The sequence below is a fragment of the Xenorhabdus sp. KK7.4 genome, assembly GCF_963876465.1.
Lineage (GTDB): Bacteria > Pseudomonadota > Gammaproteobacteria > Enterobacterales > Enterobacteriaceae > Xenorhabdus > Xenorhabdus stockiae.
Window position 1 is genome coordinate 1 of record NZ_CAWNQF010000081.1, and the last position, 42333, is coordinate 42333.

Genomic DNA, 42333 nt, shown 5'->3' on the forward strand with positions numbered 1-42333 from the left:
TCACTAGAATGCAAATGTCAGATTGCGATGCGCCTGTTAGGGCGCGGCAGGTAAGAGAGCCTTATAGGCGCATATGAAAAACCCCCGGCTATGCCGGGGGATACTTATTTGTAGCAGTTAAGAAATAGAGGACTCTTCTTTAGTTTCTTCCCATTGTTTTGCGAATTCAGTTGGTGAAGTATCACCATTGCAACTATGAGGCAGAAAGGTGCCATATGTCTGTTGACCACTATAATGTAGTATGTGGTGTTATATTTAGACGCTAGCTTCCATCCTGATAGTTTGATTGAAGTTTTTAACCAAAAATTTCATCATTTCTTCCAAAATCTCATCGGATTTTTCAAGAATGGGTATATGAGCCGCATCCTTCAGTACAACTAATTTTCCATTGCGAGCAATCGCCATTTCTTGTGCGGCTGCTGGTGTAGCGACAATATCACTTTCACCGACTAACACTAATACTGGAATTTTTGTATTCTTTGGTTGCTCCGGTTTAATTTGCGATAGCGCCTCGACGCATCCCGCATAGCCTTCTGCTGAGGTACGGGATAGCATCTGCTTCATTCCTATTGCCGATGGTGTGTCACGAAATGCTGGTGTTACCCAACGAGAGAAGATTTCTTGAATTCGATGGCTTAAGCCGTGATTGCGGATATCATAAGCCATTGTGCTCCAAATAGATTGTGTAGTTGGTGCAAGGTAGGTGTCAATGAGTACCATTGACACGAGTCGCTCAGGCACTCTGTCAGCTAAATTTTGGGCAATTAGTCCACCAATCGAGACACCAGCTACCGAAAACATATCTATTCCAAAATAATCTGCAACACTGAGTATATCCTTGGCCAGATCCTTGATAAGAAAAGGAACCTGCCCAACTTCGCTGAGACCATGTCCTCGCATATCTAGACGTAATACCCGATAGTATCGAGTTAAACTCGATACTATCGGATCCCAAAGATGTAAATTAGTCCCAAGGGAATGAAGTAGCACCAGAACAGGGGCGTCGCAGGAGCCTTGTAAATCAACATGCAATATTAACTCACCAGATTTCAAGAACATGCTTAAATCTCCTAATCTAATTATACATCTAATTTTTAACAGCCTAATGGCAAGAATTACTTTACCTGGCTAGAATCAATTAATTTTTTCAGCGAAATATATCAATAAAACCATAATTATTTTTAACTCCTTGTTACTGAGAAATAATTTATCTATCACTACTGAAACGGATATAAATAAATTTTATGTGGAGAAAAATAACACTGTCAATAAAGAGGACACTATCGCTGAATATCTGAATTTAATGATTATATATGGCTAACTATTCAATTATCACGGATGAGGATAGCAACTTTTTTTGGTGTATTGCGGTAGCGTAAATATAGATTATTGAGAATCAGTGCAGAACCTGTAATGCAAGCTCCGGTAATTTCCGGAGTGCTTGGTTTCATTCCGGTCATCGCTGAAATTGAGAAAGCTGTGATTGGTACAATATCCATGAATAATACGCCGTTAAATGGCGTTAGGATCTTATTACCAATATTCCAGAACAGGATCCCTATGAAGCCCGCAATGAAAGCTGTGTAGAATACATGTGGAATAACAAACACAAAATCATTTATTGCAGGTACAGATATAATACCACAGGCATATAATATGCCATCCAGCACTATTATACTTATTACCCCCAGATAAGTCGTCAACGCAGTGTATTTTAACGGTGACCAAGTAGGAAAAAATGAAGCTCCTACAGTATAAATAACCCAACACAGTGCACCTAAAATGATGAGCCCGTTAGCTGTGTAGCTGGAGGGAGCACCAAACAGGCTGCCATAATGACCTTTAGTAATCACGGTCATTACACCAAAAAAGGACATCAGGATTAATCCAATAGAGATAGCTGGAGGTGCAACTTTGCGTAATACCCAGTTCACAAGAATGCTAAGCATTGGCATAGTTGCCATCATGATGGAGGCTGTTAATGCACCACTTTTTCCAGCCATTTGTTGGCCTAAAAATACAAAAAAACCAAAACCAGCAAAGCCCACAGTGCCCAGTAACCAGACTAAACCTATACGTTCGCCTTTTAGGTTAAATCCTTGCCTCCCCTCGCGTAAATACAGTGCAATTAACAATGCAATACCAGCGAAACCATAGCGCAGTAATGTGAATGTATAAGGATCCATGCGTGTAAGCGCGCTGGTCATGATGGGAAAAGTAGCTCCCCAGGATAAAGTAGTGATCAGGCAGCAGATTACACCTGTAGAGTAAGAATTTTTCATACTTATATATCTCAGTTAAGTACCATATAGAATTATTTAGATCATGCTTCTTATATGGCTTAATATGGAAAAAATTTGGTTATGACTAAACAACTCATCCAGCCAACATATTCATGAAGAACATAAAAAAATAATGGGCACTTTCTTTAATTCGCCATAAAACAATTAATTGAATATGCTTATCAGAGACCCTTCGTTTCTTTATACTTCTGCGATGAGATAATATGGCTCATGTTGCTGACCATTTTGTGCTAGAGAGATAAAATATTGAGCTAAGATCTTTAACATGTGCGGAGCAAATGAGTTCTCCAACTCCAGCTTGCAATAACTCCTTCATAATCTCTTCATTATGGCGAACTTCACCACACACAAATATATGAACGCCATGCTCCCGAGCAGACGTAACGACTCTACGTAGCAGGCGGATATTTGCGTTGCGGGTTGGCAATACAGAAAGGGCTTGATTGTTGCGACAAATGCCATTGAACAGAGAAAAAAGATCTGACGTACCAATAGCCATGAAATCGACCTTTGTCGCTGTGAACAAGTCATCAAGCTCTTTTGCTAGTGCTGGAACCTCTAACGTAAATCCAAGCTCAACCTGAGAACGCTGTATTCCTGCTTTTTCCACCATAGCGACAAATGCGCAGTACTCATCAATAGTGGAAATGAATGGAGCACTGATTTTAACTGGTGTATCGAATTCTTGCTGGAAGCGGCAAATAGCGGCTAATTCAGGTTCCCATTGTTTCATGTTTCGTGGCCCGCGTACGCCCATATCTGGATTCATTTCTGTGGGTATATTTATCCCAACTTCGGCGAGTTCAGCTGTAGTAAGGTCGGATAGAACGCAGCGAACGCTCGACCAGTTTTGTTTTCCCAGCTCGACTAGTTGCTCGTACAGGAATACCTCAACCCGATTAGGATCATAATAAGCAGATGGCTCTTGACTAAAGAGTTGAAAAAGACAGAACTTGAACCTAAAGTACCCCAGCGAGTTAATTCCGAATCTGCGGTAGATTGTGAGATTTCGCTGGTTCAGTACTGAACAGATGGCACTAACTGGCACTGTTGCCTTAAGAGCCGTCAAACCATCTTTGTTAACAATACACCTGCTTATTTTGTTGAGCTCATCTTTGTTACAGACGATCAATCCAATTCCAGATTCTTGGAGCATTTTTCGGGCGTGATCCGAAAATTCTCCCTTGGTTACAACAACAGAGCCCACTGATGGAAATGCTATAATCTTACTTGCAATTGCACAATCAAGGTTTGGTGTAAAAAGAATATGCTCCATACCATCTGAAAGTTCGTCGAACGAGGATGTAATAGTACCCACCGTTTCAGGTTCTGGGGTAATGATCACCTTGCCTACAGCTCTCCGTACAGTTGGTCTATCCATAAGTTCTAAAGTAGTCATTTTTTGCCTTCAATAGTTATCTGATCATGTGAATCAATAAATGTGACGATATCACCGCGTAGGATACGATCGGTGGCCGCAAGGATTGCGGCACAGTAGCCGAGTGTATTGTGGACAAAGGCTTGAAGGACAACTTCGACAATGTCTCCAATGCGTTTGATTGAAATATGTTGCTCCGTTGCGAGAAGTACAATACTGCAAGGCAAGAAAGCATAACACCTTGAACCTATAGGATTATTAGTTACATGAATAAGACATGGCTCGGCAGATTCTAGTGCTTTCGCAGCACCAATAATGTCCTCTGCGCTAATATCAAGCCCACGCAGGAAAAACCGCTGTACCTGATATCCTGGAGGCTGGGTAAGTACTCGGAGTGAAACACTGTTAGAGCTCGTGGCGGGACTGAAACGCAACATAGATTCAGCAACCTGAGAGACGCCTGGTCGCAGGTTATCTCTGGGATCCTCAGTGCGTGAGCCCACACGCGTAGTACCAAAATTGGAAGATGCGGTATCAGGATGGACGATATCTATCTCCGTATGAATCAAAATATCGTGAAGTGCTACGCCTCGGTTTGCACAGGTGTCTGCCAGAATGCGCAAACCTGTAGTCCACCCCACACATTGACAACTGCCCATTGCATAACTTCCTGAGAGTTCAGTCGCTACTGTTGTGCGACTAGCAAGAAAATGTTGTGAATTAGCGGATAAAAGCGCAGGATAAAGAGCAGGAAGAGCAGAATTTTCTGCTACACCGATGACCACCCGAGAGATGGATTCAAGCTTATCAAGGTAGTTTTGAGATCTAATGTGCCGACGACTCGTCGCCAATACAATCAAATCAAAGTAGCCGAGATCATCCAGAACTTCGTCAAGATCACGGAAGTGAATGCGAAATGTACATTTATCTATAGCCAGCAAACAATTGCTACTATCTATGGTAATTCTACCGAGCAAATGTGGATTGGCTAGGAGGAGACGTGCTTTGAGCTCTTCAAGTGGCCCGCGATCCGCAGCCGCAATTCCCTCACTGTCAATCGAGTGGGTTAACACATCCGTAATTGGGTATGCGACATCTGCGGTTGTCGACAGATACAATAGATTAGATCCGATATCTGCTCCCATACCAACAAGTAAGACTCTACCTACTTTTGCTTGAGCATTATTTGAAAACGATGCTTCTTCAGTTACCTGATCAGATCCTGTGTATGGTTTATCGAAATGAATGCTAGTCATAGTCTTACATTTCCCATTCTTTGAGTTAGTACATCCTTATAAGCCTTTGTGTCAGTCACAAGTGCAGGAAAGAGGCTCTTTAATCGCTCAGTTGAAAATCTGCCAGGTCGAACCAGATGTGGCGGGTTGAAAGAGAAATCCACTACTGTATTGCTCTGAAATGGCCCGGCAGTTTCATCCCAACCAATAGGACCTCCATCAATAACCAAATCCGCGTGCTGACCAAGATCGTTGATCGCTTGTTCGCGCGTAACCTGGTGTCCGCCCGTCCCTGATATATTAGAGGATGTGAGGGCTATAGGGCCGAAGTCTCGTCCAATTTCATACATGGGGCTCATCCCATGACAAAAAAGACCAACTGTAGGGGCTCCCATAGTCATTTGCTCGGGAAATAAAGTTGCTGCTGGTGCTTTGAAAAAAACTGTAGTGGTTTTCCCTAATAGCAGTTCGGCGATGAGCTCATCTGAGAATTCTGGCGGGATATCAGCATAGGTTCGCGCATCATTAGGATGCCCGATACCCAGAGTGAGTGGCCCGAATTTGGTCCGCTCTTTCATTTTGAAGATTCGAGCTATTCCGCGTGCACTTGTTGCTGAACAAAAAACACCGTAATTTGTTACGCTTGGAGCGACAATAACGCCATCATTCTTAAGTAACTCTAGCGCGTATTTATGAGTTTCATCATTGTAAGCTCTAATATCCATTTTTAAACCCTATAATTAATATCTCTATCGAAGATAGGTTTGTAAAATAAACATCAATAATTCAATTAAATGAATTAAGATGTGCCAAAAATTACTTCATAGAAAAATACGTGGTTTGTTTTTATACTATGGTGGCGTTCATTAATAACTTAATTTATAAAAAACTTAAAATCCGAAATTGTTATTAAATTTCCATTGTTAAAGGAAAGATTGTGATAATTCTATGAGGTTTTTTTATTTCAATTGGAAATTAATTTCAGTTATTTTATGATTTTATGAATGTTTGTTTTTATAGTTGTTTGTTAGATATTTACACTTTATCTTCTTCCAATCTTCTACCAATGCATGCTACTGATTTTTATATCACACCTATACTTTTAATCCCATCTAAAGGATAGTTTATAACTAATTTTTACCCGCCTAATATAAAAGAGGGTGACGGAATTATCTGCATGGAAAATAATGTAATCAAACATAAATAATTTGATAAAAAAACATATAAAATAAAAACAACTGCAACAAGTTTATGTTATATTTGATGAATTTGTGATGCGTTCATTTTATTTATGGTGTGGCGAAATATCTCTGATAAAACGCGATCTTCTATAGAGATAATTCACTAAAATAATAAGTGGTATGGATTCATTTTTATTTTTCATTGGAAGTTAATCATTTGATATAGAATGTGTGAATATTAGATCTAAATTTTCATAAAAGAAATAAACAGTTATTCAACGAAAGTAAAGCACATCATAAATATGATAATATTTTACGTTTTATGTTAATTGATATTATTATAATTTTGTCATTGAAAATAATAACAGCTGTGACAAAAATTCCTACTGTCAAAAAAAGATTTATGATCATGACTTTTGGGAGTGGTCGCTATTATTGGTTATAGCCAGACTTCTATGGATTGTAAATTTTCCCACCAACAAGTCAGTCAGCCAAAGGCAGAGGCATTTTTTTCAGGAGGCTATTGGCGAATAAAGCGAAACTTAGAATCTATTTATATCGTATCCCGGTGAATAAACACCAAAATATTGTTTATTTGCACGTAATGATTCGGAAAAATAAGAATATAATTTAAGTAAAATAAAATGTATCTAAGAGTTGTAATCATTTCAGTATGAGCAAATATGATGATTTTATCTTTTTGGTTAGATGAATAATCTACTTTTTTATTTACGTTTGCCTGAAGTTATGGATCGGATTCGTTTTGATGATTATTTTTCTCCGGGAGGTTTTACTGATAACGATCGGTTGTGGTCGAAAGGTGATACCTCATTCAGTGGTTATCAGCTTTTACTGGAGTATTTCACTTTCCGGGAAAAATTCATGTTCGTCGAATTGAATGGCTTGGAGGGGGTCCGATTTCCTGACAAAACCCAATGGTTTGAATTGGATATTGTTTTAAGTGAGCTTTGGGATTCTGATTTCTTAGTGAAAACAGAACATATTCGGTTGCACTGTGTCTCTGTGATTAATTTATTCACTCTGGAGGCTGACCCTTTGACTGTCAATGGTCTGGAAAATGAATATCTACTGCGTCCACGCCGTTTGCAGGATGGTCATACGGAAATTTATTCCGTCGATGGTGTTAATAGCTCCCGACATGCTGAAGAAGGTGCTTATGTGCCATTTACTAGTTTCCGTCACCGAGGGGGAATGTTACGCCGCACAGCACCAGAGCGTTATTATCATACCCGTGTCAGACGAGGTGTTACTGGTTTACATGATACATGGTTGATATTGGGTGGACAGGTTTGGGAAAACAACCGGAGTATCACATCGGAAACACTTTCCTTACAGATTACGGGTACAAACGGTCAGTTACCGCGTAAAGCCCTCCAAAGTACTTTACTGAACCGCTGTGAGCAAACATTGCAGCTTCCTGTCAGGGTACAGAATTTATGCAAGCCAACTTTACCTGCTTACCCTCCGGCAGAGGATCGTTTTCATTGGCGGGTTCTAAGCCATTTAGGTTCGAGTTTTCTCAACATGATGGCAAGTGCAGAAGTCTTACGTGGGACGCTGGCGTTATACAACTGGCAAGAAGATGAAATGAATAATCGTAAATTGGATGCGATTATGGCCGTCCGCCATGAGCATCTGCAACGATTTGAAAAAGGTTTTTTATTACGTGGCATTGATATTGAAGTCACACTGGATAGTAACGGCTTCACGGGAGAAGGCGATATTCATCTATTTGGTGAAATGCTCAATCGGTTTTTCTCTTTATATGCCGATATTCATCTGTTTAACCAACTGACTTTGATTATTCAACCAAGTGGGAAATGTATTCGATGGACCGAGAATCACAACCAGAACTTACCGCGCTGATTACTCAGCTTAAAGATAAGCTGCCATTGGTCAATTTTTACCGTTTTTGTCAGTTGATTGAGAGCCTGCAACCTGAGAAATCGGGTTTAGGTAGTACAATAAACCCGGATGATGACGCCGTGCGTTTTCGTCCTCATCTGGGGATGGGATTTCCTGTCAGCGAACTGAAAACGATAGAAACAGGGCATGAAGCTCATGGCAATAAACCCAGTGTAAGAACCACTTTTTTAGGATTATATGGGGTTGAATCACCGCTGCCACCGACTTATATCGATGATATCGCTCAACAACGAGAAGGAACGGAAGCTGTCACTGATTTTCTCGATCTATTCAATCATCGCCTGACAACACAGTTTTATCGTATCTGGCGCAAGTACTCATACCCTGCGACTTTTAAGGCTGGTGGAAGTGATGAAACTTCACAATACCTGCTTGGTTTAATTGGGCTAGGTATTCCCGGATGTGCAAATCATATTGGCACACCTGTCTCTCGTTTTTTGGCTTTGTTGGGCACGATGCGTTTACCTACCCGGACATCAGAAGGTATCTGCTCTTTGATTAAACTGCTGGCACCTAATACTGAAGTAGAGGTTATCCGCCATGATCGACGTCGGATAGCGATAGATAATCCAGTCAGGATGAGTTGCCATTCACCTGTTAGCCTATCTCATAAGCCCGTGTTGGGTCGGAGTGGTATTGATGTAAACAGTCAGATACTACTGGTGTTGAAGACTCAGGATCCAGAGGAGGTCAGACAATGGTTACCTCCTGATGGTCAGTTACATGCAGATTTAATGACTCTGCTTCATGCATATCTGGGATCACGTGTTCATGCTCGTTTACAACTGCGTATACCTCGTGAGTTGTTGCCAGAAGCGCAGTTGAGTGTCACAACCGGGCAAGGGGTGAAGCTGGGGCAAACGGCAGTGATGAGAAGGCAGTCGCCTGTTGCAATTAACGATACGGTTGTTAATCAAACAATCACTCATAGGGTAATTGTAGGTAATGTGATCATTGATAAAACAAATACAGGTAAGACGGCGAGCAATAACGCGGCCGTTAATAGAGCCAGCACAAATAAAAAAGTCAATGAAATTACTATTGGTTTGGGACGCTATCAGGCTGCTCCCGAACAGCTTTTCCGAAAAGAGACTCATGAATATGGCAATTATCGATTCTAAACATGGCTCCACTGAATGCATCATTAGAAGCAATAAAAGCAACAATACAAAAAAGGGGCTTTGGCATTCATATTGTTTGCTGCAATGTGTGTGACTGGCTGTGGATTAACTCAGACTATCGGTGATGGTTCAGCCGAAGTAACTAGGTCAATTTTTTATAAAAAAATCAAAGAAGTTCATCTGGATTTTCAGGTTCGGGATGGATCTAATCTGAATGATAATGGTATCGCATTGTCTACTATGCATTTTATCCAGTTACTCAATCGGTATGCATTAATTAAGCAAAGTAGAAACTCTTCAGCAAAAAATCATTAATCTTTGTAAGACTATATTCGGGTGATATGAATAAATGTATGAATTAACATATGAAACCGCACTTTTCCATTTTGTATTTTTCAGTATAGGAGTGGGCTTGGTTATCTGTGGGGCACGCTCTTTTAAAGCAATCAAAGGGAAATGGTATATTGGAATTATAAGAATAGTAATGATCGGTATTGGTTGGATATTAATTGCCAGAGCTGTCTGCTACGCTTTGTTTTCATTGGCTGTATACGTATGGTGTTTGTTAATCTGTTACAATTCCCCACTGATAAAACTCCTTTCTTAAACTTAATAAATTTTATCATCTTTGTTGGCTGCACTTCACTATGCAGCCGCAATAAGAAATAATTACATGATTATCTTGTGGGAAGAGATATCGCTGTATGTTTCTAGTTAATTAATATCACGCTTTCCACAATATCCGACAGGTCGGGTGCGCTTTCTCCCGGCAAATCAGTATACGGGCAAAAATATCATCAATTTCGGCTTCATCAGATTCCGCTAATCCAATAATCACTTCTGAAAAGAAGTTAGGATCTATTTCAAAATCAACATGTTTAAGCCATATATCTGAGGGTTCTGATAACTCTGCGCCACCGCGCTCTTCGAACTGTAGGCTAAACAGTAAGCTATCCGCAGGATCGAGATTCTCAACCGCTTGTTCCAGAAAAATATCGTAGGCTTTTTCCAGCGCTTCGTCTTCGGTCATTCGGTTATTGAGATCCAAGTGAAGAGAATGTGGATATGTTGGTTGATTTTCCATAATGGTAGTGTCCGAAACTGATAACAGAAGGGAATTAAAACATGGATGGTAGTGATTGAATACTATCAAATTGCAATCATAGCCCCGTTAGTGGTGGCGAGGCTATGAAAAATAGTCAGATATTTATGTTTTGCTCTTTTTTTGTGCCGAAAATCACAAAAGTGGACTGAAAAAATAACACAAGCGCTCAAGCACTCGTTGCCGGACAGGGCGCTTTTGCCACTCGTCACTGTCAAGCAACACTGAACGGGTAATATAATCCTGCTGGACAAGCATTAAATCACTGCCAAAGAGTTCATCATCGATCACAACAGTAATTTCAAAATTTAGCCATAGGCTGCGCATATCCAGATTAACAGAGCCAACCATACTGAGTTGCCCATCCACCAAAACACTTTTTGTATGCAATAGCCCGCCTTCAAATTGATAGATTTTTACACCCGCTTCCAGTAATTCGGTAAAAAATGCCCGGCTTGCCCAGCGTACAAGGAATGAATTGTTCTGGCTCGGTACAACAATGCTGACATCAACACCTCGCATGGCGGCGGTACAGATTGCATGCATTAGATCATCACTGGGAACAAAATAGGGCGTGGTAAGAATGAGTTGTTCTCTGGCGGCGAAAATGGCCGTCATCAGTGATTGTTGGATAAGCTCATCAGGAAAGCCGGGACCAGAGGCAATAACCTGCGCTGTGTGCCCGGATGCCTGCTCAAAGGGCATGATATTAGTGTCAGGAGGAGGGGGAAGCTGGCGCTGGCCCGTTTCCATTTCCCAGTCGAAGGCATAGATAATGCCCAGTGTCGTTGTGACCGGGCCTTCCATTCTTACCATGATGTCAATCCATTGGCCTACACCAGCATTTTGTTTGAAAAAACGAGGATCGACCATATTCATACTGCCGGTGTATGAAATATAGTTATCAATAAGAATAATTTTTCTATGCTGGCGTAAGTCCATGCGACGTAAAAAAAGACGAAAGATATTCACTTTCAGTGATTCTACAAACTCAATACCGGTTTTGCGCATCATATCAGGGTAGGGACTACGGAAAAATTGCCAGCTTCCTGCTGAATCCACCATGATACGACACCTGACACCACGTTTTGCTGCCTTCATTAAAGCATCAGTCACCTGATCAACCAATCCACCCGCCTGCCATATATAAAACACCATTTCAATACTATGTTCGGCAGTTTCTATATCATTGATAAGAGACTTCAGGGACTGCTCATAAGATGTTATCAGCTGCATCTGATTGCCTCTGACACCTTTGATTTTCTGCCGACGCTCACATAGCTGGAACAAAGGTTCAGCGACTTCGCTGTTTTTATTGGCAAAAATATGTTGTGACTTTTTTAGATCGGAAAGCCAGTCAGCCACAGAAGAGCGCATTTGTTTTGCCTGTTCAACTCTGCGCTTACCCAGATGTAACTCACCGAATGACAGATAAGCAACGATGCCGACCAAAGGGAAAATATAAATAATAAGCAACCAGGTCATTGCTGATGTCACTGGTCGGCGCTTCATCAGGACCCGGATAGTAATACCAGCGATAATCAGCCAGTATAAGAAAATAGCCAGCCAGTAAAGTACAGAATAAATGGTTGTCATAAGTGGCAATCAATCCTGTTTAAGTATTTTGATACCGTAGTGAGTGCAAGTTTCTGTAAATTTTAAGAAACTATCAAGGAAATACCATCCATTAGGCAGAAAATAATTCAAATATTACCCATGCTCAACTAAATATGATGAGTAGATTGAGTTCAGGCTGATGTTATTTATTGAAATTATTTATTTACGACTGCTGAAACATGCTGAATATGAATATTAAGGTAAACCTGTAATTGGTTGACATCTCCGGCAGTGACGATTAAGAATAACATTACTCACTTATAGTGAGAAAAATTTTGTTTTGAAAACATTTATCAGGGTATTTTATGAAAAGAAGCAGAAATGAAGTAGGAAGATGGCGTCTCCTTCGCCAAAGTATCCAACGTCGTCGTCGTTGGTTGGAAAGTCAGTCTCGCCGTTATTCACGTATTTATGCACTACGTAAGATGGGAACTTACAAGCATCGCCGGTCGATCTTGTTCATTCAAAACGCAGAATCACTTTAACATGATGTGTGGCATGATACAGATGTTTTTGAATCTTTATTGAATATGATAGTCATTTGCATTTAAACTAATGTCTATCCTAAAATTGACAATCATGCTGCTACTCAAGAATTCTCTTATGCGTTGGATACATTGGCCAGTACTACTTTCTGTTTGTTTACATATTTCCATTGCTGCGGCGCTATTTCATACGCTGAAATCCGGCAATCCGCCAGAAGCGCCCCCGATGTCTGTTGCGATGATCCAGTTGGCAGCGGAGCAGGCCCCGGTATCTGAACCCGCTATGCCTGCATCTATTTCCGAGCCAGAACCCGAACCGCCAGCCCCGGAGCCAGAACCTGAATCTATTGCGAAAATAGCTCTGCCTGAGCCGAAGCCTGAAAAAAAACCGGTAGAAAAGAAACGGGAAGAGAAGAAAATTGCTAAAAAGGAGTCTAAGCCTAAAGAAATCAAGACAGAGAAAATGTCAGAAGAGGCAGTGAAACCTATTACTGATCAGGAATCTTTGCTGACAAATAATGTGGATGGGAAAAAATCCACTGACCCTGTTACCAGTGAAAAATCTGAAGTTCAGAACGGGCCAAAAGCACTGAGTAGAATAGATCCTGTATATTCAGATAGGGCAAGGCAATTAGGTATAGAAGGGAGTGTACAGGTAAAATACGATATTGATGAAAATGGTCGGGTTAAAAATATTGAAATCCTTTCGGCTGAACCTAAAAACCTTTTTGACCGTGAAGTGAGAAACGCGATGAGAAAGTGGCGGTATGAAAAAAAACCAGCCACAGGATATGTGACTACCATAGAGTTTAAGCTGACTGGTGTTTCAGTATCGTAGTTTTTATCATAACAGGAGGCGCTAAAGCGTCTCCTGTTACGTATTAACACATTTATAATAAAAGCATTTTTATCAAGGTTTTTTATTAAGGTTTATTACTACATTTTGTTGGTACATCATTTTGAGTCGAAATTGGATGATAATTTTAGGATGAAAAATTGATGTATCGTTTAGTAAATAAAACAGCTAGTCATGATTTGGAATAGTTAAATTTAAAAAATAAATAGTTTTTTTCTTATAAAGATAAGAAAAAGATTTTTAAAAATACGACCGGTTAAATCTCGAATGATAAGTTCGTTGTTTATAATTAGTGATTCAACTATATTTAAATCTAAATAATAAAAAGGAGCGCATTCAATGCACTCCTTTAATTTACTATGGATTATTTTCCCAGAGAGTAGCAATTTTTAATTACTGCTTTCCAGTTTGAAATTTCTTTTACCTTCCGGTAACGGGCGGGAAGTATTATTTTCATTAACGGCGACGTAGGTGAAAACAGCATCAGTGGCTCGATAACGTTGCCCGACGGGTTCAGACGCTACTTTTTTCACCCAGACTTCAATATGAATGGTAATGGATGAATTTCCCGTTTTCAGACAACGGGCATAACAGCAAACGACGTCACCTACCGCGACCGGTTTTAGAAAACTGATGCCATTAACGCTGACAGTGACTACGCGTCCCATTGCAATTTCTTTTGCCAGAATGGCGCCGCCAATATCCATTTGGGACATTAGCCAGCCGCCGAAGATATCCCCGTTGGCGTTAGTGTCAGCTGGCATAGCCAGTGTACGGAGAACCAATTCTCCGTTTGGTAAGCATTGTTGTTGTGTCATTAGAAAAACTTGCTTTATTTGGTGAAGACAACAATACCTGCCAATAATCCGGCAGGTATCCATATGAAACTCATTGTTATTATTTTTGTTCGCGGGGCAGATGGCGGTAGATATATATCACACTCAATACGGTAAAGACCAGTGTTAATGCCGTTAGCCCGAATACTTTAAAGTTCATCCAGACATCCATAGAGAGCCAGAAAGCGATATAAATATTTGCTAATGCGCAAACGATAAAGAAAATTGCCCAGGCTGTATTCAGTTTGTTCCAGATTGCATCAGGTAACTCTAGTTCTTTACCTAACATTTTTTGGATTAGTGGTTTTTTCATCACCCACTGACTGATAAGCAGAGCCAGTGCAAAAATGGCATAAATGACGGTTACTTTCCATTTAATGAATAAATCGCTATGGAAGGTTAAAGTCAGTGTGCCGAAGACAGCTGTTATTGCAAATGTAATTAAAGATGATTTTTCAACTTTGCGATAAACCGCATAGGTGATAACAACAGCTAACCCAGTAGCAGCGATCAATGCGCCTGAAGCATAGAAAATGTCATACATCTTGTAGACGACAAAAAAAACGACTAATGGTAAAAAATCTAGAAGTTGTTTCATAAAATTAGCTCACTGTAATACCTATGATGGCAGGTTTCTGAATTTATGCCAGAGTGTATCAGATCTTAATAAAATGGTTTAAAGAAAAAGATTGTTAAGGAAAGGGGAGGGTTGTGGGCTTTGATTTGACCTAGCATTATAATGTGTCTCTTTTATGACAGGTCTGTATTTCTACATTGTATAAGATCACTGATTGTATAACTCATTGATTGCTTGGTGATGAATCGTGAAAACCGTTGCGTAAGGCCATGTTGAGGAAAACTATGCTGGGGAAAAGGTTATATCGCTGGATGCCGGGCTTGGAGAGTCTTTGTAATTATCGAAAAGAATATTTTAGTCATGATATACGGGCTGGTTTATCGGTTACCGCAGTCGCTTTACCTGTTGCTATTGCTTATGCGGAATTAATGGGCATAAGTGCAATTATTGGTTTGTATGCCTGTATTTTACCTATGTTTGTTTATGCTCTGTTCGGGACATCACGCCAGTTGATTATTGGCCCCGATGCGGCAACGTGTGCTGTTATTGCGGCTGCGGTCACTCCTCTGGCATTTGGAAATGCAGATGTTCGCTGGCAGCTAGCCATTATCATGACATTAATGACAGGAATCTGGTGCATACTGGCAAGCCATTTTCGGCTGGGAGCATTTGCAGATTTTCTGTCGCGCCCCATTTTAAAAGGTTTTATCAATGGAGTTGCCATCACCATCATGGCGGGGCAGATTACTAAAGTATTCGGGATTTCTGGTTTGCCTTCGGAACTGATTGAACAGTTGATTGCATTACCGCATAAATTACTGGAATCTCACTGGCCGACAATGAGCATGTCAGCGATGACCTTATTTGTCCTGCTAAGTGTTCGTTTTCTGCGTCCGGGCTGGCCTGCTCCACTGTTGGCGATGATAATATCCACCTATGTAAGCTGGCAATTTGAGTTAAATCAGCATGGTATTCAGATTGTGGGCCATATGAAAGATGGGCTGCCGATTGTGCCAATGCCTGAGTTTGAGTTCGGTAGTATCCGTGATTTAGTTGTACCTTCTATTAACCTTGCTGTTATCAGCTTTGTGAGTTTTATGATAACAGCGCGTAGTTTTGCCAGCAAAAACGGTTATCAGGTAGATGCAGATTCAGAATTACGGGCATTGGGTATTGCAAATATCGCTTCGTCATTATCACAGGGGTTTGCTGTCAGCGCGGCCAGCAGTCGTACCGCAGTCAATGATGCGGTCGGTGGTAAAACGCAGATGGTATCGATAATTTCTGCAATCGCGATATTGCTGGTATTGTTTTTTATGACGGAATTTCTGTCATATATCCCATTATCGTCATTGGGCATTGTCCTGATATTTTCTACATGGTCACTACTCGGGTTGAGAAATATCTGGGCATACCGAAAACGTAATCGTCAGGCTTTCATTCTATCCATTTTTACCCTTGTTGCTGTTTTGTTGGTTGGTGTGATTGATGGGATTGGTTTTGCGGTGTTATTGGGTTTATTGCAATTTTTGCGTATTATTTTTCGTCCTTCTGATCAGTTGTTAGGGGTAAATGAACAGGGAATGATCCGTTCCATCAATCAGGGTAACAATATTGGGCCTGTCGATGGCATCGTTATGTATCGTTTTAACTCACCTCTAACTTATTTCAATGCTGGCTATTTCAAAAAACGGGTTTTACAACATGTAAACAGTGCTGTCATACGCCCGGAGTGGCTGGTGGTGGATGCAACAGTCAGTTTTACTTACGATGATGTCAGTGTGTTTGCTGTGTTGGATGAGTTGATTACTGAACTGAAAAGGAAACGAATAACTTTAGTTCTTGCAGGCCGCAGCACCGAATTGAAGAACTGGATAAAGCAGAACAAACTCAGGAGTAGTGATGAGGATTTAATTATTGTCCCGGATCTTTATTTTGCTATTCGTTTGATTCAGAGTAAAAAGCAAGCGGAAGAAAGCCTCGCTGAATAGTGCGAGGCTGTCGGTTTAATATTTATTAATTTTGTGGTTTAGCCAGCATATATAAGCGGAATAGATAAATCAGCAACATGGAAGATAGCAGATTATTCACGGTTAATAAGGCGATTTCCGGCATTTTGGATAAGCCGAATACAACAATCAGTTTCATTGCAAGAAATAGCAAGACCGCAGGAATTAACAGGCGGAAATTATCGAACGCTAATCTCCAGCTCTCCTGCATGGATGCAAATACGCCTTTGTTTTTCTCAAGTAGCAGAATCGGAGCAAATGCAAACCCGATTGAAAACAGAACCCCCGGGACGAACATCAAAGCGTAACCCACCTGAACTAACAGGGTACAAATAAGTACCAGTAAAAACATCTTAGGGAGTCGAGTTAACGATAGTTGACAAGCCTGTAGCGCATTAGCCTGATGACCGTTTGAAATAGCACTGATAAGTATTAAGACACTGGCAGTCAGCAGAGTATCACCAAAGATATTGGAAAATAAGATCCCGCCAGCGGTGCGCATAAGCATCAGTTGTGCTTCTGGGGTTAATTGTTCAATAACGTTTTTAATCCCCGAATTTCCTGACTCCCTTAGAGTATCTTGCATATCAGTCAATAACTTAAGTTGCTCACCATCAGGAATGAAAAGGTGATTGAGCAGTGTAGTCACCAACGCGGCTAAAACAGAGAGTATGACAATATTCAACAATTGGTGTTTAAAAAAGTTGAGACTGTCACGATACAGGGTATTTGCCGTGATGGGCATGTAAATGGCTCCTATCAGATGAAACAATAATGATATCCAATTGTACCTTGTTCAACGGATTATTGGATAGTGAAAAGATAAAGCTGATAACTATTGTACAATTTTGTTTATCAGAATTGGCTTGTTGTCAAAAATGGGGCACGCTCGAAAGCGTTTTGGGAGGTTAGGTTGTATTAACCCGGTATTAGCCGGTCAAGCTTTGACAGAGATATATTCAGTTAACTTTGACTTGGATCAATTCAAAATATCCCATAGGTGAAATAATAAATTTGTAACCACTAAAACTATATAAATGGGATCGATAATGAAAAAGATTTCTGCGCTTGTCCTGGCTGCGGCAACGTTGGCCCCATCATTGACTTTTGCCCATGAAGCTGGTGATTTTCTGTTCCGTGCAGGTACTGCAACGGTAAGACCGCATACCGGCTCTGAGAATGTATTAACTTTAGGTTCGTTTGATGTAAACAATAATACACAATTGGGTTTAACTTTCGGCTATATGATCACTGATAATATTGGTGCTGAATTACTGGCAGCAACGCCATTTCAGCATAATGTCAGTTTGCCGGGTGCAGGTGAGATTGCGAGAGTTAAACAATTGCCGCCGACATTAATGGCTCAATATTATTTTGGTGAGACAGAAAACGCTTTACGCCCTTATGTTGGCGTAGGGATAAATTACACTACATTTTTTGATGAGAAATTTAATAATAATACGACTGTAAAATCCGCAAATTTAAATAGTCTGGATTTGAAAGATTCATGGGGTGTTGCAGGGCAGGTTGGTCTGGATTATCAACTTGATAAAAACTGGATGTTAAATACTTCGCTCTGGTGGATTAATATCGAAACCGATGTGAAATTTAAAGTAGGTGATGAAGAACACAAATATAAAACTCGTCTTGATCCCTGGGTATTTATGTTTGGTATTGGTTATAAATTTTGATGATTTGATACAGTTAACCTGTGTGTTTGATATGAGAACCAATGGGGCATTATTTGCCCCTTTTTTTACAATGTAATTTTACATTTCTACAATATATCCGCTTGTTCAGCGGAGTTTTATCGAGTTAATAACTGTTTTAACCCCCGGAATACTTCTTGCAATCTGAATGGCTTGCCTGACTTCTTCAGGAGAACGTGCAAAGCCACTTAATTGAACACGCCCTTTATAAGTTTCTACATTAATATCATTGGATTTAAGGTTCTTTTCTTCAAACAGAGCTGTTTTTATTTTCGTGCTGATTACCGTGTCATCAATATAGTTTCCTGTGCTTTCGGTTGTTGCCGTTGGGGCACATGCTGACAGCATGGCGGTGATAACCGCTGCGATAAGGAGTGTGGAAATGGACTGTAATTTTTTCATAATGGTTCTCCGTTGATGTCAGGAATAATGTTACGAAATACGTTTCCTGTTTTCTGGCGTTGATTTTTAACACATTACTGTGACAAAGTTTTTTTACCGGGGAATAATGTAATAGCAGTGATTTAAAAGTATTGTTGAAGATAAGGGAACTTACAAATAAGCTGGATTGATGTTTTGAGTCATTTCCCCCACGAATTGGCTTGTGGGGGAAAACGGTATTATCGCAGGGTAGCTGATTTCATTGAGTGAACAAATACTCTAAGTTTTTCTAACATAATCGGAGGTTGATGTAAATTATTCTCAATGATATTAACCACGGCTGATCCTGAAATAGCCCCTGCCGCCCCACTATTAATGACAGATGTGACTTGAGCTGGCTCGGAAATGCCAAACCCCTGTATGGCCGGTGCAGCACGGTATTCTTTGAGCTTGTTGACCAGATCCGTCAGTGGGTTTTTCATTCTATTCTGTACCCCAGTAGTTCCTGCTCTGGATAGCAGATAAGTGTAACCGCGACCGAATGAAGCAATCTCACGCAATAAATTATCATCTGCATTGGGCGGGCAGATAAAAATAGGGGCAACATCATGCTTGATGGCTGCCGAGTAAAAAGGACGTGATTCAGATATTGGCACATCTGCAATTAACACGGAATCAACCCCGGCATGTTTACAGCGAGCATAAAATTCATCGATTCCACTGTGAAATACCAGATTTGCATACATTAATAATCCGATGGGGAGCTCTGGATACTTTGCCCGGATCTGTGCCAGTAATTCAAAACAGCGTGTTGGCGTAACATGAGAAGACAGAGCACGAAGGTTAGCATTCTGGATCGTCGGGCCGTCTGCCAGAGGGTCGGAAAATGGAATACCAATTTCCAGTGCATCCGCGCCGCCAGAAATAAGAGCATCAATGATATCTAAAGATAATTCAGGATTAGGGTCACCGAGAGTAACAAAAGGAACAAAAGCACCCTGATTTTGTTTTTCTAATTTCTTGAAAAGTAATTCATAGCGTTCCATCAGATTTCCCCCCTGGATTTCAAAATATCGTGAACAGTAAAAATATCTTTGTCGCCGCGACCGGATAAATTGACGATGAGTAATTGTTCTTTATCCGGCTCCTGATGGATCATTTTCAGCGCATAGGCGAGGGCATGTGAAGACTCTAAGGCCGGGATAATTCCCTCGTTTAGTGACAGTGCCTTGAATGCATCCAGTGCTTCATCATCTGTGATGGAAACATAATCTGCTCTCCCGATGCTGTTCAGGTAGGCATGCTGGGGACCAACGGAAGGAAAATCTAACCCGGCAGAAATGGAATATGACTCTTCTATTTGCCCATCTTCTGTCTGCATAATCGGCGATTTCATACCAAAGTAGATGCCCAGTTTCCCGTGTTTTAATGGTGCGCCATGCTCTCCGGTTTCGATGCCATGCCCTGCGGGTTCAACACCTATCAGACGCACATGAGTTTCCGGAATAAATTCTGCAAATAAGCCGATAGCATTTGAACCACCGCCAATACAGGCAATAACCGCATCGGGCAGGCGTCCTTCTTTTTCCAGAATCTGAGCTTTGGCCTCTTCGCCAATCATGCGCTGAAATTCACGTACCATTGTTGGATAAGGATGGGGCCCCGCAGCAGTGCCAAGCAAATAATGTGCTTTATCATAGCTGCCGGACCAGTCACGCATGGCTTCGTTACAGGCATCTTTCAGTGTTGAAGACCCACTGTGAACGGGAATGACTTCTGCTCCCATAAGACGCATACGGAATACATTGGGGGACTGGCGTTCAATATCTTTTGCACCCATATAGACACGGCATTTTAAGCCCAGAAGGGCGCATGCCAGTGCGGTTGCAACCCCATGCTGACCTGCACCGGTTTCGGCAATGATTTCTTCTTTTCCCATTCGCTTTGCCAGTAATGCCTGCCCTAATACCTGATTGGTTTTGTGTGCACCGCCATGAAGTAAATCTTCACGTTTCAGATATAAATGGGTTTTTGTGCCTTTGGTTAAATTCTGGCATAACGTTAAAGCCGTTGGGCGGCCAGCATAGTTTTTCAGTAAGTTATGAAATTCTTGCTGAAATTCAGGATCATTTTTTGCCTCGATAAATGCTTCTTCTAATTGATCAAGGGCAGGGACGAGAATTTGGGGGACGAATTGCCCGCCAAAATCACCAAAATACGGATTTAATTTACTCATTATTTTCATTTTCCACTTTCTGTCTGAATATTAGTTATCTGAAAGATTACGGGTAGCAGCGTAATTGTTGGAAGACTTGTTTTATTTTCTGGCTGCTTTTAATCCCGGGCTGGATTTCGACACCGGAATTAAAATCCAGTCCGTAACAACCCAATGCGGCGGCCTGCCGACAGTTCTCAGCATTTAAACCACCCGCGAGAACACTGTTATGTTGAGAACCTTTATCAATTAATTTCCAGTCAAACGTTTTTCCTGTACCGCCGAAACCATTATCCAATAATAAGTGATCAATATTGGAGAGGCTGGAAAATACTTCAGTTTTCGACATATCAACGGATTTCCAGATTTCACAATTTTCCGGCAATAAAGAACGAAGTGCATCAATATAGGGCTGATCTTCATTACCATGTAATTGAACGGCTGTCAGTGAAAGCGCCCGAGCAGTCTGGCAGACAAAATCAACGGGCTGATTCTGGAATACGCCAACATATAATAAAGGAACTTCATTAATAATTTGTTGCGCTTGTTGCTGGCTAATTCTGCGTGGTGATTTTTCAGCAAAAATCAGGCCACCATAAACAGCTCCCGCCTGCAATGCAGCTTTGGCATCCTGTGGACGAGTCAAACCACAAATTTTATTGTCACCCAGAATCAGTCGTCGTAACGCTAGATCTAAATCGGACTGAGCCATTAAAGCACTGCCAATCAGAAAACCGTGAGCAAACTGGCTTAAATCACGTACTTGCTGGTGGCTGTGAATACCTGATTCGCTAATAACGATAGTCTCTTTTGGTAAACCGGCGGCCAGTTTTCGGGTACGTTGTAAATCGATGGACAGATCGCGCAGGTCACGGTTATTGATGCCAATGACTTTTGCTCCCAGAGCAACTGCCCGGTGGCGTTCAACCTCATTACTGACTTCCGTTAATACTCCCATATTAAAGCTATGTGCCAGAGCGGAAAGTTCGCGATAGGTATCATCATCAAGCACGGAAAGCATCAGCAGGATAGCATCTGCCTGATAATAGCGGGCCAGATAAACCTGATAGGGATCAATGATGAAGTCTTTACACAGAACAGGTTGGTGTACGGTTGCACTAACCATACGGAGAAAATCATAACTGCCCTGAAAATATTTTTCGTCGGTCAGTACTGAGATCGCAGCCGCATAAGGCTGGTAAGTTTTAGCAATGCGTACCGGGTCAAAATCAGACCGAATTAAACCTTTTGAAGGAGACGCCTTTTTACACTCCAAAATAAAAACGGTCTGTTTGTGAGTCAGTGCCTGATAAAAGCGGCGATGGCTCGGTACAACAGAATCCAGAAAACTCTCCAGCGGCTGTTCAGCCTTGCGGGTGATGAGATATAACGCCTTATCTTCAACGATTTTCTGTAATACATTACTTTTCATGATTAAATCCCTGCCGCTAGTGCGATCACTTTTTCATAGGACCGGCCACTGTAAATCGTGTCCAATGCCTGTTGTGTATTTTGCCGTAAATCTTCCTGACCATGTATTTTCATTAAAAGAGCAACATTGGCAGCCACCGCATCGACATGCGCTTTTTTACCTTGTCCTTGTAATAATAAGCTCGTCATATGACGATTTTCTTGTGGTGTTCCCCCACTGAGTGATGATATCGGATGATTTGGCAGCCCAAAGTCTTCTGCTGTTAACTGATATTGGATAATTTCACCATGGTTAAGTTCAGCAACCTGAATCGGAGCGTGTAAGGCGACTTCATCCATGCCACCGCTATGTACGACCGCAGCACGCTGAAACCCCAATACCTGTAATGTCTGAGCAATAGGGTTTACCAATTCCGGACTGTAAACACCAATCAGGGCAAGAGGCGGGCGAGCAGGATTGATTAACGGACCAAGTACATTGAATAAAGTACGGGTTTTCAGTTGTTGGCGAACGTTAACTGCATGGCGGAATCCGCTGTGGTATTGCGGAGCAAACAGAAAGCAGATACTGATTTCATCCAGTGCCCGACGGGATTCTTCAGCACTGGCATTGAGTGCGATACCAAACTCAGCCAGTAAATCAGATGATCCTGAGCGGCTGGAAATGCTGCGATTGCCATGCTTTGCCACTTTAAGGCCGCAGGCTGCGGCAACAAAAGCGCTGGTTGTCGAGATATTGATGCTGTTTGTTCCGTCACCACCTGTTCCGACGATGTCGCAGAAAGGGTAGTCAGGGCGTGGAAATGGAGAGGCATTGGCTAATAGTGCCTGTGCAGCCCCGGCAATTTCCTGAGGCTGTTCACCGCGTAGTTTCATACTGATTAGTACGGCCGCGAGTTGAGGCTCACTCAGCTCGCCACAAATAATAGCCGTAAAAAGTTTTTGGCTTTCTTGCTGGGTCAGTGCCTGAGCATTAAATAATTTTTCTAAAATTAATTGCATTTTCCCATCCTCCCTTTTATTGCCCCGATTCCTGTGAATTTAGTGCCCATGCCAGTGTTTGCTCAAGTAAGCGGGTTCCCTGCGTTGTCAGGATGGATTCAGGGTGAAACTGGAATCCACACACTCTGTTCTCGTCGTGACGAACTGCCATTACTGTATCGTGACAATAAGCGGAAACAATCAGTGTTGCCGGAATATTTACACCCACCAGAGAGTGATAACGGGCAACGGGAAGCGGGTTAGGTAAACCGGAAAACATAGCCAGCCCATCATGAGTCGCTAATGTTGATTTGCCATGCAGAATTTCACTGGCGGCCGAGATAGTGCCACCATAGGCTTCGATAATGGCCTGATGCCCGAGACAGATACCGATCACGGGGATTTTACCGATAACCTGCTGAAGTAATTGTGGCATACACCCGGCTTCTGAGGGTTTTCCGGGGCCCGGAGATAGCATCAGTAATGGTGATACCATGTTTTCCAGTTGAGCCATGATTATCTCGACGGATACCGTATTACGGTAGATAACAACCTGATGACCCCCACAGCGTAGTTGATCCACAAGATTGTAGGTAAAAGAGTCAACATTATCGATCAGAAGAATATTTGCCATTAGAATGTTACCTCCGTGTTATGAGCCTGAGCGATAGCGTGAATGACGGCTCTGGATTTGCTCTGGGTTTCCTGAACTTCGGATTGTGGGACGGAATCCAGAACGACGCCGGCTCCGACCTGAACCGTTGCTTCTCCGTTTTCTACATAGGCAGAACGAATCACAATGCATGTGTCAAAATCCCCTTTACCGGTGAAATAACCCACTGCCCCGGCATAGCTGCCCCGGCGTTCATTCTCATATTGCGCAATAAGTTGCATCGCCCGGACTTTCGGCGCACCTGTCAGTGTTCCCATATTCATACAGGCCTGATAGGCATGGAAAATATCCAGATCGTGGCGCAGTGTACCGACCACCCGGGAAACAAGATGCATAACAAATGAATAACGATCAACGTTCATTAAATCAGCAACGTAGCGGCTACCTGGTTCACAAATACGCGCTATGTCATTACGGGCTAAATCAACCAGCATGATATGTTCGGATAATTCCTTAGCATCGGTACGCATTTCTAGTTCAAGTCGGCTATCCAGATCCGCATTTAGTTCACCATTGGCATTGCGTCCACGGGGGCGTGTGCCCGCGATTGGATAAATTTCAATTTGCTGGCTGTCGGCATCATATTTAAGGGCACTTTCAGGGGAAGCACCAAACAGGCAAAAATCCTGATCCTGCATGAAAAACATATACGGGCTTGGATTTAGTTTTTTCAGGGTGTGATACGCATTCAGTGGTGCTGGGCAGGGTAACGTGAAACGCCGGGATGGAACGACCTGAAATATATCACCCCGCCGGATAAAACCCTGTAATTGCTGAACGATATCGGCATACTGTTCATCACTCCGGTTACAGGAAATTTGTATAACCGGTAATGTTACGGGCGTTAAGGGTTGACGAGGCTGAGCAATGATGTTTTCCAGTGCAGATAAACGTTCGTCAAGGCGCTGTTCTTCTGCTTTTGATTCACCAAATCGTGTTGTTTGCAACATGGCGTGCTGGCGCGGATGGTCGATCACCATCATGGTTTCTGCCAGATAAAAACAGAAATCTGGGCAGCGCTGAGAGGTTTTGAGTATGGGAAGCTGTTCAAATTCTGCTACTAAATCATAGGAAAATAATCCGCCTGAAAAAATGGCATCAGAATCTTCAGTTAGGGTGGATAATTGAGTCAGAGCACGTAATGCATCAAAAACAGAATCGGCTTTTAAACGGCTGTCTTCATCTAAATTTTCCTCAATAACAGGAAATTGAGCCTGAAGAGTGTGTGCTGTGAGAGTGATCTGAGCTTTTTCTGATAGTAGGCCGGCTAAGATGGGCAGCAGATTTTTGCCATTTTCAGTTAACGCTGCAAAATCAACCTGTCGGCCATTAGCGGTAATACGCATAGCGCTATCAATAATCAGCATGCTTTTGATCGCGTTTTTACTGTTAACTTCCGCTGATTCTAACAATAATGTTGCTGGCCGGTTATTGCATAACTCATTGAAAAGCAACGTTGGATCAGACTGGTAGACTGTCTCTCGTTGATTTACTGAAATATTAAATTTTTTACCCATCATACCCACCTCTTTTGTTATCTTTTTCTACAGAAAATTGGTATAAAAAAACCCGCTTTTCAGAGCGGGTTATTGGCACTTTGGATCTCGACTTATGTGTGCTACTCAACCGCCCTGAATGGGAAACTGGGCCACCAACGCATGTTTTGAGCTGCTTTCATAAGTGTGATCATCGTAAGTGCCTTGTTAAAGTAGAGTGTTAGTAATATGTGTTCAACAAGCAAATCTTGCGTACTAGTAAACTGGGTCCGTGTTTACTTGTCAACCGTTTTTTCGATGTATTTTTCTTCTGTGTATATTGAATGGGTTGTATCGATCAGTAGTTTAAATCTATAACAGATGGCTCATTTTTTATAAACACAATTGATTGAATTTTATTCTTTATGAATTTATTGTGAATTACTTCTGTTGTTTTTCATCAACGGCATTATTTTTTAATGAGCTATTATCTTATGAAAAAAATAAACTTATATGCCATGTTGTTTTTTATTACCCCAATTTTTTTTCATAACTCTAGTGCAATTGATTTAGATAAAAATGTTATTGTTCCCTATAAGATAAATAACCAAGATAAACCGAAAGGAAAGCCATTTTTAGTACCTCCTTCTTCTTATTACAATTTAACAATTAAAAACGCGAGTAAATATGATAAATTAAATCTTTATCGAAACGACGATCATTGTATGTATAACTCAGGAGAAAAAAGTATTAATTTGAAGGCGGGAGACGAAAAAACACAACAAATTGAAATTAGAAACAGTGTTTTTTCTTTTCCAGTATGTTCTCAAGTAACAAAAAGCATTAGTTGGACAGCAACAACTTATTTTAATAATAAAGAATATAAAAGTTGCTATGTTGATTTGAATTTTTCTTATAATCCGTTCGCGCTCCTCGGCCCAGGGATGGGTTGGTTTTACCATGTTAATACGCAGGAGGGATGTGGGTTAGAGGTTTCCGCCGATTGTGGTGGTAATAATTGTTTAAATAATGATGGAACACTTATTACAGACGATTATAACATTACTATCACTATAAAAGATGATAAAAACTCGGAGTCGCCAAGAATTACATCTCCTAAATCGGGAACACAGTTAAGCAACAACTATACTACAATTTTAGGGAAAGGGCTCAATGAAGATGGAAGCTTACCTGAGATTTACGCCTTTGTTTGGAGTGAAACTTATCCAACTCGGTCTACAGGTGATGGTGATAATTGGATGGCGCAAATCTGGTGGCCTTGTTATATCAAGAGTGACATTCAAATTAAAGATGTAGTTAATGCTGGCGTAATGTTATTTGGTCCCTGGTGTGGTGCAACAATTACTTCAATGCAGGATGGGCAAACTATTCCTGCTGGAAAATACAGTTTATCTGGTCTGGTGAATAGCGATACGATTGATGAATCAAAACGTATGCAGGTTAAAATTACGGGTTATAACCGTGATGGATCGATTTATTTACCAACAAAGAATTATACGCCGACTGTTGATACGGATACAGGTCGATGGAGTCTGGAAGATATAGAAGCTGTTTGTTCCATTAAGTATAAAGCTTCTTCATCTGTGTCTTCAGGCTATATTGATACATCGGGAATGCCGGGTCTACCAGAAGTCAATTATTCTGTACAAAGTTGCCCGGCAAAGATAACCAGCCCGAAACCTAATTCCACCGTTGGCAATAACTATATTACCGTTTCGGGGAAAGGCCATAGTGAAGATGGAGGCTGGCCTGATCTTGTCACCAGTTTCGATAGCAACAGTTATTCAACTCAGCCTACAGGTGATGGCGATAATTGGACGGCACATCTCTGGATGCCGTGCGGTATTACCGGTACAGTGAGTATTGCTGATATGGAAAACTCGGGGGTAACGTTTAATGGTCCTCCATGTGGAGAAACGATTACGTCAATGCAGGATGGGCAAACTATTCCTCCCGGAAAATACAGCTTATCGGGTCGGATAAATAGTGATACAGCGGATGATGAAAAACACATGCAAGTTCAAATCACGGGTTATAATCGTGATGGGTCTATTTATTCACCAGCAAAAAGTTATACGCCGACTGTTGATACAGATACAGGTGAATGGAGTCTGGAAGGTTTAGAGGCTGTTTGTTCTATTAATTATAAAGCACAGGTTTCCGATCCTTCATCAGAATTGCAGGCTACTCATCAATCTCTCTTACCCGGAGGAATGTCCAGCGTGGATTATTCTACGGAAGAATGTTCTGTGAAGATAACGAAGCCTAAAAAAGAGGAACGAATTTCATCAGGTACTGAAAATACACAGAATATTCCAATTGAAGGTACGGTAAATAACGATATTATCGTTTATGTATCATATGATACTAATGATTCACAATCGCCTGCCATTTTTGATAATGGTTATTGGAGCTATGAAGCTCAGGATGTACCAATGGGCTTTATCACCATTAACGCTGTTGGCAAAAGTTTATCTGGTGAGCTCCTTACCAATGAGAAAGATAAAGTAGTAATACTTAGCTCTAAAATTTTTTCTGTAGTACCTGAAAAGGACAGTTTTTTTACTCTGTTTAATGGAACAGCGATGCCAACTATTACTGACATTTCTTATATGGATTTAAATGTGTATGTTGAAATATCACTTGATGGATTTGGTCTTTTAGAAAAGGCTGCTTCTGATGAAAATGGTGACTGGAAATATGGATATAAGAATTATGCAAATAGAGGAGAGTATATCTTTATATTTAAAGAAGAATCTGATGATTCTGATGATTATGCTGGTAGAGGTGAAAAAACGTTTAAATGCACCGGTAGCGATCGTGGGATGGATTGCGTTGCTCAAAATTAATCATCGCCTTAATATTTAAGGAGATTGGAATGATTATTGTTAGAACTCTATTTATATTATTATTTTCTTTATTACATTTTAATCATTCATTTGCTGAAAATGAATTTAAATCTACCCCCTTGAAAGCTATTGCAGGAGGAGAGGAAAGTTGTAATGAGATTAGCAGCGATAAATGTAAATCTTGGGTGGTTGATATCTACTATAAAAATGATAAAAATGATAAAAATGATGAAGGGAATAGTATATGTTCAGGTTCATTGATTGCACCAGAGTATGTTCTAACCGCGGCACATTGTGAAAAGACGAAAACAAAGAAAGAGTCAATTTATTATGTGGTTAGTCCTAATGGTCAAAAAATGACGGCATCTATCCATGGTTTTATACCGATGAATATTCCTGGGCGATTTGAGCCTGATCGACATGATTTGGCAATTTTAAAGCTGGATAAGCCATTAGAATTGGATGGGAAAGAATATGGTCGAATTCGTCGTTTTTTCAGTTATGATGAAGCTTATGAAAAACTAAATAGTGAATATTATTACGCTGATGTCTATGGATATGGATATAGAGGAATTGATAAAGAATCAGGAAAAGAACAGGACAATAAGGGTAATAAGCAATACCGTGCTGATACTATCATTGTCTCTCCTGCTTTCGATTCTCGTAATGGTAATGGATTAATTCTAAAGGCAAATGAAAAAGAAGGATTAACTCCCGGAGTTATACAACATGGTGATTCTGGTGGTCCGATTATTTGGAATAACACCATTATTGGTGTTAATTCCTTTGGGTTTGATGCTCCTAGTGTAAAAGAGGGGGATACTCATAATAGTTATTATCCATTTTTTGTAGTTTCAGATGTGACAGGAAAACATAATAATAAGATAAACTTTATCAATAGTTTTTCTCCTGGAAAATGGTTTTCTCAGAAGATGAAACAAATCTGGATTGAAAATCCAGACTGGAATGGACATTTAAGAAAGAGAGGTGAATATATTATTATTAAGGGATGGGGAAGGCCGAAAAGCTCAATGGAACTCATTTATTCTATTAATGACGCTCCCTCCAAAACATTTAAATGTAACGATGTTACTAGTCGTGAAGGTAATTGGACGTGTAGTATCCCGAATAGTGAATTTTTCACTGAGGGAATTAATAAAGAAGAAGAGCAAAATGTAACGATTATAGCGAAAGAGTCATCAGATGGTTTGTCTAAAGCTATACAATGGAGAGAAGATAACATACAAGCAAAAATATCTTCCATTTCAAAGGAATTTGGTATTGTTTACCCGGCAGATAAGTCAACTGTATTTACTAAGTATTTTACAATTCGTGGGTATGCAGATCCTGAGTCAGAAGTGCGGCTTATACTGCAATCTAATATAAATAAGATTAAATATACTCAAGATAATTTATGTAAGGATGTTGGCCCCAAGCAGCCAATAAAAACAACAGAATATGGGATTTGGTCATGCACTATAAAACAAGACCTTGAGGGAATTGAAAATCCCGTTGGAGAAATAGAATGGAATTATACAATCACAGCGAGACAAGAAACAAAGGAAGTGCATCTTTATGATCAGGTTAATATATTATTTCAGCCTAAAGAAACAAAAAGACCAAGTATAAAAGTTAGTCAGGAAAAACAGTATGGAAAAATGATTCCTTTTCAGCTGGAGTTGGATAGTTCAGCTAAATTTTTTTGTTTTTTTGATCGCTCATACTTTGATTGTGGTAATGATTATTCTGGTACAAAGTATATGCTTAACGACAAAATAGATAAACCTAGTGATAACCTGAGAGGTTTTAATATTTTTATAACACAGAAAATTGACCATGTTGATCCACTTGATCAAGCTTTTTGGAATAAAGGGCATTTACAAGGAGGCTATTTATTCCCGGCGTTTAGAAAAGAATATAAATTTACGGATGAAAAACCAGTACCGATAGATCCTGCAAATCAAAGTAGTCGGGAATTTAAAGGCGATGGAGGTGATAGAAGTGAATATACCTGGCCAAATGGTGATATTATTTTACCATCCGAATATTCTATCCACATGAAAGATAAGGGCAAAGAAACATACTCCCCGATAACATTAGATGGAACTCATGACATTTTGCCTATTCCACTAGAAGGTAGCCCTCCTACTTGGGTTATTAAATTACCAGATTATCAATTAGAAGACGGGACTTACTATATCGAAGTGGCAGATACATATCATCCTGTGGGGCTGAAGGGATTTAGAGAGTATTGGAATATTTCATCTGTTGACAAAACTTATTTTGTAATAAAAACACCTGACATTAAGACTGAAACACCCTCCAAAGGAGAGACGATTACAGAAGGAACGCCAAGTTATGTATCAGGTAGTTCTAATGTTCCCGGCGATGAGGTTGATGTTAAAAGGCGTAAAATAGATCCTTCTTTATCTGAATCGGAGGGGAATAACCAAAAACTGGCTAAAGAAACGACTATTTGTACCGGCGCTGTTGTAAGTGATAATGGTAATTGGGAGTGTAGAGATCCAATCATTTTTCCTGTAGGAACTTATGAAATAATTGCTGAACTAATGAACGAAGGTAAAGTTGTCGCTAAAGATACTACACGCCTGACTATTGAAGATGACAATGATGATGATGATCCGGACAAGAAAAAATTTGAAGTAGAGAATCCTAAAGATAATTCAACTGTTGATCCGGATAATCCAATTCGCCTTTCTGGCTCATTAAGTGGTTCCGGAGGAGGTGGAGGAGCTGGTGGGGGAGGTGGTGGTTTTGGTGGTTTTGGTGGTTTTCTCGGTGATATATTCGGAGCAATTTTTGGCGGTGTGTCTTCATTAGCTAACTCTCCATTCAGTACTGGTCTTGGCTTCTTTTGGAATTTGGTTATTCAGCCTGATGCTATTTCAGGTGGAGATACTTATACGGTTAAATTGCAGGAAACTCACAATAAGGCACATGTCGGAGATCCTATTACCTGGCATTTTACTGTCCCTATACGTATTACCTCGCCTGCCAAGGGGGCTCAATATAGGCTAGATGACGGGATATCCATAGAAGGTCAGGGAAGCCCTAATCAATTAATTATCGTTACTGGGGCAAAAGATTTTCTACCACCCAAAAACATGACACTCCCGAGGTCTAATGAGGGAATGATCTGTTCTGCTACTGTGGATTCAAAAGGGAAATGGGCTTGTCCTAATAAACCTGCATTATTAGCATCAAATGAAGGGACGTTTTATATATATGCGGCTCAGTATAAAGAAACAAAATCGACGGAGTTTGGAGGTAATTATGAAAGGACTTCTGAGGTTACTCGCAAATATGTCGTCGCCAAAACAAAGATAGATATTACTCACCCTACTCATGGCGCAAAAATAACAACTCTCCCTTTTACGATTGAAGGAACTGGGGAAGAGAATGCGAATGTATACATCAAAGGGTTTGGTAATGCTAAAGATTGTATTACCACTGTTGATGAATCAGGTAAATGGTCCTGTGGGACTTATCATCCGGAAGAGGGGAAATATACTGTATCCGCAGAGCAGTTTATTGATGATACACAAAATTCACATTCATCTGTTTCTTTTGAAGTCCAGACTAAAACCACTAAATCAGTCACTATCACGCAACCACATAACGGTGGCTTATATAAGTATCTCGCAAATATCCTGCCAACGGGTACCGGAGTACCGGGAACGACAGTATGCCTGGATGTAAAAGAGTTATCGCAGGTTTGTCAGAATGGCATCACTGTAGATGATAAGGGGCATTGGCAAGGAATTAGCGGGTTAGATACCTCCGTTAAAGGAGAAAAACAATTGGTAGCAACAGCCTTTTTGGATAAGGTGAAGCAATCTACAGCCAAAGTGGCATTTTATGTGGGAGAAGATGCACTAACAGTACAGTCTCCTAAAGAAGACGAAGTTATAAAAGCCCCGTCATATACTTTTAGTGGCACGATGCAGGAGAAGATTAACTCAGTGACAGTCAAAGCATTCGCTGGTCATGATGAGTGCTCCGCGAAGCTCAATAAACATAATTATACATGGACATGCGGGCCTTATAGTTCTGTGCCGGGAGATTATCATGTGACGGTGGTGGATGATGCCGGCTCCCATGTTAATCGGAGCTTTAAAGTGCGCTATGGGGATAATTTGCAAATGCGCATACTGGCACCTGAAGAAGGGGAGCAAATCACAACTCCAACCTATACCATCACCGGTAAAGGACAGGCCGGTGCTCTTATCACCGTACATATTTCAGACACACTGGTTGCAGACACGCTAAGTTGTAGTGTTTATGTTGATGAATATCAGAGTTGGTCTTGTCCGGCAATGGAATCAATTCCGGGCTCATATAAGCTCAAGGCCCAGCAATGGGTTGATAATATGGCATCAGGTAAGCCTGTAATACGCAATTTTGATGTGATCTATATGCGCGATATTACGATTAATCCTACGGCAGCTCCTATATGTACAGCCCCAGATGAAACTATTTCTATTCCAATTACAGGAACAGCAACAAAGGGTGCTGATATTTCTTTATCGGTAGGTGACAATGCCTATAAATGCGGCCCTGTACAAGTTTCAACAATGGATGGTTCATGGAACTGTACTCTGGAGAATGTAACGCCGGGAAGGTATCAGGTAAAAGCGAAGCAGACTATTACAGTGAATGGTCATATCCATGAAAATGAGAAAGTAGATTATGTGAATGCGGCTATTTTGAGTATCTCCCAACCAGTAGATGGGGGAATTTTTTCTACATATAGTTCTTCAATAGATATGCTTATAGGGGGATATTCACAACCGAAAATGGAAGTGTCATATGATATCCTGGATTATGGAAGGAGTTATAGGTGTCATAGAGCTAGCGAAACAATGATATCAGGAAATGTTGGTGCAGGTAGCATAACTGCTGATGATAAGGGGTACTGGAGTTTTGATGTAAACCTTAAACATTTAGGTTGGTACAAATTAACAGTTTCTAGTTCTGGAACATTTTGTGGGAAACCCATTCAGACAGAAAGCAAGTTTTGTTATCGTCTATATATGAAATAAAGACTTCATCTTTTTATTGCTACGATTTGATAAAAATAGATACAGTGAATAGACATGCTATTTCAATCCTATCGAATCTGATACGACTATCATAGTTCGATAGGGTTTCTCTTTTCCATCTAAATAACGAAGTCTATTCGGTATTTAGCCCCTGCAATCGCCATCACTGTGGTATCATTCCCGCTTTGTACGTCATATCGCCTGATAGCTGATAGACAGTGCGCCTGCTTTTCATCCAACACACAGGTAAAGAACAATGACTGAAGCCATCAGTGAAATGACAAAACGCTATGATCTACATAGTCATACGACTGCTTCAGACGGCGTTTTATCACCTGATCAGCTCGTGGACAGAGCGATTTCCATGGGCATTCATGTACTGGCAATTACGGATCACGATACAACGGCAGGTATTCCGGCAGCTTTAAACCATATTAGGCAGAATGAGTTGCCTATGAAATTAATCTCTGGCGTTGAAATTTCAACGTTATGGCAAAATATGGAAATTCATATTGTTGGGTTAAATATTGATATTAACTCCGTTGCCTTAAAATCATTCCTGTCTAATCAGGTTAATTTAAGAAAAGAGCGTGGCATTGAAATCGGGCATCGGTTAGCTAAAGCTGGTATTCCCGGTGCTTGGGAAGGTGCATCCCGGCTAGCCAATGGTGGGCAGGTCACTCGCGGGCACTTCGCCCGTTATCTGATTGAAGTGGGAATTGAGCCGACAATCCAGCGGGTTTTCAAAAAATATCTGGCGAAAGGAAAAATCGGTTATGTTCCGCCTCAATGGTGTACAATCGAGCAGGCAGTTGAAACCATTCATCAGGCCGGAGGACAGGCAGTGATTGCTCATCCCGGTAGATATGGTTTGTCAATGAAATGGCTGAAACGCTTGATTATCTGGTTTAAACAACATGGTGGTGATGCAATGGAAGTTGCACAATGCCAACAAGCACCTAATGAAAGGCAACAACTTGGTCAACTGGCAAGAGAATATGGGCTGAAAGTATCATTAGGGTCTGATTTTCACCAGCCTTGTTCATGGATAGAACTCGGTCGTAATTTGTGGTTACCCGGTGATGTTGTACCGATATGGCACGATTGGTCACAGAGCGGAGCTGCATAGAAGTAGAGGTTATTGTTATGAGCCAGTTTTTTTATATCCACCCTGACAATCCACAGATGCGTCTTATTGACCAGAGTGTGGAAGTACTGAAAAAGGGCGGAGTTGTCATTTATCCTACTGATTCAGGTTATGCTATTGGCTGCTGCCTCGAAAACAAGGACGCAATGAACCGTATATGCCGAATTCGTCAACTGGATGGGCGGCACAATTTTACGCTGGTATGTCGTGATTTATCAGAAATTGCGACTTATGCCCATGTGAGTAATCAGGCATTCCGGCTAATTAAGAATAATACACCCGGTAATTACACATTTATCCTGCAGGCGACAAAAGAAGTGCCGCGCCGTTTAATGAATGAGAAACGTAAGACGATAGGGCTGCGTGTTCCATCGAACCCTATAGCATTAGCGCTGTTGGAGGCAATGCGTGAGCCTCTGATGTCATGTAGTCTGATTTTACCCGGAAATGATTTTGCGGAATCTGATCCGGAAGAGATTAAAGATGCGCTGGGTAAACAGGTTGATTTAATCATTCACGGTGGCTATCTTGGGCAGCAACCGACAACGGTAGTGGATTTAACCGAAGATTCACCAGTGGTTCTTCGCGAAGGCGAAGGCGATGTAACGCCTTTTTTATAAGATAACCACTTTATTATTTTTTTATTATACGACGCCTGTGAAGGCGACAGCAGAGGTTGCTCAATGAGCGATAAAACAGAAAAGTTACAAAAAATTCTTGCGCGTTCTGGTCATGGCTCCCGCCGTGAAATTGAAGGATATATTCAACAGGGGCGCATCAGTATTGATGGCAAGATCGCAACGTTGGGTGATCGTATTGAAGTTAAACCCGGCACAAAAATCCGCTTTGACGGCCGGATCTTAAATATCAAAGAGTCACAAAAAACAGTTTGCCGTGTTCTGGCTTACTATAAACCTGAAGGTGAGTTGTGTACCCGCCATGATCCGGAAGGCCGTCCGACAGTCTTTGACCGTTTGCCAAAAATGCAGGATGCGCGCTGGATTGCCGTTGGGCGTCTGGATATCAATACTTGTGGTCTGTTACTGTTTACAACAGATGGTGAACTGGCAAACCGCCTGATGCACCCAAGCCGTGAAGTTGAACGTGAATATGCGGTTCGTGTTTTTGGTGAAGTAGATAACGCAAAACTGCGCCAACTGACACAAGGTGTCCAGTTGGAAGATGGCCCGGCTTCATTTAAGACGATTTCGTTTAAAGGTGGGGAGGGTATTAACCAATGGTATAACGTTACTCTGACGGAAGGGCGTAACCGCGAAGTCAGACGTTTATGGGAAGCCGTTGGCGTGCAGGTCAGCCGTTTGATCCGCGTTCGTTATGGTGATATTGATCTGCCGAAAGGTTTACCTCGTGGTGGCTGGACTGAATTAGGTCTGGAACAAACTAACTATTTGCGCCAGCTGGTTGAGCTGAATGAAGAGACTGTATCCAAAGTTGCGGTTGAACGCGACCAGCGCCGTCTCAAAGCCAATCAGATCCGCCGTGCAGTAAGGCGACATGCTCAGGTAGCTTCTCGCCCGGCAGGAAAACGTCCTGCAAGTAGTTCCCGCCAGAACACAGGAAGAAAAACGACACCTAAAGGCCGTTAATCTTCTCAGGCCGCTGTTTAGCGCTTATTGCGCTTTCAAACAGCGGCTCCCATCACTCAATGATTTTTACCAGACATATTGCTTACCAATCGATACCTCTCTGGGCTTTGATTCCCGCATCAAAGGCATGTTTGACCGGCCGCATCTCTGTCACGGTATCGGCAAATTCAAGCAACTCACGGTGACAACCTCGTCCGGTAATAATAACTGACTGGCTGGCAGGGCGCTGTTTCAATGCTGTCAGAACTTCGCGAAGTTCCAGATACCCATAACTGACCATATACGTGAGTTCATCAAGCACAATAAGCTGGATTGAAGGATCGGATAACAATCTTAAGGCATGTTGCCATACTGACTGACAGGCGTGAGTATCTGTTTCCCGATTTTGGGTTTCCCAGGTAAATCCGGTTCCCATAACATGAAACTCAACCCCATTTTTTTCCAGCAGGTTTTTTTCTCCGTTTTCCCATGTTCCTTTAATGAACTGAATGACACAAGCACGTTGACCATGACCAACTGCACGGGTGACAGTCCCGAATGCAGCCGTTGTTTTCCCTTTTCCATTGCCAGTGAAAACCATAACAATACCGCGCTCTTGTTGTGCGGCAGCGATGCGGGCATCGACTTTTTCTTTCAGGCGTTGCTGCCTTTTTTGGTACTGGCTGTTATCTCTTGTCATTATTCGGCTGGTCCCGCTTTGCGGCCCGGTTGTGCATCAAAACTGATACCTGAATCATGCTGGCTGTCATCTCCCATCAAGTAAAGATAAACGGGCATAATATCGGCAGGTGTTTTTAATTTGGCGGAATTTTCATCAGGAAATGCACTGGCACGCATACTGGTGCGGGTTCCACCCGGATTAATGCAATTAACCCGCAGGGACGTTTCCTGATATTCCTGTGCTAAAACCTGCATCAGACCTTCTGTGGCAAATTTGGAAACAGAGTAAACTCCCCAGCCACTTCTGCCTTCACGCCCTACACTGGAACTGGTAAATACCAAAGAACCCCGGGGGGATTTCAATAGCAGTGGGATCAGTACCTGAGTCAGCATAAATGTGGCATTGACATTCACCTGCATCACATCATGCCAAAGTTGGACGGGTTGTTCTGTGATGGGCGCGACAACCCCCAATAAACCTGCGTTATGTAATACGCCATCCAGATGGGGATAATGCCGTGCCAGCTCGTCAGCAAAAGTCTGGCATTCATTAGCCGTCACAGTTAAAAGATCCATCGTATAAATAGCCGCAGGTAAGCCGCCTTCATTTTCGATTTGCTGTTTAACCACTTCCAGTTTTGCCGTTGTGCGTCCAAGCAAAATAACCTGTGCACCATGCCGGGCATAAGTTAGTGCAGCTTCACGGCCAATACCATCACCGGCACCAGTGACTAAAATGATTTTTTGTTGCAGCAGGTCATTCTTTGGTTGGTAATCTAACATCTGACTCTCTTCTATAAACAGTTTTTAAATCTGGCGGGTAGATAGGTGTAGCACATAGCGTCTTATCAGAACAAAACTTCGTGTTTTCGTCAAATTGACAAAAGTTTATCTGCTTTCTTTTTTGTGAAAATAGATAAGTTATATTAATTATTTTTTCTGAAGTAGATTTGACGGAACAGAAGCAAAGTAAACTGTTAGAGCACTGTTTCAGGTTTTTGGTTAAAATGAAATATATATTGTTCATCATTAATGAAGAAAGGTGGATCTGTGGAGTATGTTTCTCTATACGGACTGTTCTTGGCAAAAGTAGTGACTATCGTCCTGGCAGTCGTCGTTCTGGTAGTATTTTGTATTGGAGTTGGTGTGCGTAAGACAATGCACAAAGGCGAATTGCTCCTGACCAATCTTGGTGAAACTTATAAGGAAAAACAACGTCAGATGCAGCAGGCTCGAATGAGTGAGGCAGAGCTGAAAATCTGGCAGAAAGAGCAGAAAAAACAGCAAAAAAGTGAAGCCAAGCAGAAAAAGGCTGAGGCAAAAAGCGGCCTGAAGAGCGAACCGAAAACCAGTCTTTATGTGCTTGACTTCAAGGGCAGTATGGATGCCCATGAAGTAGATTCTCTGCGTGAAGAGATCAGTGCGGTTCTGGCTGTTGCTGATAAAAATGATGAAGTTCTGGTACGTCTGGAAAGCCCCGGTGGTGTGGTGCATGGTTATGGGCTTGCTGCATCTCAACTGGCTCGTTTGAAAAACAAAGGTATCCGACTGACAATCGCGGTAGATAAAGTGGCGGCAAGTGGTGGTTATATGATGGCGTGTGTGGCTGATCGTATTATTGCTGCGCCTTTTGCCATCATTGGTTCAATTGGTGTGGTCGCGCAATTACCAAACATCCATCGGTTACTGAAGAAAAATGATGTTGATATCGAATTGCATACAGCAGGCGAATATAAACGTACTTTGACCATGTTGGGAGAAAATACTGAACAGGGACGGCAGAAATTCCGGGAAGAATTGAATGAAACACATAACTTATTTAAATCGTTCATTCATGATCATCGTCCTGCACTGGAAGTCGATAAAGTCGCGACAGGTGAGTATTGGTATGGCACACAGGCAAAAGAGCTTGGATTGATTGATGAAATTGGTGTCAGTGATGATTTCCTGATTTCACAAATTGAACACTGTGAAGTGATTGGAGTCGGCTATGCTCGCCGTAAGCGTGTAGTTGAACGTTTCATGGGAAGTGCAATGGAAAGTGCTGATAAATTGCTGATGCGCTGGTGGCAAAGAGGCCAGAAGCCACTGCTCTGACAGTAAATCTGGCGATACATGCAGTAAACTATAGATTAAACAATATCATATAGCTACATTAATGGCGGATAGTATGACACGGTCAGAATGGCAGTCATATTATCCGCTCCATAAATTAAGAAAGTTTTTCCTGCCTTATGTTGTCTGAACTATCTTGAGAGATAGTTTACCTTGCACAAAAATCACAATTTTCCTAATCATTTCATTTGGTTTATATACCAGCAATTGCCGCTTGACAGGAAGTGTTCTAGTTTGCATCTATTCTGCTTTCCAGAAAAATAAGTTGTTGCGCATCGTTTTTTATCAGGTACAGTGTGGGCTTTTCGTCATGCAGATGGAAGATTTTGTTTACAACTGTTAGGCCATGTCATTGCATGGTATGCGTTTATGTATAAAATATCTCATATATTTCAAAGGGTTTGGTGTTTGAGCGAAAGTCTGGGATAAAAATTAGTTGATATCTTGCGAATCTATCGCAATATAAAAAGAGATCTATTTTATATACCGCAACATAACTTCGTAATTTTCGCCATCTGAAAAGAAGATAATTAGGTAAAGGTAACTATGGGTAAAGCTCTTGTTATAGTGGAGTCCCCGGCAAAAGCCAAAACAATCAATAAATATCTGGGAAATGACTACGTTGTGAAATCCAGCGTTGGTCATATCCGTGATTTGCCGACCAGTGGTACAACGAGTCAAAAGAGTTCGAGCTCATCTACCGATAAGAATAAAAAGAAAACTAAAAAAGATGAGAAAACAGCGCTGGTTAACCGAATGGGAGTTGACCCTTACCATGGCTGGGAAGCGAATTATCAGATCTTGCCCGGCAAAGAAAAAGTGGTAGCAGAGCTGAAAACACTGGCTGAAAAAGCACAGCATATTTATCTGGCAACGGACCTTGATCGCGAAGGGGAAGCCATTGCCTGGCATTTGCGGGAAGTCATTGGCGGAGACGATACACGTTTCAGCCGTGTTGTTTTTAATGAAATTACCAAAAACGCTATTACTCAGGCTTTTGATAAGCCGGGTGAGTTGAATCTTGACCGTGTCAATGCACAACAGGCGCGCCGTTTTATGGATCGCGTGGTTGGTTACATGGTTTCACCATTATTGTGGAAAAAGGTTGCCAGAGGGTTGTCTGCTGGCCGTGTTCAATCCGTAGCTGTCCGTCTTGTTGTTGATCGTGAACGGGAAATTAAAGCATTCGTTCCGGAAGAATACTGGCAGATATATGCGGATCTCATGGCTAAAGGGGGCGTTGAGCTCCATATGGAAGTTACCCATAAAGAGGGTAAACCATTTAAGCCAGTTAACGCTCAACAGACTGAGGCTGCCGTTTCTTTACTTGAAAAAGCCAGTTATAAGATCACTGACCGTGAAGATCGCCCAACGTCAAGTAAGCCGAGTGCGCCGTTTATTACTTCTACGCTGCAACAGGCTGCCAGTACCCGGTTAGGCTTTGGCGTAAAGAAAACCATGATGATGGCTCAGAAATTATATGAAGCAGGCCACATTACTTATATGCGTACTGATTCTACTAATCTGAGTCAGGATGCTTTGAGCATGGTGCGCGGTTACATCAGTGATAACTTTGGTGATAAATATCTGCCTAAAGAAGCCAATATTTACAGCAGCAAAGAGAATTCGCAGGAAGCCCATGAAGCTATCCGGCCGTCTAATGTTGAGATTATGGCTGAAGCACTGAAAGATATGGAAGCTGATGCCCAGAAATTGTATCAGCTTATCTGGCGCCAGTTTATTGCCTGTCAGATGACTCCGGCAAAATACGATTCAACCACACTGACTGTTCAGGCCGGCGATTTCGAATTGCGGGCAAAAGGCCGTACCTTACGTTTTGATGGCTGGACAAAAGTTATGCCTGCCTTGCGTAAAGGAGATGATGACCGTACTTTGCCTATCGTGGAAGTAGGGACGGGCCTTGATTTACAAAAATTGCTCCCAAGCCAGCATTTTACTAAGCCACCGGCGCGCTTTAGTGAAGCGTCACTGGTTAAGGAGCTGGAAAAACGCGGTATTGGCCGTCCATCTACTTATGCTTCAATCATTTCCACCATTCAGGATCGTGGTTATGTGCGGGTTGAAAATCGCCGCTTCTACGCGGAAAAAATGGGTGAAATTGTCAACGATCGTTTAGAAGAAAACTTTAACGAGCTGATGAGCTATGATTTTACGGCAAGAATGGAAGATCAGCTCGATCACGTTGCAAACAATGAAGCAAACTGGAAAGGCGTCTTGGATGAGTTTTTCGTCAATTTCAGTGAGCAACTGGACATCGCCAGCAAAGACCCGGAAGAAGGCGGAATGCGCCCGAATCCGATGGTCATTACTTCTATTGAATGCCCGACCTGTAGTCGCCCGATGGGGATCCGTACCGCAACGACAGGTGTATTTTTAGGTTGTTCAGGTTATGCATTGTCTCCAAAAGAGCGTTGTAAGCAAACTATTAACCTGATCCCGGAAAATGAAATACTGAACATTCTTGAAGGCGATGATGCGGAAACGAATGCGCTACGTGCCCGCCGTCGCTGCTCTAAATGTGGCACAGCAATGGACAGTTATTTGATTGATACCCAGCGTAAATTACACGTCTGCGGTAATAATCCTGCTTGTGATGGCTACGAAGTAGAGAACGGCGAATTCCGTATCAAAGGTTATGACGGCCCTATCGTTGAATGTGATAAATGTGGCTCGGAAATGCACCTGAAAATGGGGCGTTTCGGCAAATATATGGGATGCACAAACGAAGGGTGCAAAAATACCCGCAAGATCTTGCGTAGTGGGGAAGTTGCACCACCGAAGGAAGATCCTGTGCCATTACCTGAGTTGCCGTGTGAAAAGTCAGATGCTTATTTCGTTCTGCGTGATGGGGCTGCCGGTGTATTTTTGGCTGCCAGCACATTCCCGAAATCACGTGAAACACGTGCGCCTTTAGTTGAAGAACTGGCTCAGTTTAAAGACCGTTTACCTGAGAAATTGCGTTATCTGGCGGAAGCACCGACTGAAGACCCTGAAGGGAATAAAACGATTGTGCGTTTTAGCCGTAAGACAAAACAACAATATGTCTCTTCAGAGAAAAATGGTAAAGCGACGGGCTGGACCGCATTTTTTGTTGATGGTACATGGACGGTCAAAGAAAAGTGATGATTATTATAATGGGTTGCCAGCCAATCTATTGAAATATAATCAGACAGATATTTTACTTTTGAATTAAAATATGACTTTTTTTTCTGTAAAGCCAGTTCTCAGGACTGGCTTTTTTGTATATAGAAAACCCCCTGCTAGGCAGGGGGTTCCGTAGAGCTTTCAGCGATGAGGCAGCTATAAAAACCCCTTTTGATTTGTTAAAACACCTTGCG

Annotated in this window: 32 protein-coding genes, 1 pseudogene and 1 other annotated feature; of the genes and pseudogenes, 14 read left to right on the forward strand and 19 right to left on the reverse strand. The window is 41.6% G+C overall.

What is annotated here, in order from left to right; translation table 11 throughout:
* Positions 1–255: 255 nt before the first annotated feature.
* The 5 genes from AACS90_RS14185 to AACS90_RS14205 all read right to left on the reverse strand — a co-directional run bounded on the left by AACS90_RS14185 (position 256) and on the right by AACS90_RS14205 (position 5641).
* A complete protein-coding gene (locus tag AACS90_RS14185; RefSeq protein ID WP_099123105.1) occupies positions 256–1059 on the reverse strand; it encodes an alpha/beta fold hydrolase in 804 nt (267 codons plus the stop codon).
* 266 nt (positions 1060–1325) lie between these two features.
* Positions 1326–2282: a DMT family transporter gene (locus AACS90_RS14190; protein ID WP_099123106.1), complete on the reverse strand. Its 957-nt coding sequence runs from the start codon at positions 2280–2282 to the stop codon at positions 1326–1328.
* A gap of 229 nt (positions 2283–2511) precedes the next feature.
* On the reverse strand, positions 2512–3702 hold the full coding sequence (locus AACS90_RS14195) for a putative PEP-binding protein (protein WP_099123107.1): 1191 nt from the start codon (positions 3700–3702) through the stop codon (positions 2512–2514).
* Positions 3699–4658: a hypothetical protein gene (locus tag AACS90_RS14200; protein WP_153043687.1), complete on the reverse strand. Its 960-nt coding sequence runs from the start codon at positions 4656–4658 to the stop codon at positions 3699–3701. Before AACS90_RS14200 ends, AACS90_RS14195 begins: the two co-directional genes overlap by 4 nt.
* Positions 4659–4933: 275 nt before the next feature.
* Positions 4934–5641 (reverse strand): L-threonylcarbamoyladenylate synthase, encoded by a 708-nt coding sequence (locus tag AACS90_RS14205; RefSeq protein ID WP_099123109.1) that lies wholly within the window; start codon positions 5639–5641, stop codon positions 4934–4936.
* A gap of 1182 nt (positions 5642–6823) precedes the next feature.
* On the opposite strand from AACS90_RS14205, the pseudogene tssF reads away from it, so the two are divergent.
* The 3 genes and pseudogenes from tssF to AACS90_RS14220 all read left to right on the forward strand — a co-directional run.
* Positions 6824–7984: pseudogene (gene tssF / locus AACS90_RS14210) on the forward strand (type VI secretion system baseplate subunit TssF); the annotation flags it as partial.
* Positions 7948–9165 (forward strand): type VI secretion system baseplate subunit TssG, encoded by a 1218-nt coding sequence (gene tssG, locus AACS90_RS14215; protein WP_099123111.1) that lies wholly within the window; start codon positions 7948–7950, stop codon positions 9163–9165. The pseudogene tssF and the gene tssG, both read left to right, overlap by 37 nt.
* Positions 9166–9225: 60 nt before the next feature.
* Positions 9226–9480: a hypothetical protein gene (locus AACS90_RS14220; protein WP_153043688.1), complete on the forward strand. Its 255-nt coding sequence runs from the start codon at positions 9226–9228 to the stop codon at positions 9478–9480.
* Positions 9481–9889: 409 nt separating this feature from the next.
* Here AACS90_RS14220 and AACS90_RS14225 read toward each other — a convergent pair whose 3' ends face one another.
* A complete protein-coding gene (locus AACS90_RS14225) occupies positions 9890–10213 on the reverse strand; it encodes an HI1450 family dsDNA-mimic protein (RefSeq protein ID WP_228863150.1) in 324 nt (107 codons plus the stop codon).
* Between the two features lie 189 nt (positions 10214–10402).
* The gene (gene cls / locus AACS90_RS14230) at positions 10403–11863 is read right to left on the reverse strand and encodes a cardiolipin synthase (RefSeq protein WP_099123114.1); all 1461 of its coding nucleotides are present in this window, start codon (positions 11861–11863) and stop codon (positions 10403–10405) included.
* 326 nt (positions 11864–12189) lie between these two features.
* On the opposite strand from cls, the gene AACS90_RS14235 reads away from it, so the two are divergent.
* Both AACS90_RS14235 and tonB read left to right on the forward strand, forming a co-directional pair.
* Entirely contained in the window at positions 12190–12369 is a 180-nt protein-coding gene (locus AACS90_RS14235) for a YciY family protein (RefSeq protein WP_099111766.1), read from the forward strand.
* Between the two features lie 118 nt (positions 12370–12487).
* A complete protein-coding gene (gene tonB / locus AACS90_RS14240; protein ID WP_228863139.1) occupies positions 12488–13207 on the forward strand; it encodes a TonB system transport protein TonB in 720 nt (239 codons plus the stop codon).
* A gap of 407 nt (positions 13208–13614) precedes the next feature.
* Here tonB and yciA read toward each other — a convergent pair whose 3' ends face one another.
* On the reverse strand, positions 13615–14043 hold the full coding sequence (gene yciA / locus AACS90_RS14245; protein WP_086953261.1) for an acyl-CoA thioester hydrolase YciA: 429 nt from the start codon (positions 14041–14043) through the stop codon (positions 13615–13617).
* Between the two features lie 79 nt (positions 14044–14122).
* Positions 14123–14659 carry a septation protein A gene (locus AACS90_RS14250; RefSeq protein ID WP_099123115.1) on the reverse strand — a complete coding sequence of 179 codons (537 nt, stop codon included), beginning with the start codon at positions 14657–14659 and terminating at the stop codon, positions 14123–14125.
* 263 nt (positions 14660–14922) lie between these two features.
* Here AACS90_RS14250 and AACS90_RS14255 point away from each other — a divergent pair, with 263 nt between their 5' ends.
* A complete protein-coding gene (locus AACS90_RS14255) occupies positions 14923–16629 on the forward strand; it encodes a SulP family inorganic anion transporter (RefSeq protein WP_099123116.1) in 1707 nt (568 codons plus the stop codon).
* Between the two features lie 25 nt (positions 16630–16654).
* Here AACS90_RS14255 and AACS90_RS14260 read toward each other — a convergent pair whose 3' ends face one another.
* Entirely contained in the window at positions 16655–17392 is a 738-nt protein-coding gene (locus tag AACS90_RS14260) for a YciC family protein (protein ID WP_099123117.1), read from the reverse strand.
* 304 nt (positions 17393–17696) lie between these two features.
* On the opposite strand from AACS90_RS14260, the gene ompW reads away from it, so the two are divergent.
* Positions 17697–18338: an outer membrane protein OmpW gene (gene ompW / locus AACS90_RS14265; RefSeq protein ID WP_099123118.1), complete on the forward strand. Its 642-nt coding sequence runs from the start codon at positions 17697–17699 to the stop codon at positions 18336–18338.
* 105 nt (positions 18339–18443) lie between these two features.
* On the opposite strand, the gene AACS90_RS14270 is transcribed toward ompW, so the two are convergent.
* The 7 genes from AACS90_RS14270 to AACS90_RS14300 all read right to left on the reverse strand — a co-directional run bounded on the left by AACS90_RS14270 (position 18444) and on the right by AACS90_RS14300 (position 25557).
* Entirely contained in the window at positions 18444–18758 is a 315-nt protein-coding gene (locus AACS90_RS14270) for a BON domain-containing protein (RefSeq protein ID WP_099123119.1), read from the reverse strand.
* A 218-nt stretch (positions 18759–18976) separates the two neighbouring features.
* Positions 18977–19783 carry a tryptophan synthase subunit alpha gene (trpA, locus tag AACS90_RS14275; RefSeq protein WP_099123120.1) on the reverse strand — a complete coding sequence of 269 codons (807 nt, stop codon included), beginning with the start codon at positions 19781–19783 and terminating at the stop codon, positions 18977–18979.
* Positions 19783–20973: a tryptophan synthase subunit beta gene (trpB, locus tag AACS90_RS14280; RefSeq protein ID WP_099123121.1), complete on the reverse strand. Its 1191-nt coding sequence runs from the start codon at positions 20971–20973 to the stop codon at positions 19783–19785. Before trpB ends, trpA begins: the two co-directional genes overlap by 1 nt.
* Positions 20974–21019: 46 nt before the next feature.
* Positions 21020–22384 carry a bifunctional indole-3-glycerol-phosphate synthase TrpC/phosphoribosylanthranilate isomerase TrpF gene (gene trpCF / locus AACS90_RS14285; protein ID WP_099123122.1) on the reverse strand — a complete coding sequence of 455 codons (1365 nt, stop codon included), beginning with the start codon at positions 22382–22384 and terminating at the stop codon, positions 21020–21022.
* Positions 22385–22386: 2 nt separating this feature from the next.
* A complete protein-coding gene (gene trpD, locus AACS90_RS14290; RefSeq protein ID WP_099123123.1) occupies positions 22387–23385 on the reverse strand; it encodes an anthranilate phosphoribosyltransferase in 999 nt (332 codons plus the stop codon).
* Between the two features lie 16 nt (positions 23386–23401).
* The gene (locus AACS90_RS14295; protein ID WP_099123124.1) at positions 23402–23998 is read right to left on the reverse strand and encodes a glutamine amidotransferase-related protein; all 597 of its coding nucleotides are present in this window, start codon (positions 23996–23998) and stop codon (positions 23402–23404) included.
* Positions 23998–25557 carry an anthranilate synthase component 1 gene (locus AACS90_RS14300; protein ID WP_099123125.1) on the reverse strand — a complete coding sequence of 520 codons (1560 nt, stop codon included), beginning with the start codon at positions 25555–25557 and terminating at the stop codon, positions 23998–24000. The genes AACS90_RS14295 and AACS90_RS14300 overlap by 1 nt, the downstream gene beginning before the upstream one ends.
* A gap of 39 nt (positions 25558–25596) precedes the next feature.
* Positions 25597–25697: a sequence feature (Trp leader region), on the reverse strand.
* A 309-nt stretch (positions 25698–26006) separates the two neighbouring features.
* Here AACS90_RS14300 and AACS90_RS14305 point away from each other — a divergent pair.
* The 5 genes from AACS90_RS14305 to rluB all read left to right on the forward strand — a co-directional run bounded on the left by AACS90_RS14305 (position 26007) and on the right by rluB (position 36199).
* On the forward strand, positions 26007–28382 hold the full coding sequence (locus AACS90_RS14305) for a hypothetical protein (RefSeq protein ID WP_099123126.1): 2376 nt from the start codon (positions 26007–26009) through the stop codon (positions 28380–28382).
* Positions 28383–28411: 29 nt separating this feature from the next.
* Positions 28412–33445 (forward strand): trypsin-like serine protease, encoded by a 5034-nt coding sequence (locus tag AACS90_RS14310; protein ID WP_099123127.1) that lies wholly within the window; start codon positions 28412–28414, stop codon positions 33443–33445.
* Positions 33446–33701: 256 nt separating this feature from the next.
* Positions 33702–34574, forward strand: coding sequence for an RNase RNM (gene rnm / locus AACS90_RS14315; protein WP_099123128.1), 873 nt, complete (start codon positions 33702–33704; stop codon positions 34572–34574).
* Between the two features lie 17 nt (positions 34575–34591).
* Positions 34592–35212 (forward strand): L-threonylcarbamoyladenylate synthase, encoded by a 621-nt coding sequence (locus tag AACS90_RS14320; protein WP_099123129.1) that lies wholly within the window; start codon positions 34592–34594, stop codon positions 35210–35212.
* 63 nt (positions 35213–35275) lie between these two features.
* Positions 35276–36199 (forward strand): 23S rRNA pseudouridine(2605) synthase RluB, encoded by a 924-nt coding sequence (gene rluB, locus AACS90_RS14325; protein WP_099111897.1) that lies wholly within the window; start codon positions 35276–35278, stop codon positions 36197–36199.
* Between the two features lie 82 nt (positions 36200–36281).
* Here the strand turns inward: rluB and cobO are convergent, their stop codons facing one another.
* Both cobO and AACS90_RS14335 read right to left on the reverse strand, forming a co-directional pair.
* A complete protein-coding gene (gene cobO / locus AACS90_RS14330; protein WP_099123130.1) occupies positions 36282–36878 on the reverse strand; it encodes a cob(I)yrinic acid a,c-diamide adenosyltransferase in 597 nt (198 codons plus the stop codon).
* A complete protein-coding gene (locus AACS90_RS14335) occupies positions 36878–37642 on the reverse strand; it encodes a YciK family oxidoreductase (protein WP_099123131.1) in 765 nt (254 codons plus the stop codon). Before AACS90_RS14335 ends, cobO begins: the two co-directional genes overlap by 1 nt.
* A 267-nt stretch (positions 37643–37909) precedes the next feature.
* Between AACS90_RS14335 and sohB the strand changes: the two genes are divergently transcribed.
* Together sohB and topA are read left to right on the forward strand one after the other, a co-directional pair.
* Complete coding sequence (gene sohB / locus AACS90_RS14340) at positions 37910–38956, forward strand: protease SohB (RefSeq protein ID WP_099123132.1); 1047 nt, start codon at positions 37910–37912, stop codon at positions 38954–38956.
* A gap of 564 nt (positions 38957–39520) precedes the next feature.
* A complete protein-coding gene (gene topA / locus AACS90_RS14345; protein ID WP_099123133.1) occupies positions 39521–42118 on the forward strand; it encodes a type I DNA topoisomerase in 2598 nt (865 codons plus the stop codon).
* Positions 42119–42333: the final 215 nt, after the last annotated feature.

Excerpts from the sequence above, each read along its gene's own strand:
- AACS90_RS14185 (WP_099123105.1), bottom strand. The coding sequence starts at position 1,059 with ATGTTCTTGAAATCTGGTGAGTTAATATTGCATGTTGATTTACAAGGC.
- AACS90_RS14190 (WP_099123106.1), bottom strand. The coding sequence starts at position 2,282 with ATGAAAAATTCTTACTCTACAGGTGTAATCTGCTGCCTGATCACTACT.
- AACS90_RS14195 (WP_099123107.1), bottom strand. The coding sequence starts at position 3,702 with ATGACTACTTTAGAACTTATGGATAGACCAACTGTACGGAGAGCTGTA.
- AACS90_RS14205 (WP_099123109.1), bottom strand. The coding sequence starts at position 5,641 with ATGGATATTAGAGCTTACAATGATGAAACTCATAAATACGCGCTAGAG.
- tssG (WP_099123111.1), top strand. The coding sequence starts at position 7,948 with ATGGACCGAGAATCACAACCAGAACTTACCGCGCTGATTACTCAGCTT.
- cls (WP_099123114.1), bottom strand. The coding sequence starts at position 11,863 with ATGACAACCATTTATTCTGTACTTTACTGGCTGGCTATTTTCTTATAC.
- AACS90_RS14235 (WP_099111766.1), top strand. The coding sequence starts at position 12,190 with ATGAAAAGAAGCAGAAATGAAGTAGGAAGATGGCGTCTCCTTCGCCAA.
- tonB (WP_228863139.1), top strand. The coding sequence starts at position 12,488 with ATGCGTTGGATACATTGGCCAGTACTACTTTCTGTTTGTTTACATATT.
- yciA (WP_086953261.1), bottom strand. The coding sequence starts at position 14,043 with ATGACACAACAACAATGCTTACCAAACGGAGAATTGGTTCTCCGTACA.
- AACS90_RS14250 (WP_099123115.1), bottom strand. The coding sequence starts at position 14,659 with ATGAAACAACTTCTAGATTTTTTACCATTAGTCGTTTTTTTTGTCGTC.
- AACS90_RS14255 (WP_099123116.1), top strand. The coding sequence starts at position 14,923 with ATGCTGGGGAAAAGGTTATATCGCTGGATGCCGGGCTTGGAGAGTCTT.
- AACS90_RS14260 (WP_099123117.1), bottom strand. The coding sequence starts at position 17,392 with ATGCCCATCACGGCAAATACCCTGTATCGTGACAGTCTCAACTTTTTT.
- ompW (WP_099123118.1), top strand. The coding sequence starts at position 17,697 with ATGAAAAAGATTTCTGCGCTTGTCCTGGCTGCGGCAACGTTGGCCCCA.
- AACS90_RS14270 (WP_099123119.1), bottom strand. The coding sequence starts at position 18,758 with ATGAAAAAATTACAGTCCATTTCCACACTCCTTATCGCAGCGGTTATC.
- trpA (WP_099123120.1), bottom strand. The coding sequence starts at position 19,783 with ATGGAACGCTATGAATTACTTTTCAAGAAATTAGAAAAACAAAATCAG.
- trpB (WP_099123121.1), bottom strand. The coding sequence starts at position 20,973 with ATGAGTAAATTAAATCCGTATTTTGGTGATTTTGGCGGGCAATTCGTC.
- trpCF (WP_099123122.1), bottom strand. The coding sequence starts at position 22,384 with ATGAAAAGTAATGTATTACAGAAAATCGTTGAAGATAAGGCGTTATAT.
- trpD (WP_099123123.1), bottom strand. The coding sequence starts at position 23,385 with ATGCAATTAATTTTAGAAAAATTATTTAATGCTCAGGCACTGACCCAG.
- AACS90_RS14295 (WP_099123124.1), bottom strand. The coding sequence starts at position 23,998 with ATGGCAAATATTCTTCTGATCGATAATGTTGACTCTTTTACCTACAAT.
- AACS90_RS14300 (WP_099123125.1), bottom strand. The coding sequence starts at position 25,557 with ATGATGGGTAAAAAATTTAATATTTCAGTAAATCAACGAGAGACAGTC.
- AACS90_RS14305 (WP_099123126.1), top strand. The coding sequence starts at position 26,007 with ATGAAAAAAATAAACTTATATGCCATGTTGTTTTTTATTACCCCAATT.
- AACS90_RS14310 (WP_099123127.1), top strand. The coding sequence starts at position 28,412 with ATGATTATTGTTAGAACTCTATTTATATTATTATTTTCTTTATTACAT.
- rnm (WP_099123128.1), top strand. The coding sequence starts at position 33,702 with ATGACTGAAGCCATCAGTGAAATGACAAAACGCTATGATCTACATAGT.
- AACS90_RS14320 (WP_099123129.1), top strand. The coding sequence starts at position 34,592 with ATGAGCCAGTTTTTTTATATCCACCCTGACAATCCACAGATGCGTCTT.
- rluB (WP_099111897.1), top strand. The coding sequence starts at position 35,276 with ATGAGCGATAAAACAGAAAAGTTACAAAAAATTCTTGCGCGTTCTGGT.
- cobO (WP_099123130.1), bottom strand. The coding sequence starts at position 36,878 with ATGACAAGAGATAACAGCCAGTACCAAAAAAGGCAGCAACGCCTGAAA.
- AACS90_RS14335 (WP_099123131.1), bottom strand. The coding sequence starts at position 37,642 with ATGTTAGATTACCAACCAAAGAATGACCTGCTGCAACAAAAAATCATT.
- topA (WP_099123133.1), top strand. The coding sequence starts at position 39,521 with ATGGGTAAAGCTCTTGTTATAGTGGAGTCCCCGGCAAAAGCCAAAACA.